The following is a 57,671-nucleotide window of genomic DNA, read 5'->3' on the forward strand; positions in this document are numbered from 1 at the left end:
TCGTCACGTAGAGCTGACAGTCTTCCAGCCGCCAACTCTTCAAGGTCCCACAGGCCTCTTCAATCGCGCGCACCTCGGCGTGCATCGTGGCATCGTTGCCATGCTCACGGAGGTTGTGCCCCCGCCCCACGATGTGATCATCGTGCACAATGACGGCCCCAATCGGGACCTCGCCAATGATGGCGGCCTGATCCGCTTCAAAGAGGGCCTCTTCCATATAGTGACGTTGTAATCCGGTATAATTCTGGTCGCGCACGGGGACCCCTCCTTTCAGCTAATCGGTTGTCAGTGTGCTCTCCAAGATATAGTAGCCTTTATCCTTCTTAATGTTCGTACAGTTACCGAACGTTTCTTTCATGGTCTTCTCAGCCGATGGTGCGCCTTGCTTCTTCTGTAGAACCACGGTCAACGTCCCACCTGGGAGCAAATGCTCCTTGGCCCCGGTCAGCATGGCCGTCACGACCTGTTTACCGGCACGCACGGGCGGGTTCGTAATGATAGCCGCGTAACGCTCCGTGACGTGGGTGTAGACGTCTGAGGTCTTGATTTCCACGTTTTCAATTTGATTGGCAACCGCGTTTTGCCGAGCCAAATCCAAGGCCAATTCATTCACGTCGACCATGGTGACCTGGCGATCAGGCCACTTCTTCGCCAGTGCCAGGCCGATTGGACCATAGCCCGTGCCGAGATCCAACCAAGGGCCAGCTGGCGTCTTGTCGGCGTTAAACGCGTTCAGCAAGGCTCGTGAGCCGTAGTCCACCCGGTTTTTAGAAAAAACACCGTTGTCGGTGGTAAACAACAATTCGTTGCCTAAGAGGGTAAACGGCCAATGATGTTCCTCGTGTAAAACGTCTGGATTTTGTGTATAATAGTGATTAGTCAATTTCTCCGCCACCTTTACTGACTATTTTACCGTAGTTAGTCGTTGGTGGCTAATAAAAAAAGTTTATCAGGTCAGACACTATATTTGGTAGTTATTGTATATTTCAACTACCAAATATAGTGTCTTTTTTGATTGTAATTTTCCATATCTGGTGTACACTGAACACATTGATAATGAATTTTACGAGGAAGTGTCGACCATGAAAGTAACAGTCTATTCAAAGAACAATTGTATGCAGTGCAAGATGACAAAGCGTTTTCTGAGCGAACATAACGTGGATTTTGAAGAACGCAATATTAACCAAAACCCCGAATATGTGACGTACCTCAAGGAGAAGGGCTTCCAAGCTGTTCCCGTCGTTGAAGCACCGGGCATGCCAGCCTTCTACGGCTTCCGTCCGGACCAATTAACGCAAATCGCGGGCTAAGCCTTTTTTAGTTCGGCACAAACCCGTCTTGGCGACGTCGTGTTTGTTCACGGTGTCGCCATTTTTGTTTGAATTTTACGCAAATTAAGAGAAGGAAGAGTTGATCAGTATGCCTTTAAAAGACTTAACCGACGTGACGTATTACGACTTAAATAACGAAATCAACATCCCCGTCGACGGTCAAATTCCGTTGAACAAGGATCAAGAGGCTCTCCAAGCCTTTCTGAAGGAAAACGTGATTCCTAATACCAAAAAGTTTGCCACCTTACAGGACCGCTTTGATTTTTTGATTGCCAACAATTACGTGGAAGAAACCGTCATCGCCGCCTATCCCATGAGCTTTATTGAAGACCTGTACGCCTACCTGCGCGCGCAGAATTTCCATTTCAAATCCTTCATGGCCGCTTATAAGTTCTACGCCCAATACGCCTTGAAGACGGATGACAACGACTACTACTTAGAAAACTTCATCGATCGGGTCGCCATGAACGCCCTGGACTTCGCCGATGGGGACCAACAACTGGCGCATGACCTAGCGAATGAAATCATTCACCAGCGTTACCAACCGGCCACGCCTAGCTTCTTAAACGCTGGTCGTTCTCGCCGGGGCGAACTGGTTTCCTGCTTCCTGATTCAGTCAACCGATGACATGAACACGATTGGCCGAACTATCAACTCAGCCTTACAACTGTCTCGTATCGGTGGTGGGGTCGGCATTAGCCTCTCTAACCTGCGGGGGGCCGGTGATCCCATCAAGCACATCGAGGGCGCTGCGTCCGGGGTCGTGCCCGTCATGAAGTTACTCGAAGACAGTTTCTCCTACTCCAATCAACTAGGCCAACGTCAAGGTGCCGGGGTCGTTTACCTAAGCGTCTTCCATCCAGATATCGTGGCCTTCTTGAGCGCCAAGAAGGAAAACGCCGACGAAAAGATTCGGTTGAAGACGTTATCCTTGGGTATCACCGTGCCCGATAAATTCTACGAACTCTGTGCGGCCGACGCCGATATGTATCTGTTCAGTCCCTACGACGTTGAACGGATCTACGGCAAACCCTTCTCCTACGTGGATATCACCCAGGAATACGACAACATGGTCGCTAACCCCGACATTCATAAGAAGAAACTAAAGGCGCGAGACTTGGAAACGGATATTGGCAAGCTCCAACAGGAATCCGGTTACCCCTACATCGTCAACATTGACACGGCTAACCGTGAGAACCCGATTGACGGGCGCATCGTGATGAGTAATTTATGCTCAGAAATCATGCAGGTCCAAAAACCTTCCACAGTCAACAATCGCCAAGAATACAGCCAGTTGGGGACCGATATTTCCTGCAACCTGGGATCAACCAACATTGTGAACCTCATGGCTGCTCCCGACTTTGGCCATTCCGTCGAAACCATGGTCCGGGCTCTGACCTTTGTCACCGACCACTCCGACATCGACGTGGTGCCTTCTATTCAAAAGGGCAATCAATTGGCCCATACGATTGGTTTGGGCGCCATGGGCCTCCACAGCTACTTTGCCAAGAACCACATGATGTACGGTTCCAAGGACAGCATCGACTTTACCAGCGTTTACTTCATGCTGCTGAACTACTGGACGTTAAAGGCTTCCAACCAAATTGCCAAGGAACGCCACGAAACGTTCTACAACTTTGACAAGAGTGCCTACGCCGATGGCAGTTATTTTGACCGCTACACCACGACCGACTGGCGGCCAGCCAACGCGAAGGTTCAGGAGTTATTCGCCGACGTGTGGCTCCCCTCACCCGAGGACTGGGCAGCCCTGAAGACCGCGGTCATGCAGGATGGTCTGTACCATCAAAACCGAATGGCCGTTGCACCTAACGGGTCCATTTCCTACATCAACGATACGACTGCAAGCCTGCATCCCATCATCAATCGGATCGAAGAACGCCAGGAAAAGACGATTGGGAAGATCTACTACCCAGCGCCATACCTCAGCAATGACACCATGCCGTACTACAAGTCCGCGTACGACACCGACATGCGCCGAGTCATTGACGTTTACGCTGCCGCTCAGAAACATGTGGATCAAGGGATGAGCCTGACACTGTTCATGCGTTCCACGATGCCAACTGGCCTGTACGAATGGAAGAATGGCCGGACGGATAAGATGACCACGCGGGATCTAAGTATTCTGCGGAACTACGCTTACCACAAGGGAATCAAGTCCCTCTACTACGTTCGGACCTTCACCGACGACAACAACGAAGTCGGCGCCAACCAGTGTGAAAGCTGTGTCATTTAGACCGGCCCACCGACTTGTTTTGGGAACAAACAGACGCACACTAAAAGGAGTGCCCGCACATGGCAAGAACTGAAAATTATAACGCAATCAACTGGAACCAGGTCTCCGATGAGATCGACAAGGCCACCTGGGAAAAATTAACGGAACAATTCTGGTTAGACACCCGGATTCCCGTCTCCAATGACTTGGACGACTGGCGGACGTTAGACACCGACCACAAGTGGGTCGTGGGCCACGTCTTTGGGGGCTTGACCCTCTTGGACACCCTGCAGTCTCAGGACGGGATGGCAGCCCTCCGCCGCGATGTCCGGACGCCCCACGAAACGGCGGTTTTGAACAACATTCAATTCATGGAATCCGTTCACGCTAAGAGTTATTCAACGATTTTTTCCACGCTGAACACGCCGGACGAAATTGATGAAATTTTCCAATGGAGTGATTCGGAAGAATTTTTACAAAATAAAACCAAGCGCATCTATGACCTGTACCACGACGATGAGCATCCCCTGAAGAAAAAAATCTCCAGCGTGTTCTTGGAAACCTTCCTGTTCTACTCTGGCTTCTTCACCCCGCTCTACTACCTGGGGCACAACAAGCTGAACAATGTCGCCGAAATTATCAAATTGATTTTGCGGGACGAATCGGTTCACGGCACCTACATTGGCTACAAGTTCCAGTTGGGGATGAAAGAGCTGACCGACAATGAGCAGCAACAGATGAAGGACTGGATGTACGACTTCTTGTACAAACTGTACGCCAACGAAGAACAATATACCCACACGTTATACGACCAAATCGGCTGGTCCGACAAGGTCTTGACCTTCATCCGCTACAACGCCAACAAGGCACTGATGAACCTCGGCCAGGATCCGCTCTTCCCCGACACGGCCGAAGACGTCGACCCCGTGGTCATGAACGGAATTTCTACGTCGACCGCCAATCACGACTTCTTCTCCCAAGTCGGCAACGGCTACCTGTTAGGGAACGTTGAAGCCATGAGCAACGACGACTACAACATTGGCGAACCTGCCGACCCAGACGATTCTCAACATTAAATTAACGCCGAAACAGGCAACGCACAGCCCTCAAGGGTTGGCGTTGCCTGTTTTTTTGCGCTTGAATTTCAAGTAAATCATGACGATTTGACGACTTGGAAATAAATATTTCAATCACGTAAATAACGGTTTTTATACGAATTCACATCGGTCGCTTATGGTACACCCCCAGTTAATTTTATACCCGTTATTTGCTTGTAATCTCGGTAGATTGGCGTAAGATTCAACCTAACCCGAAAAATGTGGGTACCAAAAAGTCTGGCAATTTCTCACCAGACCTCTGATAGTGATTAAGCTTCACTGTCATCCTTTAAAAATTTCGCCGACGCAAAAGCCGGTGCCGGATAACTGTAAAATCCCTGATTACTTTCCTGACCCAGTTTATTTTGATCAATCATTTCTGACTTGATTTTGTGGGCGACGTCAACCAGCGTGCCCTTTCCTGGCTCCGTGCTGGCCGCTAGCATGATGTTGTAAGCTGTCCGTAACCCAATCTCATCCAGGATGCCAAAGGGTCCCATGGGCGCACCCGTGGCCACCATCCAGGCCCGGTCAATCGTTTGTGGATCAGCGACGCCATGGACCCATAAGACCAAGGCCGCATCGACGAAGGGAATCAAAATCGTATTGAGAATGTAGGCGGGCTGCTCCTTGTGTAGCTGAATAACGACCATCCCAATCTGCCGGGCGAACGCCACGACCTGTTGGTAGACCTCAGACGACGTGCCCCGGTGGCCCATGACCTCCGCCATGTTGTTTTCCCACACGTGATTGGCAAAATGTAGCGCCAAGAACTGGGCGGGCCGCCCGGTAATGGCTGCAAATTGACTGGGTACCATTGTTGAGGAGTTCGTCGCAAAGATGGTGCGGGCCGGCGCGACCTTGGCCAGTGCCGCATAAAATTCGTTCTTAATGGCCACAACTTCGGGCACCGCCTCAATCACCAGGTCCGCGTCCTCCACTGCCGTCTCCAGGTCGGTCGCAAAGGCCAATCGCTCATTTGTGTCATGAATCACGGCTGGCGTGGCATTCATTTCCTGGGCATAGGCCTGGTCCCAGGTGGCAATACGCCGCTTGGCCGCCGCGATAGCCGCTGCATTCAGATCATAGATGGTCACCTGAAACCCACTGTAGGCTGTTTGGTAGGCAATCTGACTGCCCAGGGTCCCACCACCGGCGACGACAATTCTTTTAAACGCCATATTGTTCATCCTCCTTAACACCGACTCATTTCGATTACCCCTAGCTTACTCAGCGAGCCAGCCGGCGGCAATCAAAACTAAGGTGTTAAGGTCAGTCATTAACTAAGTGACTTTATTCGCCAGGTTGGAACCATTTTGCGGTATAATTATTTAGACTAAAAACTTTGGGGGTAATCCTATGCCAACTATTAAAAATGTGTGTGTCTTCTGTGGCTCCAACCACGGCTACAATCCGAATTTTCTAAAAGAAACCAATGCGCTGGGCCAATACTTGGCCGACAATCACCACCCGCTGGTTTACGGTGGCGGTAAGGAAGGCCTCATGGGCGCCATTGCCACCGCCACCATGGACGCTGGCGGCGAGGTCATCGGGATCATCCCAACCTTTCTAAGCGAAATGGGCCTGGCCAAAACGGATATCACCACGCTGCTTGAGACCAGCACCATGGACGAACGCAAGGATGAAATGATGCGCCAATCCGATGCCTTTATCGTGCTCCCTGGTGGTTTTGGCACCTTTGAGGAATTCACGACCATGCTCTCCTGGAGTCAAATCAACGTCCACCAGAAACCCATCGCCCTCTTCAACATCGACCACTACTATGATCAACTCGTAGCCATGATGCAGAAGAGCTGTGATGAAGGCTTTGCGCCACAAGAAAATATGAACCTTTTCATCGATGCCGCCACGATCGACGACATGTTTACCGGTTTTGCCAATTTCAAACACCAATTACCATTCAAATACACGAACTAGACGAAAGACGCCACGACCCGCAAGAATCTGCCAGCCGTGGCGCCTTTTTTAATCATGATTTTGCCAGTGAATCTCATCCGTGACCCAGCTGCTCAACCAGCGTGGCGCTAGTCGTGGCAGCGGTGTCGTCGGTTGATTGATCACCAGGACCAGTTGGAGCATGGTAAAGATCAACGATTGCCGGCGACGGTAAGCCAAATATTTTGGCTGCCAGTCCGTCACGTATTTTTCTTTATACGCCCGCAAGCCTTGGAAACTGTAGAAGTTCGAGCCGTACTCGTAGATTAAGTGCGCCGCCCGTTCCTCAATGAAGCTAAATTCAGAGACCCCCACGTTTGCCAGGGGCGCCATCCCCAAATTAAAGCTGGCGTAGCCCTGATCACGACAGGTCTCAAATAGGTAGACGAAGAGGCCGTCCATAATCCCCGAAGGCGCATCTCGCCGGGCACGCATCAGGTCGATCGACGTCATCTGTTGGTCGCCGGTCGGCATCAGATTGGCAAAGGCCACCAGCGTTCCTTCAGCGTCGACCACTACGGCGACCGGTGCTTCGTTCAGGTATTCTCGATCAAAGTAACCCATCGAGAAGCCCTTTTCCGTTTCGTCACCCAGCCAGGAATCGGAAATTGTCTTTAACGCCTGGTATTGGTCCTCGCTCAGTGGCGGTTGCAGGAGGTCAAAGCGATACCCCTCCCGCTTAAACTTGTTGATCAGTGCGCGTTCACCACGGTGGGCCTTCCCCGCCAAGGTAAAGTCCTGTAAGCGAACATGGCCCTCTTCACCGACCTTAATGAAGTCAAAGCCCATTTCATGGAGACGCAGCGTCAGTGTTTCACTAATTTCATAGAAGACCGGCCGTAAACCTGCTTGATTGGCATCGTGCATAAAGGCTTGCAGGGCCGGTGCCAATTTATCTTGATTGCCAATGGGTTCGCCCATCACCAGTAACTTGTCCGCCTTCTGTCGGTAAAGCAGGAAGAGTTGATCAACGCCGGCCTCCTGGTAGAAGTACGCGCGTTTATCCCGCAGAAAGGCCAGATGACTGACCTCATTGCCGCCAAACTGACGAATCACGTTCCGCATTCTCGGGGCATCGTAAGGCGCCTGAAGCCACTGGGGCTTGCCAGCTGCTAGGTACCGGAAGATGCCTAACAGAATCAGTAGGGCCACCAACAGGCTTCCTAAACCAGTCAACCAAACCTGCGTGGATGGTAAGAGCCACGATTCCGGTAAAAATGGCCGATGATGGTGACTGGGGAAGCTGGAGATACCAATGATCGTGTACACCACAAAGGTCCCCATGTAGATGGCCCCGTCCACCAGAAGTCCACCCCAGGAGTAGTGAAAGCTGGTACGGTACAGCTCTGGTCGCGCAAAGAGCAGGCAGGCCAACACTAGCCCTAGCAAAATCGCCAGGCCAACCGGAAAGTTCTCCCGCCACAGCGTGTTACCAATGGCTACGACCAACACCACTAGCGTTGGCCAGTAGGCGCGTTTGACCCGTGCACCCACACCACGGGCCAGGCCAATCAACAGGAAGGCCATCACGATGTTGGTAATCTGACTCAAGAAATAAAACATGTACGGCACTAATCGCAGGTAAAAATGATTGGCCAAAACCACGTCGGGAATGGTCGCAAATAAGAGCATCATGACCCCGGAAAAATACATAAAGGTCGTCACAAATAAGTGTGCCGCTCGCCGGAACGTGGCTACCGGTAAGCCATTTAAGAATTCATTCAGTCGGTGCCCAACGTCGTGGATGAAGAAGCCCACGCCGACGCCAAACGGTAAGAGGTAGTAAAAGAGCCGGTAGAGCAACAACCAGCCCGTGGCATCCGCCCGACTGACGCCCAGAAAACCCAGGCCAATAATCATGAAGACATCAAAGGAACCCAGTCCCCCAGGAATCATGGAAACGACCCCGGCGACCGAAGCCACCACAAACATCGGAAAGACCGCGGCCAGCGGAATGGGCAACCGCAAGGCCCAACCGATCAACAAGAAGAAAAGCGCACAGCTCCCCCACTCTAGACTGGACCCTAAGATCAGTTTGAATTCACGACGTAGCGTGAGGTCCTTAAAGAACTCCCCATCGCTGACACGGGTGAAGATAAAAATTCCCGGGAAATAGAGTCCCCCGCCTAGTAACCAGAACCAGTACCCCCGAAATGGTTGACCCACATCAAAGCCGAATAGCAAAATTAACGCGACCCAACAAGATAGCGACAGCCCCGCCAATAGGAACAAAGCAATCTTGGAGATGGCATACACCACCTGCTTTTTCGTCGCTGATTTGGCATAAAAGTTGGCGCGGAGACTGGCTCCCAGCAAGCCCCCCATGCCGGCTAAATTCGTAAACGTATTGGTGGTCCACCCGCTGCGAATCACGTAGCCCCGCGAAAACTTCCCCGGGAGGAATTCCACAATCGTAAAATCATAGACCAGCATTGGTAAGACGGCCACGAATCCCCCTACCAGTAACAGGAGAAAGGTCCCCGTATCTAGTGTCGCCAGCTCCGCCCGCAGTTGTTCCCCGTTAACTTCGCGCGCTACCCTGCCGACCATTTGAATCACAAAAATCAAAATTGAAAATATAAAGAGCCCCTTGATCAGGGTCAAATGTTTCTGAATTCGCCCCCACAATCGTTTCCCCATAGTCGCTTACCTCCCCGTAGTTCTTCATTATCGCAACCAATTCGATGAAGAACAATTGTTAACCTGTACAAAGCGCTGGTTAATTTAACAACCTAACAGCTTCTCATTAGTACCCAGCATAGCAAAAAAGAGCAAGCCTCGACCAGTGTTTGTGGCGGGCTTACTCTAAATTTAAGGCTTTAATTATCAAATAACTATTTATTTCGCATGATACGGGTGATCCTTCATGACTTGTGCGTAGTGTCGCAGCTCATCACCTCACCTGACAGACCGTGAGTCTTTCCTGTCACCACAAAATTTGGATACAAAAAAACCGTCACCCGAGGGCAACGGTTTCTCATTTCGTAAGTGAAGATGATTACTTAAGAGTAACCACACCACCAACGGCTTCAAGCTTTTCCTTGATGTCGTTGGCTTCGTCTTCAGTAGCGCCTTCCTTGATGACAGATGGTACGTTGTCAACGAGGCCCTTAGCGTCCTTCAAACCTAAACCAGTGATTTCACGGACAGCCTTGATGGCCTTAACCTTGGCGTCACCAGATTCAGTTAATTCAACGTCGAATGAATCCTTGGCAGCAGCGTCGCCACCAGCAGCACCGGCTGCAGCAACTGGGGCAGCAGCGGATACGCCGAATTCGTCTTCGATACCCTTAACTAAGTCGTTAAGGTCAGTAATGGATGCTTCTTTAAGAGAAGCGATGATAGCATCTTTATCAAAAGCCATGTTATTTTCCTCCAATAATTGGGTTTTATTTTTTATGTTTCAAATTGAATCAGGAACTTAGGCTGCGTCGCCTTCGTCACCCTTTTCAGCAATAGCCTTAACAGCGTAAGCCACGTTCCGTACTGGTGCTTGTAAGACATTAGCCAGCATAGAGAGCAGGTCTTCACGACTAGGCAAGCTTGCGTAAGTGTTGATTTCGTCAACGGAGACAATCTTGTCTTCGATGAAACCACCCTTGATTTCAAGGTCGTCAACGCTGTCAGCAAACTTCTTCAAAACCTTAGCTGGGGCAATTGCATCATCGTTAGAAAATGCAACGGCAGTAGGACCAGCGAAAAGATCATTCAGACCTTCGTAACCAGCCTTTTCAGCAGCCCGAACCAAAATTTTGTTCTTGATAACGTTCATTTGAACGCCGGCGTCACGCAATTGCTTCCGTAAGTCAGTTGCTTCTTCAACAGTTAAACCACGGTAGTCAACAACGATAGCACTGGTGGCGTTGTTGAATTTTTCAACAACCTCATCAACCTTTTTAGCTTTAATTGCAATAGCTTGTTCACTCAAATTAATTCACCTCCCGGAGTAGTTTGGTGGGATAAAAAAATCCCCATGTCACCAAGACATAAGGAGTCAAAAGTTTAAGTAAACTTCTTCCTCGGCAGGAAATTAAGACCATTAGGCCACCTGAGTCTTAGGTAGATCTATTAAATACAACTTCAATAGCATACAATACTTCGGCATCACTGTCAACGTATTGCAGGGGATTTTTTTAATTTAAAATTTAACTTAGGCTAATAAAGAAGCCAAGTCAACGTTGACGCTAGGGCCAAACGTTGAAGCGATTGAAACGTGTTGAACGTAAGTCCCACGCACAGCGGCTGGGCGGATACGTACAATCGTTTCGGCAATGGTCTTCAAGTTGCCGGCAAGCTTGTCAGCATCAAAGGAAACCTTACCAAATGGAACAGCAACGTTACCGTCCCGGTCAGTCCGGTAAGTAACTTGCCCGTTCTTAGCATCGGAAACAGCCTTTTCGACGTTCATCGTAACAGTCCCCGTCTTAGGGTTAGGCATTAAGCCCTTAGGTCCTAAGACCCGACCTAAACGACCAACTTGGGCCATCATGTCTGGCGTTGCAATCGCAACGTCAAAGTCCAACCAGCCGTCTTGGATGCGTTCTACTAAGTCTTGTTCGCCAACAACGTCAGCACCGGCAGCTTCTGCAGCCTTAGCTTGGTCACCCTTAGCGAATACGATTACCGTGGTTTCCTTACCGGTACCATTTGGTAATACTAATGCGCCACGGAGTTGTTGGTCCGCTTGCTTCGTATCAACGTTAAGCTTGAAAGCAACTTCAACAGTTGCATCGAACTTAGCGAAATCCATCTTCTTAACTAAATCAATCGCGTCGCCCATGCCGTAGACCTTGTCAGCCTCGACCATTTTGGCAGCGTCTTGATAATTCTTACCTCGTTTGTGAGCCATTTTTGTGTATTCCTCCTTGCAAATGTGGTTGTAACGGATAAACCTCCCACTTGACACATTTCATTTTCGTGAAGTGTCCGACTATCCGAAAACTGAGCTTAACCTTCGACCGTGAAGCCCATGCTCCGGGCAGTACCTTCAATCATGCGCATAGCTGCTTCAACATCAGCTGCGTTTAGATCTTGCATTTTAGTTTCAGCGATTTGCTTAACTTGATCTTTGGTTACCGTAGCAACCTTTTTCGTGTTAGGTTCGCCAGAACCACTTTCAACACCAGCGGCCTTCTTCAACAGAACAGCTGCTGGAGGGGTCTTGGTGATGAAATCAAAGGAACGATCTTCATAGACACTGATCACAACAGGAATGATCATACCAGCTTGGTCAGCGGTACGAGCGTTGAATTCCTTAGTGAAGCCCATGATGTTGATACCTGCTTGACCTAAAGCTGGTCCAACTGGGGGAGCTGGGGTTGCTTTACCCGCAGGAATTTGTAATTTAACGACATTAGCTACTTTTTTAGCCACGAGACAATACCTCCTTGAGTCCGTGTGTGGTAAGTGGGGCTGTTAGTTTGCCCCTCCCACTTTGTACATATGCGTCACGCATACCTGAGAATCATACCACACTTTACTAACCACAACAAGTTCTTTTTGAATTAGCCTAAGATTGGGTCGACTTGGTCAAAGTTCAGTTCAGTACTGGTTTCCCGACCGAACATATCGATGTTGACCTTCAACTTCATCTTTTCGTCATCGACTTCGGTAATCTTACCGACTAAGCCACTGAAGGCACCGTCGACGATGGTTACGGAATCGCCAGGCGCAACGTCCAGGTCAGCGTGACGGGCAGAAATACCGACACGACGTAAGATCCGTTCCACTTCATCGGGTAACAGTGGCGTTGGCTTACTTCCTTGCCCATGGGAACCCAAGAACCCGGTAACCCCAGGCGTGTTCCGGACGATATACCAAGCTTGGTCACTCATGACCATTTCAACTAAGACGTAGCCAGGGAAAGTCTTTTCCATGGAGACCTTGTCCTTACCATTCTTAACTTCGTGTTCCTCTTCTTCAGGAACGACAACGCGGAAAATGTTGTCTTGCATCCCCATTGATTCGGACCGTGATTCCAAGTTCGCCATAACTTTGTTCTCGTAACCCGCGTAGGTGTGAAGAACGTACCATTGCTTTTCAGCTGACTCAACCATGTTTGGTGCACTCCTTTAATTTTCATTGACTTTTCGAGCAAAATAAAAAAACTCCGCATACACGAAGTTCCCTGTTACCAACTAATATAGCATATTTTAAGTGATTTGACCACCGACAATTCCGATTAGGAAAGGAACTTTAAGCCGTATTGCACGACCCAGTCGACGACCGCAAAGAAGATTGCGAACAGGACAGAAATGCCGACCACAGTGCCCGTGTCGTGACGAGTCTGCTTAACGCCGGGCCAAGAAACTTGTTTCATTTCGGCACCGACCGATTTGAAGAAACGGAATAAACGCATGGTGTTGCCTCCCTAAAATTAATGTTTGTCGTGATTATCAGTCAAATTAACGGGTTTCCCGGTGTAACGTGTGCTTGCCACAGTACTTACAATACTTCATAACCTCAAGTCGTTGTGTCCGTGTTGCACTCGCAGTGATGGTGTAATTCCGCGACCCGCAAACTGAACAGGCCAGGGCAATTTTCCGTTGAGCCATCTTTCCACCACCTTTATTTTTATCCAATCCAACTCATACTGTAGTAGCTTACCATCCTTTGCCCCTGCCGTCAATCATTCGGCGAGGACTTGACGTAGCTTTGCCTGTCCCCGGTGGCAAGCGCCCCGCACCTGCTGATCACTCAGTTGATACTGCTGGCTAATACTCGCCAGTGTCTGTCCGAGCAGTAGCCCGGTGAACACCGTGTGCTCGATGCCCGAGAGTCTCGGCAAAACCTGGTAAATGGCCTCCTTGGTCTCGAGTTGTTCCCGCAATAACCAGTGGTGATCTGGCACCGTATCCGCAATGTACTCGGCCTCCGTCTCAATCGACATGGCGTTGCGGGTCATTTGTCGTTTGAGCGCCTGGGCCTGACGAATCAAGTCAAAAATCCGGTGGGCCAAGCGCAGCCGGTAGTAGGCCCCAAAGCTACGGAGCCGGTCTGCGTCAAACCGGCGAACCGTGTCACACATGACTAGCAACGCCTCCTGTTCCCAATCTCCCGGCTCAAACTCCGGGATAAAATATTGTTTTTGCAGTCGCTGTAACACGGGTCGGTAGCGCTCAAACAAAATGGGTAACGCGGGTGAATCCAGACTCTGATGCAGCAGCTCAATTAACGCGTGATCGGATAAGTCAGACACGGGTAACGCCTCCCCTTAAGTAGTTACTTAAGTCTAAAGGAGCCCGTCCCCACGCCATAGCGAACGAACGTTTTCCGCGCAATTTATTTTGTTATGCAATCGATTTTCTCACCAAATAAAAATGGTGCGCGCCCATCAAGCACCCACACCACTTTCCCGCAAAAGAGACTTACGGTTTCTTTTTTCGTTTTGGTTTCGCCATCATCTGGTCGCGGAGCTTTTCCAACTTGTACAGCTGTTGGTCATTCCACGGCGACTTGCGCACGATACCCTTGTCCGCAAATTCACGGGCGGTCTGTTTCACTTCGTTTTGCGCCCGCTCAATGTCCGTCAGCAGTTCCCCGGCTGGAATCCGCAGGGCCCCCTCCGAAAAGATGGTCCACTGCTCCGCCTGGTCACTGGTGGCGACCGTCACCTGGGTGAACCGCGTCTGCCGTTCCTTCGCTAATTTTTCAATATAGCTGTCGGCGGTCTCGTCGCGGTTGGTCCAGACAACCTCCAAGTCAAACTGCTTATAACTCTTAGAAATGCCGGGTACGTACATGGCATCAAACACCACCGTGATCTTGGCATCCCGCAATTTTTTATAGTTGGCCAGCATGTTCAACAGCTCATCCCGTGCCTCTGGTAACCGGTCCGTTAACTTCAGCCGGTTGAGTTTGGGCCAGTTGCCGATCATGTTGTAGGCATCGACAATTAAAATGTCTTCTTTCATTACAACTTACCCCTCGCTCGTAACCGTTCTTTAGTGTTGAACCGGATGCCGAGAACTGAAGCCTTGATACATCAACAGTCCCGCAGCGACACTCGCGTTCAAGCTCTGCACTTCACCGACCATGGGAATCGTTAACATCTGGTCAACGGTTTCCTTTAAGAGGCGAGAAATACCCTTGCCTTCGTTCCCAATGATCAGGGCACTGGCGCCCTTGGCGTTCCAGTCTCGGTAGTCGGTCCCGGCCATATCGGTCCCAAAGACCCAGACACCGCGGTCCTTCAGGTCATGTACGGTGTTGACCAGGTTGGTCACCCGGGCAACGGGCACGCGTTCGATGGCCCCGGTCGAGGTCTTGGCCACGACTGACGTCAACCCAACGGCCCGGCGCTTGGGGATAATCACCCCGTGCACACCACTGGCATCGGCCGTCCGCAAGATGGACCCCAAGTTATGGGGATCTTCAACGCCGTCCAGAATCAAGAAGAAGGGTTCTTCGCCGGCCTTTTTGGCGTTGGCGAAGAGGTCATCGATCGTGGCGTATTCAAATGCGGCCACGCCCAGAGCAACCCCTTGGTGATTCTGGTGGTCGGTTAAGAGGTCTAACTTTTGCTTAGGCACTTCAGAAATCACTAAGTGCCGCTTCTTAGCCAATTGGCGAATTTCGTCAATGGCCTCAGCCTTTAAGCCACTTTGGAGAAAGACCTTGTTGATCGTTTGTTGACTCCGCAATGCGGCGACGGCTGGGTGCCGGCCAATCACGAAATCGTTACTGGTTTCGGTATTTGCTTGTTCTGTCATTATTCAGTCCGCCCCGCTTCTACTTGTTCAATGCACCATTGGCCGAGTTCATCCACGCGGTCCTGCCGTCCACTCAAGGCCAGGTAGCCCATTAAAGCTTCAAACCCGGTTGAGATGCGGTAGGTCACGACGTCCGTGTTCTTAGCGTGGGTGTAACTCTTGGCGTTGCGCCCCCGTTTGAACATGGTCCACTCGTCCTCACTTAAAATGCCGTCTTGTTCCATCAGGCTGATCAAGGCTGCTTGGGCCTTGGCCGACACGTAATGGGTGGCCTTCTTCTGTAAATGATTGGGCTTGGCTAGGCCTTCCGCAATCAGGTGCCGCCGTATGATGACCTCATAGGAAGCATCACCCATGTAGGCCAGGGCCACCCCATTCAGTTGTTGATAATCTACTGTCGCTGTCATTAATTTTCCTTTCGCCAACGCGTCCCTTGGGGCGTGTCTTCCAAAATAATCCCTTGGTTCTTCAATTGTTCTCTGATTTCATCGCTGCGTTCAAAGTTCCGGGCCTTCCGGGCAGCCAAGCGTTCATCGATCAAGGCTTGAATCCCGTCGTCACCCAGACTCGTCGCCTCGGCCAACTTCACCCCAAAGACACTGAGTAGGTCGGCTAACGTCTTACGCATAAATTCTAGCGTCCCGGCAAACACCACGGGCCGTTCCGCGTAAACGTTGCCCAAACGGGAAAGTTCAAAGACTTCGGCGACCCCATTTTGGACGTTAAAATCATCATCCATCGCATCAATGTAGTCGGCAACGATTTGCCGGGTTTCTTGTTCAACCTTAGGATCATTGCCAGCTTCGGCATCCTTCAGGCGGTACCCCATGTTGTTGTACGCCGTCTGGAGCCGTTCCAGGTTGCGTTCCGCCGTATCCAGGTTCTGTTGCGTGTACTGGATGGGTCGACGATACTGGGTCGTTGCCATGAAGAAGCGCAACGTCTGGGGATCCACGGTCTTCAAGATGTCATGGACCGTGACGAAATTACCGAGCGACTTGCTCATCTTTTCATCATCATCGCCCACCGTGACAAAGCCGTTGTGCATCCAATAATGAACAAAGGTTTTGCCCGTCTTGGCTTCACTCTGAGCAATTTCGTTTTGATGATGGGGGAAGATCAGGTCTTCGCCACCACCGTGAATGTCAAAGGTATCGCCCAGGTAGTGCGTCGACATGACCGAGCACTCGATGTGCCAGCCCGGCCGACCAGCGCCCCAAGGAGATGGCCAGGAAATTTCACCCGGTTTGGCGCCCTTCCACAGAGCAAAGTCGACGGGATCTTCCTTGCGGGCGGTCTCCTCATCATTGGTATGCTGGGAAGCCCCCTCTTCAAGGTCGTCGAGGTTCAGGTGAGCCAGTTCGCCGTAGTGGGCAAACTTATGCGCGCGATAATAGACGTCCCCATCAACCGGATAGGCATAACCCTTATCGATCAATTCCTGAACAAACGCCACGATCTCAGTGATGTGGTCGGTAGCCCGGGGATTGACCGTGGCGGGTTCTACGTTCAAGGCCGCCGTATCTTCCTTAAAGGCTGCAATGAACTTGTCTCCCAACTCGGGCACGGTAATACCTTCCTTGTGGGCTTCATTGATCATTTTATCATCGACATCCGTGAAGTTAGACACGTAGGTCACTTGATAGCCGCGATACTCAAAGTACCGGCGAATCGTATCAAAGGCAATGGCACTCCGCGCATTCCCAATATGAATGTAATTGTAAACGGTCGGGCCACACACGTACATGTTGACCACTCCCGGGGTAATTGGTTCGAATGTTTCTTTCTGGCGAGTCATGGTATTAAAAACTTTGAGCATGCCGAAGCTCCTTTCACGTCATTAGTTGAATTATAGTTTGAATTAATCCTGCTGGCGGCTATTTACGTGTGCCCGCGATTGGGCTGACATCAAAGTAGCTACTTTGCCACACTGACGAAACCTTTTAAAACAGGCAAACCATGCAGGACCAAATGAGTTAGCTCCATTGTAGCATATTCACCCGATAACAAAGAAGCCGAATGAGCGCCAATTGGCCCTCATTCGGCTTCTTTACCAAATCATTAGCCTTCTAATTGTGCTAAGGTCTGGTGAATGTGTTCTAAGGCGGTTTCCCGTCCAACTAATTCGATGGATTCAGGTAATTCTGGTCCGTGCATTTCGTGGGTCACGGCAATTCGGATTGGCATCCAAAGTTGACGGCCCTTAATGCCGGTCTTAGCTTGAACGGCCTTGATCACGTGGAAGATTTCTACGGAATCAAAGAGGTCGAGCTTTTCAATTTGGGCAGCGAATTCCTTCAAAACGACAGGGGCCGTTTCGTTGTTGATTTCGTCAAAGGCTTCACCACTGACTTGTTCGGGTTCTTCAAAGAAGACCGAAGCCATGTCATTGATTTGAGCCATGTAACTCATTTGCCGCTTGTACAAATTGATTAATTGACGTGCCCATTCCAACTTCATGTTGTCTGGGTTAGCAGGAATATTGCCGGCCTTGATCAATTGCTTCAAGGCCAAGTCCATGATGGTGCTGTCGTCAGCATCCTTCACGTAACGGTTGTTCAACCATTCCAGCTTGTCGCTATCAAAGGTGGCTGGTGAAGAGCTCAGACGCGTTTCATCATACATCTTGATAAATTGCTTCCGGTTAAAGATTTCATCTTCACCGACTGGGGACCAGCCCAACAACAGAATGAAGTTGAACATGGCTTCTGGTAAGTAACCCAGGTCGCGGTATTGTTCGATGAATTGTAAGACGGATTCGTCACGCTTGGACAGCTTCTTACCGGTGTCCTTGCTGATGATCAGACTCATGTGCCCAAACTTTGGTGCTTCCCAACCGAATGCTTGGTAGATCATCAATTGTTTTGGCGTGTTGGCAACGTGGTCATCACCCCGGAAGACGTGGCTGATAGCCATCTTGTGGTCGTCAACGACAACGGCAAAGTTGTAGGTTGGCATCCCATCGCGCTTGGCGATAACAAAGTCCCCACCAATGGTGTCGGAGTTAAAGGCCACGTGACCCTTTACCATGTCGTCCCATTCAAAGACTTCATCCTTAGGGACGCGGAAACGAATAACTGGCTTCAAGCCCTTAGCCTTAGCGGCGTCAATGGCAGCTTGCTTTTCTTCTTCGTTCATCCCAGCATATTCGTATTCGTAATGAGGCATTTCCTTACGCGCCTTTTGGGCTTCGCGGTCAGCAGTTAATTCATCTTCCGTCCGGTATGATTCGTAAGCTTTGCCTTCGTCCAACAATTGTTGGATGAGTGGCGTGTAAATGTCGCGGCGTTCAGACTGACGGTAAGGACCGTAGTCGCCACCGACGTCGGGACCTTCGTCCCAATCCAAACCGAGCCACTTCAAGTTTTCTAATTGGCTCCGTTCACCGTCAGCGATGTTCCGTTTCGTATCCGTATCCTCGATCCGAATGATGAACTTACCCTTGTTGTGACGGGCAAATAAATAGTTGAAAATGGCCGTCCGGGCATTACCAATATGCAAATGACCGGTTGGGCTCGGAGCGTACCGAACCCGAATTGAATTTTTCGCCAAAACGTTTGCGCCTCTTTCTAAATTTTATTACGTTAATTTGGTGAAACCTCGTCATAATTTTATGACGCAATGCTTTAATTCTACAATGTCGTCGCGGAAAAATAAAGGCGTGAGCCTCAATCCTTTCCAGAAATGTGAAATTGTCTAGTCCATTACCGTGAACGTTTGGCGTTTTTGGACTCGCTAGACCCCTTCTTACCGGCATCGGCTTGTTCTTCAATATTCTTGCTGGAATGTAATGGCTTGGCAAAAATCATCCGCCCAGCATCCGTTTGAATGGCACTGGTAACCACGACATCCAGTTGTTTATTGATAAAGTACCGCCCGTCTTCGACCACGACCATCGTGCCGTCGTCGAGGTAAGCGACCCCCTGTTGGCGTTCAGTCCCGTTCTTCACGACCATCACGTGGAGGTTTTCTCCAGGAATGACTCGTGGTTTCAGGGCGTTGGCTAAGGAGTTAATGTTCAGCACCTGAACATTTTGGAACTGGATGACCTTGTTCAAGTTGTAATCATTGGTGACGATGACCCCGCCGTTTTGCTTGGCCAACGCAATCAATTTGCTATCTACCTCAGGAATATCTTCGAAGTCACCTTCGTACATTTCAATTGGCATGATATGTTCATTTTGCAACTTGTTCAAAATATCCAGTCCGCGCCGACCACGAACCCGTTTGATAGAATCGCTAGAATCCGCGATGTACTGGAGTTCATAGAGCACGAAGTTGGGCACCAGTAGCGTGCCTTCCAGGAAACCGGTCTTGGCTAAATCATAGATCCGCCCATCGATTAAAATGTTGGTATCCAAGATTTTGTAGTGATGGAAATTAGGTTCCGTCTCCTTGTCCAAGACCTTCTTGTCGGCCTCTTCCTCAGCCTTTTTCCCGCGGGATTGGAACAGCTTACGCCACTCCTCCAGCCGAATCTTGCTGAGCCGCGCCCCGATACGGAACCCGAAGTAACCGAACAGCAACATCAGGATCCACGGAATCACCGTTCCAATAAAGAATGACGGCACGTGGAATAGAAATTGCGAAATCAGTAAAGCCAGTGCCAGACCCACAATGGTCAGCAGGCTACCGAAGATAATGGTCATCGGGTTTTGCTTATTCAGGTACGTTTCAATGCGGTTGATCAGTCGGAGAATCACGCCCGCGAAGAGGACTCCAAGAATAAGGAAAATAATGGCACCAAGCAAAATATTCACGATAACGTTGTTCAGTAACCGACTGGTCACCCCCATCAGTAGCCAGAGCCGGGAGAAGTAAGCGGCTCCCATGACCCCACCTAAGATGGCGAAAATAATTAACACAACCGTTTTTTTACGCATATTTGTTCACCTCCCTTCAAAGGTCCCTATGGCTTACACGCCGAGGGCTAATTTTAACGCTTGCCGCAAGGTGGAGACCCCCACCACATCAATGCCTTTGGGGGCCGTCCAACCTTGGAGGTTATTCTTAGGAACAAAAATCCGTTTGAAACCGAGCTTCTTGGCTTCAGCCACCCGGGATTCGATCCGGTTGACCCGACGAATTTCACCGGTCAAGCCGACTTCACCCACGAAGCAGTCCGTTGGTGCCGTGGCCGTGTCGCGATAGCTGGAGGCGATGGACAAGGCAATGGCCAAATCAATCGCTGGTTCATCCAGCTTAACGCCACCAGCCGCCTTCAAGAAGGCATCCTGGTTCTGGAGCATCAGGTTGGCCCGCTTTTCCAAAACCGCCATCAACAGGGCCACGCGGTTACGATCCAAACCACTTGAGGTCCGCTGGGCATTCCCGAAAACGGACGGTGAAATCAAGGCCTGAACTTCGACCAGAATTGGCCGCGTCCCTTCCATTGAAACCACGATAGCGGAACCTGTCGCATCCTTGAGCCGTTCCTCCAGGAATATTTCCGACGGGTTGGCAACCTCGTACAGGCCACCCTCGCGCATTTCAAAGATTCCCAGTTCGTTGGTCGAGCCAAACCGGTTCTTGACCGCCCGCAAAATCCGGTAGGTGTGGTGCAGGTCCCCTTCAAAGTAGAGGACGGTATCCACCATGTGCTCCAAAATCTTAGGGCCGGCAATCGCGCCACCCTTGGTCACGTGACCCACCACAAAGATGGTAATGTTATTGGTCTTGGCAATCTGCATCAGCTCACCCGTGACGGCCCGAATTTGTGAAACGGACCCGATGGCGGACTCAATGCCCGGTGCCTGCATCGTTTGGACGGAGTCAATCACCACGTAATCCGGCTGCATCTGCTCGATGTTGGCCCGAATACTGGCCATATCCGTCTCGGGATAGAGGTAAAGGTTATCACTGTTGACGACTAACCGGTCGGCCCGCATCTTGATCTGCGAGGCACTTTCTTCACCGGAAACGTACAGCACCTTGCCACCGGTCTCACTCAACTGGCCAGAAACCTGCAGGAGCAACGTGGACTTCCCGATACCGGGGTCCCCACCAATTAAGATGAGAGAACCGGCCACGATACCGCCACCCAAGACCCGGTTGAGTTCTTCCATCTTGGTCTTGGTTCGAGCCTCTGAGGAATGCTTGATGTCCTTCATTAATTGGGGATGGGATTGTTCGCTACCAACCGCAGTCCGGGTTGACTGAGGCTTAGCCTTTGCGGCCGTAGGTGTGACAACTTCTTCCACCATGGTATTCCACTCACCACAGTTCGGGCAACGCCCGAGATAACGCGGTGAACTATAATCACAATTTTGACATACGTAAGTCGTTCTTGGTTTAGCCACGGAGATCCCCCTTTTTCTTAGTCTGAATACCTATATTTTAGCATATCTAGCGGGTAATCCCCCACTAGTCTATCAGCGTCAATTGTAAAGTTTTAGTTACGGTCAGACGACCCAAATCCACCGGTCCGCTGTTGTTGCGGCGCCTGCTCATCATCAGCCAATAAATACGGCATGAACAGGCCCTGGGCAATGCGTTGCCCCTTCTTGATGACCTGGTCCTTTAACCCGACATTGATTAACTGGACGAAGATTTCGCCCTCGTTCTTTTCATTATTGTAGTAATCCGCATCAATCACCCCGATACCATTGGGTAAAATTAGGTTGTGTTTCAACGGACTGCTGGACCGATTGGCCAGAATCAAGACCTCGCCCGGTTGCATGTAGGCCTTAACGCCAGTTGGCACCAGCCAAGGCTTCAGGTCGCTTTGACCGGCCAGTAATTCATCGGTCGTCAACTCGTCCTGGTGCCGGAGTCGCTTGAAGGCGTGGAGCAGGTCATGCCGCCAAATAGATGGCAGGGTAAAGTCTTCGGCACACTCAAAATCGTAGCCGGCCGCCTGTTGAGTGGTCCGGTACGGTAGTTTCAGTCCGTGGTTGGCGTACTTGCTGACAATTTCAAATCCTCGTTGCATGTCAAAACACTCCCTTGATAGTCTTTTATCTTTTTCCTTGGTGTCGCCTCCGGGCTGGTGAAAACTGGGCCTGGTCGCGTCCGTTCCCGGCGGTGAGCTCAAGCTGCCCTGCTGTGGGGTCGGTTCCAGCCTGAGAAACGGGCTTCCACCTCAACTTTGCGCCTGAAAACCGGTCGCAAAGGTTGCCCCGTGGACTAGGCTGGCAAAGAACGCCAGCCAAGACCACCGACACAGCTGGTCACCTTGGCTCGCCTCTGGTCACTTCCACGACTGACCCAGTTTTCCCAGCCCTGCGGCTTACATTGGCTTAACCCGTAATCGACTAATCCGTCTGTCGCTGTCTTTCGCTGAGCATTTCAATCAATTAATATGATAACGGTCAGACTGGCAGAGGACTTCATCGGTGTCTCCTGCCGCTTGGTTCAACAATTTTCACACGGAAGGTAACTTAAACAAGCATTGGCCTAGTTACCGTGAGTTATTAATTTTACCATTTACACCAGCATTCGCAACGATTATATCCGAACGAGTTGAGCAAATTGGTCGAGCGGCTTCTTGTTGCCATCACTGTTTATCGTTTAAACATTGTGAGTCTCCCAATTCGGTCGGCCCAGCAATGCCTACTTTAGTGTAAGCAACCTCCCCCGTGATTACCAGCAAAAGTCTGACCATCGCCAAACTTTTTTGCCGGGGAAAAGGAGTTGACAATGACCGGCCGATAGACCAGAATTAGAGGCGAGACTGGTCATGAAAGGAGTTTACCCATGACGATTACGGAACAACCCGGGCAATTGCAGATTACCCAAGACGAGCAACCGCTGGCAAGCCTACACTACCTGTGTTTGAGCGACACCAGCTGGGTGCTTGAACAAATCTTTGTCCGCCCATCACAGTCCGCCACGATGCTAGCTGACCAGCTGATAAATCGTTTTACCCAACTGGCAACGACCGCAAATGTGACGGTTAAACTGCTTGATCCGTACGCCAAACGGTACTTCAGCCAGCACCCCGAGGAACAGGCCATTTTGGCAGCTAATCAGCTACCCGTGACCGGCGACGCGGCGGTCAAACCAGTTGCTTTACATCTAGAACACACAGAAGAGGAGTAGTTAAGATGGATCAAAACGCATTAAAAGCCCTTGTTGGCCAAGAAGCCGTTAAGTACGTTAAGGACGGCATGATTTTAGGTATTGGGACCGGTTCGACCGTCCGTTACATGATCGACGCCCTCGGCGAACGAGTGAAGAACGAAGGCCTCAGCATCGTTGGTGTGGCTACGTCCGACCGTTCCGCCAAGCAAGCCGAATCCCTCGGCATCACCATCAAGCAATTAGATGAAGTCGACCACCTCGACCTCACCATCGATGGCGCCGACGAAATTGACGACAACTTCCAAGGTATCAAGGGTGGCGGTGCCGCTCACCTTTGGGAAAAGATCGTTGCCATCAACTCCACCAAGAACATGTGGATCGTGGATGAAAGCAAAATGGTTCACCACTTGGGTAAGTTCCCCTTGCCACTGGAAGTCATCCCCTTTGGTTCCAGCCATGTCCTGGAAAAGTTAGACAAGATGGGCTTCAACCCTAGTTTCCGGATGCAAGAAGACGGCAGCCACGTCTTAACCGACTCCAAGAACTACATCATCGACCTGCACCTGGGCCGCATCGACCATCCCCACGAATTAGCCAACACGTTGAACGGTATCGTGGGTCTCGTGGAACACGGGTTATTCCTGGACACGGTCAACACGGTTATCGTTGGTCGCCAAGACGGACCAGAAGTCTTGAACGCTCGCGACTAATTTTTAAGAGTGTGCCATATAAGATTGCAATAACAAACGCGTCTGGGATTTTCTTCCAGGCGCGTTTTTCGTACACCCAGCAATATATTGCTGTCGTTAAGACCCCACCCATGAAACTAATGACTCGGTAGTGTATCATTAAGTTATGCATTAAATATTTGTAGAGCGAGGTAATCACATGGAAACGACACAGTTAAGCAACGGCGTGACCATCCCAATGTTAGGATTCGGGACTTATTTAATCGATAGCAAGGACGTCCCCACATCAATCAAGACGGCTTTAGACGCCGGTTACCGGCACCTCGATTGCGCCCACATTTACGGCAATGAACCAGCCGTTGGTGCGGCTATCAAGGCTTCCGGCGTTGACCGTTCTGACCTGTTTATCACCTCCAAGGTCTGGAACGCCGATCAGGGCTACGACAAGACCCTGGCCGCTTTTGACAAGACGTTGGCCGACTTACAACTGGACTACCTGGATCTCTACCTGATCCACTGGCCTAATGAGAAAAACTTCGACCTGACCTTGGACACGTGGCGTGCCTTAGAAACCCTGTACCAACAAAAGAAGGTCCGGGCCATCGGGGTGTCTAACTTCTCCAAGGACCAACTCGAACAGGTCTTTGCCATGGCCAAGGTTAAGCCAATGGTCAACCAAATCGAACGCCACCCTTACAAGGTACAAGCCGACTTGGGCAAGTTCGATACGGACAATGGCATCGTCAATGAAGGCTACTCCCCAATCGGTCATGGTCACTTGATTCTCGAAGACCCCGTCATTTCGAAATTGGCCGACAAATACGGCAAGTCCCCGGCGCAAATCGTTTTGCGGTGGCAAATCGACACGGGCTTCGTGGTCTTTCCGAAGTCGTCCAAGCCAGCTCGGGTTCGCGAAAACTTTGAAATTTCTGGTTTTCACTTAACGGATGCAGAAATTGCTGAGATTAATGGGTTGGATCAAGATAAGCATTTGAACTACGACTAAACTGACTGGTTTGTTGCAATTGATTAACTGACGCTAGTCTGAAAAAAATTTACTAGCGTTTCATACAGAACTTCCTGATGATACTTGCATTGGGAGGTTCTTTTTTAATGCGCTACTTTGCGTCTTTCCTGACGTACACGAAACAAGCTCCTTTGTATTTCACATTGTGTTATTCATTTGATTAATCCGCACACGAATATATATAATTGAAAAACTAACGGTCATCGTAATTATTAACATTATGATTATCATGATTGAATTCAATACTTAGGAGATAATTTTTTGAAACTACATAAGTTACTCGCTGCTACGCTGGCAGCCGCCAGTTTGTTAGGTGGGACGCTAGCGACTGCTACCCCGGCAATGGCTAAGGCGAAGAAGTTTGTTTACTTTTCAAGTGATAGCCCGATTCATAAGCAGTATAAAAGCATGAACAAATATACCTTGAACAAAACTTTTGCTGTCAAGTATTCAAGTAAAATTAAGATTAAGCATCTCTATGTTTTCCACGTTTCACCTATGAACAGTCGCTACCAAACCTGGGTTAAAGTTACTGGAACCATCTATGATAATGGCACTAGTGATATCGAACTCAGTGGCCAGGGATTATATGATCCTATCACATTTTTAGACACTGCCAATGCAGGCAAAATTTCTGCCGCTCTCGATTCATCTAATTTTTTTGGTGTCGCTTCACATTCTAAACAAAATTTTCAACTGCTTTATCACATTAAAGACAAAACTAACAAACTAGGCGCATCAAAACTGACTATAAGAACTGTTTACGATAACAGTGCCTACACATCAAAAAAACTAAAACTAAATCTTAATTAGCAAAAAGGACGTTCCCTCAACAAACTGAAGCAGGACGTCCTTTTCATTTACTTTCGCCGCTTCAACAACAACCACACCAACCCAATAACCGTCACCCCAACAGCCCCCAAAACCACCATGTAAAAAATACTATCCGCAATAGCCAAGTCACCACTCCCCTTTTCACGCGTTTACCCTTTAGTATCCACAAACCTGCCCCGCCTGTCACCACATTTTTCACCAACTTGCCCAATTCTATACAAAAAATGAGAAGATTGGAGTACAATGAGAGAATAAGATAGGAGAGTGACGTCATTGAGTAAAGAAATCACGGCGGATCAAACCGCCCGTTATCAACAAGCTTTAGCTACTGACCCAACCGCGAAGGTCTTGGAACGCGCCGTCAGTCATCAAGGTATCTTAGCAACGTCTGCCGATTACGCTTCCGAAACCGACATGACTCCCGTGTTCTCCATTGACTTGGACACCGGGAAAGTTGCCAACCAAAAGCAAAGTGGCCGCTGCTGGATGTTTGCCGCATTGAACACCATGCGTCATCATTTAGCTGACCTGTTTAACTTAAGTGACTTTGAATTATCCCAAAACTACACCAACTTCTGGGACAAATTTGAAAAAGCGAACTACTTCTACGAAAACGTCTTGGCCACCGCTGACCAACCTACGTCTAGCCGGAAGGTTGCCTTCTTAATGGCGACCCCCCAACAAGACGGTGGGCAATGGGACATGCTGTGTGCCATCATTCAAAAATACGGGATCGTGCCAAAGTCCGTGATGCCTGAAACTTACAACAGTTCCAAGTCTAACGAACTCAACAGCACCTTGAACCTGAAGCTGCGTAAGGATTCCGTTATCTTACGTAAGCTGGTTGCTGACAAGGCTAGCGCCGACGATATCGCCGCTGCCAAAGACAAGATGCTCGGCGAAGTTTACCGCTTACTGAGCTTCTCCCTCGGCGAACCCGTCAGCAAGTTTGACTTTGAATACCGTGACGATGACAAGCAATACCACATCGACAAGGACTTAACGCCAAAGTCATTCTTCGACAAGTACATCAACTGGGACTTGACCGACTACGTGTCCATCATCAACGCCCCAACCGCTGACAAGCCATACAACCACACCTACACCGTTGAAATGCTGGGTAACGTGGTCAGTGGCCGTCAAGTGAAGCATTTGAACGTTACAATGAAGGACTTTAAACAATTAGCCATCAAGCAATTGCAGGCTGGCCAATCCGTTTGGTTCGGTTGTGATGTTGGTCAATCTTCCGAACGTCAAAAGGGGATCATGGACACCAAATACTACGACAAGGATGCCCTCTTCAACATCGACTTCTCCACGACCAAGGCAGAACGCCTGGACTACGGGGAAAGCATGATGACCCACGCCATGGTCTTGACTGGTGTCGATTTAGTCGACGGCCAACCAACCAAGTGGAAGGTTGAAAACTCCTGGGGTGAAAAGGTCGGCACGAAGGGTTACTTCGTGATGAGCGATGCCTGGATGGACGAATACTGCTACCAAGTTGTTGTTAACAAGCAATTCTTGCCTGACGACTTGAAGCAAATCCAAGAATCTGAAGAACCAACTGTTTTGGCCCCTTGGGATCCAATGGGTGCCTTAGCCTAAGTTGTTGGTCACTAGAAAACGCCTGAGATGAAAGTCTCAGACGTTTTTTTGATGCCGTTTGTTTTCCTGCTGGTCATGCCGCTGCCTGGCGACTTGCCGTTGATACCCATCCAAAATGAGCATCAAATCAATTAATAAAAACAGCCCACCCAACACTAAATTAAACCGCACATAGGCCATTTGGACCGCTGAAAATGCCAGGATGGGTGCCAACTGCCACCACATGCTGTTAAGCACCGGATAACGCCAGTGCCACCGTTTCTGAACCAGCGGCACCACGATGACCGCCAACAAGACCATGACGGCCAGTGACACGCCGTACACCCCGGATAACTGATGATTGAACCCAACGTCGAGCATGGTTCCGCCCCCTTTTCTTTAGTGTACCGCAACGACGCAATGATATACTGACTAATCATTCCCACTGACGAATTTGTCCGTCGGTGACGCGACCTGCCGACCGACAAACTTCCCCCTAAAAAACTGCCTAATCGTCTCCCCCAAATGGACAGACGACTAAGCAGTCGTTGATTTACTTTAATTTTTTCGCTGAATTGATCTGTTGGAACGTCTGTAACGCCAAATCTTCCGTTGACCAGTCCGGATACATCGTTTTCTTCTCGAAGTTGTTCGACAGGAAGACGACGCCATTCTTGCCGTTCTTACTGATGGCAAAGGTGCTCTCGTAGTAATCGCCCATGCCGTGACCGTAATACCCGTTGCCCTGGTCAAGGTGGTAAACCCCACCGGCGTAATGAATCGTGGCGTCCGCCTCATGAAGCACCTGCGCGCCCGCTGGCGTGTTTAGCAGGCTACCCTGGACAATTGCCCGTTCCGCTCTGAACACGTCACCCGTGCTCATTGTGGCGTTCCCTGTGGCCACCTGGACGGCCATGCTGGCGGCCGATGGCTTGTGTGGCTCACTGTAATCCCGCGGCGTGGCGCCGGCATAGCCCGTCGTCATCCCCTTGGTCTTGGACCGCAGCTGCGCAAATCCGGTGTGGTTCAGGTTCAGTGGCGTGACCATTTGTTGGTAAAATAAATCGTAATAGGAATCATGCGTTACCTGATGCAAAATGCCCGCCAGCAACGTGAAACAGATCTGCTGGTAGTCGAATTGGCCGATCTTGCTAGGGTCGATCCGCACGTTTTGACTGACGTACTGGTAAACCTCATTTTCCGTCAGCGTCCGGCCCGGTTTGAGCTCACCGGTAATCCCGGCCTCCATGTTGAGCATCTGGCGAATCGTCACGCGGTTACTGCCCTTGATGCCCGGATAATACTGGTTCAACCGGTCCGTCAGCTGCAGTTGACCCGCCTGAGCCGCCTTAATGACCAAGAACCCGGTCATGGATTTTTGCACGGAATTGATCAGATACTGCGACGTGACCTTGTTCTTCTTGTGCTTGGCCGCGTTGGCAAACCCGAAGGCCCGCTGATAAACGACCCGATCATTCTTCACGACCAGCGCCGTTCCCACGAACTTCTTGTTCTTCAGTTCCTGGGTCAGGTGGGCGCTAAATTTTGGATGCGCCTGTCCTTTGTTCGTGCGGTCAAAGGCCGTCTTGCTTAAATTCCGGTGACGCTTGCTGGCCGCGGCATCCGCCGCCAACGTCGCCTTGGTTTGCTGGGCGTGCTGACGATTGCTCATCGCCACTTCTCGCTTATCCTGCTGATCAATGGCGTGCATCCCAAAAACCACGCCGCCAATCCCCAAGATGACGACGAACAATACCGCCCAATGGCGTAAGTTTCGTTTATTCAATTTTCTCTCCCCCAATTAGATTCCCCTACTGCCTTTTTACCGCCTAAACGGTCGGACCTAACTGTCTTACCTTGATTATACGAAAAAGTCGGCCAAAGACAATGAATGTCTTCGCCGACAGCGGGAACTTATTATTTACTTTAAAAACTTACAGGGTTTGCTTGGCTAACACGTTTAGGCGGTCATCAAAGTCGTAGCGAATAGGTTCACCGTTCGCAACTTCAACCTTGCTAATGTCCGCATCGGCCACGTGGTCCAAGTACTTAATCAATGCGCGTAACGTACTGCCGTGGGCCACGACTAACTGATTGTGCCCATCCAATAACCGTGGGGCAATCTGGTCCGTCCAGTAAGGCAGTAACCGATGATAGGCCATCTCCAGGCTCTCACCCCGGGGTTCCACGTGCGGCCCGAACTGGTCGTAACGCCGGTCCTGACTCACGTGATCCAGTAAGGGCGGCACCGTTTCAAAGCTTCGCCGCCAAATCTTGATTTGCGCCTCACCGACCCGCGCCTTGACCGCGGCTTTGTTCTTCCCCCGTAACGCGCCGTAATGGCGTTCGTTCAGTCGCCACGACTTGTATTCAGGAATATACAGTTGGTCGATGGCTTCCAGCACGATGTTGGACGTCACAATGGCGCGCTGTAGCATGGAGGTGTGTAACGCCTCAAACTGTAAGCCCGTGGCCGCCACCAATTTGCCAGCCGCGGCCGCCTGTTCACGACCCTTAGCCGTCAGTGGCACGTCACTCCACCCCGTGAAAATGTTGTCTCGGTTCGCGACACTTTCCCCGTGTCGTAAAATGACCAGCGTTGCCATTGATCATGCTCCCTTTCTCTCGTTGCAATTCTCACTGATAATCATAACATAGGTTTGACGTGGCTTCGCGCAATTTGTGCTCATTTTCACGTATTTTTCTCCTGCCCCTAACCTTTTGGAAACACCTATGGCAACCATAAAAAAAGCGTTCCCCAGAAGTTCTGAGAAACGCCTCATAGAAATTTTAAAAGTTAAACGCTTAGTCAGCTGAGGATTCAGAGTGCGCTGCCAATTTCGCAGCCACAGAGTCGTCGGCTTCCTGGAAGTCGCTGGCGTCTTCTTCTGCCAGAGCAGATTCGCGCGCCTTGACCCGGTTCCCCATGAAGGTGATGACCGACCCAATCAGGATAATCACGATGCCGACAATCGTGTTGGTCAAGATCTTTTCGTGAATCAGGACTGCGGCCATGATCGGTGCCAACCCTGGCTTGATGAAGAAGACCAGAGACGCCGTGGAGACATCGGAACGTTCCATGGCTAAGAAGTAAAAGGCAAACCCACCACCGGTGACACAGACCCCGATGAAGAATAAGATCCAGAAGTATTGTAAGCTAATATTTTGCAAGATTGGCATCGCGGCAAATTGGCGCGACCAGTTTGCTTGCCGTAAGCCACCCGCAACGGCAGGAATGTGGGTGATCAACATGATCACGAACAATTCCAATGACCCGGCCAAGAACGTGAAGCAGGTCATGACGATTCCGTTGAAGTGGTGACGCACGGAGCCCCACCGGGACACGATACTATACAACCCAAAGGTCAAGGCGGAGGCAATCGCCAGCGTCAAGCCAACGGGATTGGTCAAATGGGCGGGGTTCACAATGACGACCAGCCCAATGATTGACACGATAACGGCAATCAAGTTCGCTCGGCCTAACCGTTCGTGCAAGATCAGGTAAGAGAAGATCAAGGCGAAGACGGGGTTACAGCTGAACAGAACGGCCACGGTCGAGGCTTCGTCGACGCTGATAGCCAATTGGTACAGCGTCATACTGATGATGACACAGACCAGCCCGGTCAAGAAGAACAGGGCCCAGTCACCACGGTTTAACCGGTGACTTTGTTTATGTAAGGCTCGTAAAGCAATGGGTAATAGGATCAAGCCCCCGATGAAAAAGCGAATCAGGTTCAGCTGAATCGGATTGAACGCATTTCCAGCGGACTTCAGAGCAATTTCCATGGAACTAAACATTAACGTTGAAAACGCGATATACAGTAGTGTTTTTCTCAAAACGAAAAAATGTTCCTCCTTATTAAGTCAAACGGCATCAATCAGGCAACGTGTTGGACGATGACCATCAGAATCGGAATGACCACTAAACTTAGGAGGGTAGTTTCGGTTACCATGATGGCCGCGTAATCGGCGTCGGCGCGGTAGAGTTTCGCCACCACCGGCGCGTTGGTCATTACGGGCATCGCTGCTTGTAAAATAAAGACTTGTTTCATTAGAATTGGCATGCTAGTTGGTAAGACGAGCAATCCCATCAAGACCGGGGCGACGATGAAGCGTCCCAGGAGAATTCCCAGGCTGTCGCGGTCGACGTGGACATTTTGTAAGCCCGCCCCGGCAATCGCCGTTCCGATGAAAATCATCGACAACGGAATCGTTAGGCCACCAATATATTGGAAGTCTTGCATGATCCAACTCGGCAATTGAATGTCGAGCAGAACCAGCAGGACCCCCAGAATGAATCCCAGTAACGGCGGCGAGAAAATCTTCTGCAGCGTCTGTTTGAGGTCAAACTTAGCTGCGCCCTGCCCGTCGCGTTGAATCAGGTAAACCCCCAACGTCCAGAAAAAAGTCGTGTTGGCCATGTAATAGACCAGCACAAATGGCAGACTCTTGGGGCCGAACAACGCTTCGTTGACCGGCAATCCCACGAACACGGTGTTGGAATTCAAAAACATGGATTCAAACAGGCCGCGGTGCTTGGGGTTAATGCGAAACACATGAAAGGCAATAATGGAGAGCCCAAACATGATCAGCATCGAGACGATGGGAAACCGTAGATCCGGCAGCGTCTTCTTCAGCGTTTCCGCCGAGAATTTCGCCGTGATCGTACTGATCATGTAGGCGGGCAACGCAATCTGCGTGACCAACCGGGCAATTAACTTGGGCGCTTGGTCATCAAACCAGCCACGCCGGGAAAGCACGTAGCCCAGGCCAATCATGACTAGGATGATCAAAACACCCGAAACGCTTCGAATAAAGACGGCCATCGGCGTCCCTCCCCACTTAAACATTACCAAAAATTAGAGTTTCTTAAGCAACGCTTCTTATTATAGCACGCCCCCACCGCCGACTCCCTTCGCAACCGTTTACAAATAGCGCTATAATACACTTTAGGTTACCTTGACAACTCGGTAGATTTGGCTTTATCCGGTCTAGACGGCTCCCCAAACTAGCCGATTTAGCCGGAAGAAACATTTACGAATGACGATTTTTATGGTCTAATGAATTAATTGAGTCTACAGATGGGATTCCAGGGGAATTAGCAAATCTGTATCACCGGTGCCGCCACGCTTCTCGTGCGCCTGGCCCGGCGCGTCAGCCAAAGTTTTTTAATGAGGATGAGGAAATAATTATGCCAAATGACAATACACCTAAACGGCAGCACAAACCCGAGGATTTCGAACAGGTCTATGACAGCCGCGCCGACCGTAACTCACACTTTAAAACACCCAAGGTTCACCCACACCGCCCCATTATGTGGACGGTCGTGCTCTTCATTTTAGTCATGATCGGTGGTGGCCTCGCGTATGGTTACCAGGCTTGGACGTCCGCTAAGAAGACGTTTAGCCAGACCTACGAGGCCTCAAATGCTGCCAAGAGCCGGAACGTTTCCGCCGTGCTGAAGTCCAACAAACCCTTCTCGATTCTCCTGATGGGGACCGACACCGGGGCGCTGGGCCGTTCAGACGTCGGCCGGACCGATACCATGATGGTCGCTACCATCAACCCAACCAAGGAAACCGCCTACCTGACCAGTATTCCCCGGGATACCCGGGTAACGGTCGGTTCCGGCGCCAACGCGTCGATTCAAAAGATCAACGCTGCCTACACGATTGGTGGGCCAAAGACGGCCGTGAAGACCGTGGAAGACCTGTTGGACATCCCCATCGACTTCTACGCCATCGTCAACATGGGTGGCCTGGAAAAAATGGTCAATGCCGTGGGCGGGGTCGATGTGAAACCGACGCTGACCTTCCAGTACGGTGCGGCCAACGTGGTCAAGGGCAAGAAGACCCATTTGAATGGGAAACAAGCGTTGGACTACTCCCGGATGCGGCATGACGATCCGTTGGGTGACTACGGTCGACAGAAACGGCAACGTGAGGTCTTACAGAAACTGGTCGTGAAGGCGGCTGGCCTGTCCTCCATTACCCGGTACCAAACCATTTTGAAATCATTGAATGGGAACCTGAAGACCGACCTGACCTTTGACGACCTGATGCAGATTCGGGCCAAGTACGGGGATGCCTCCCACCACATCAAGTCCGAAACCCTGCAGGGGCAAGACGCGATGATTGATGGGCTCTCCTATCAAGTCCCAACCACGACCGAGCTGAAACGGGTGTCGAACCACATTCGTAAGACGCTGGGCCTGGCCAATACCAAGAAATTCACGACTGACGCTGATACCAGCACGACCGGTGATACCTCCTATGACAATAGCGGGGCTACCGGGAGCGGATACGGCTACTAAGTTAAAATTGTTTCACCTGGCGTCCGGGAAATTTCCGGATGCCTTTTTTGTTGGCACGGGTCGCCTAATTCTTAAGATTACGGTCCCGGGCATTTTCTTCTTGCATTTTTTTGAAACACCCGGTAGAATTGGCAAATCGCTTACACGTGGCTTTGACTTGACGGCACAGTTTTAGGATATCCCTAACAAAATTTAGGCCGCTGGTTGCTAAAATTTTAACGGTTTACTTATTAAAAATGACAGTTATGGGTTATCATTCGTTAACTAATACACACTTCCTTCGTTTCGGCTAAAATCATGCAGACAACTACTCTCAGTAAGGAAGATAGCCTAACGAGTCTTACCGGCAGTCGCCTTAATCACGACCCCATTCGTTAGTGTGACTGTCCAATGATTTGCGTCGCAAGCAAGTCATAGTCTCCCGCAGTTACCACACTAAAAGATATATGTCGTTGTGCTTTTAAAAGTTTGCGGTAGAATAGACTTAAAGTCACGAGTAGGAAGATTCTAAAGGAGTGGATCGGTTATGTATCGTTTCTTTGTACAACCACAAATCAATCAAGATGACCACCGAGTCTTCGGCTATGAAGTCTTGTTACGTAAGCAGGAAGAGGACGCTTGGGTCTTGCCGCATCATTTTACGGACATCTCTGTTGCCGATCAGGCTAAGCTCCTTGAGGACACGGCTTCTTCGTTACACACAGCCGTTAACAATCAGGTACTCGCTTTTAATCTCAATAATCAACAGCTTCGCAATCCCCTCACGTTGGGGACGGTGATTGCTTTAAAGAAACGCATTGCCCCAGCCGCATTGACCATTGAGTTGACGGAGGCCCCGACCCTCGAGGAAATGAAGCAATTCAGTCTGGCCGTTCATCAATATGGCATTGGTTTAGTCTTAGACGATGTGGGCACGGGGTCCAACACGTACCAAAACATTCGCGACCTGTTACCCTTCGTGGACGAAATCAAGTTTGCCATGCAAAACCTACGGATGAGTGGGGAAGCCGACTTGATTCCCGCCAGCCTCGCCTTCTGGGCCCAAATTTCTCGGGAATACCGGTTACGCTTGATTCTTGAAGGCGTCGAGGATGCGGACGACCAGGCGTTGGCCAAGCAATTCGGTATCACCCTGCATCAAGGCTACTTATACGGTAAGCCTAGCTTAGTTTAACTTTTATAAGGGAGTCTCGGAACCGGTTTCGGTGCTGAGACTCCCTCTTTTTACCCAAAACGTCCCAACTGCATGTGTCACTTTTAAGTTTGGTGAGTTAACATGTATGGTAGGTACAAATAAATGCTGAATATAGATTGGATGGTGTTCCTTAATGACTTGGTCTCACTGGTTTGTGACCCCGGCAATTACGAGTCTGTTCTTCTTGCTGGGCGTGTTGACGCTGTACTGGTACCTCACCAACCGCATTATTCGGTGGTTCAAAACCCGCGGCAAACACCCCAATGAGGACAAGGTCCGCACCGACGTCGGTCTCGTTTATATGGTTGTCCTCAACGTTGGCGTGCAGCTCGCCGTCAATCACACCCCCTATAGCTGGGCCTTCACCAATTTCCAAATCTTCGCGATCGTCTTTGTCAGTTACTTTTTGATGTTGGAAATTAAGTTCTGGCAGTTGGCCCTCGCTATCCTGCTGTTCATGGCCGTCAACCAAACGCTGGGGCTGGGACTCGCCTGGGTCTTTGCGGTGGTCTTCATCGCCTACTTCTACGTGATGAAGTTCGTTCGCAGTCGACGGCATCATATGTGGCTCGACTACATCGAATACACTGTCGCCTCGTTGCTACTCTCCGCAATTCTCTGGGGCGTGGTTGGTCAGCGTTTCGGCCTATCCTCCTCCATCATGATGTGGGAGCTCATTTTCAGTTTCTTCCTGCTCACCATCATGTACATCTACGTGGATTCGTTGATGAGCGGCGCGGCCACCCTGGCGCAGCTGACCTATACCACGAACTACGATGACCTTACCCACGTGAAGAACTACTTTGCCTTTAAAAATGACTTCAGCGCGGCCTTCGATAACAGTAAGGTCACGCACAAGCCGCTGACGCTGATGCTGTTCGACATCGACCACTTCAAGCACGTCAACGACACTTACGGCCACTTGGCGGGTGACTACGTGCTGGGCCACACGGCCACCCTGATCAGTGATCAGATTCGGCGCATTGACCCTAATCTGGTCCTCTACCGAACCGGTGGCGAGGAATTCACGATTCTCTTTAAGAATTACACGACCGATCAGGCCCGCGAACACGTCGACGACATCGCCGAGAGTGTCCGGTCGGCCATCTTCTCCCACGGCGGCCAGCAAATTAGCGTCAGCATCTCCGTTGGTCTGACGCAACTCCAAACGGCCGACGAAGAACAACTGGACGTTTACCGGCGGGCCGATCAGAGCCTGTACTACTCTAAACGTAACGGTCGGGATCAAGTGACTGTGGGCTAGACAAGAGTGGGCCAAAAGGCGATTAGTCGGCGAGCATTAAGGCTGATAACCGGTCAATCCTGGTCTTGGATTGTTGGTTATCAGTTTTAAGCGGAACCGACTGCCTTTTGGCGCACGTTTCCACTATCTAAGATTAGAACAAAAACGCGTCTGGAATTTTTCTCCCAGGCGCGTTTTTGTGTACAATTTAACCGTTATTTTTTATCAAAAAGGTTATAAGGTAAATGGCGTGAACCATCGTCTTGGTCATGCTATAGTAAGGCTACCAAATCAGAAGATAGGCGGTGTTCCTATGTCCCCTGTGCTTACGCTTCGTTGCTTGCCGTTACCACGCTTGTTGGCTCAGTCCCGGCTTCTCAACGTCTCACCACAGCAGTTGCGCATACCACCCAAGCACCCACCGCGATTACCGGAAAATGCCTAACCAGTAACCACCCAGGCCGATCACGAAGACGCCGACTAACAGCCACAACGGCTTCACGTGGCGACGCAATAACCAGACACAGCCCAACGTTAACAGCAAAGGTACTAGTCCCGGCAGCAACCGGTCCAACATGCCTTGCAATGACAGACTCCCATGAGCACTCATCGCGATGATGGGTGCCAGTTTGACCCGCGTCCACCGTGGCACGATAGCGCCCATGACAAACATCCCAACGATGGACGCCCCCAGGGTCAGCTTCTGCAGCATGCCACTGCTCAGGGCCGTCACGACCTTGAGTCCCTGGTGATAGCCCCACCGCTGTGCAATCCAGCGAAAGGCTAACCGCACCACATTCCAACCGATAAAGAAGACTAAGGGCCCAACGATACCAAAGCCACTTAGCGCCAAGCTGGCCGCAAAGGCACTCAGAATCGGTCGCCAGGTCCCCCACCAAACGGGATCGGCCACCCCGGCTAAGGACCCCATCATGCCAACCTTGACGGCACTGATGTTCTCAGCCGAGACCGGCTTGCCATTCGCGTGGTCCTCTTCGAGCGACAGCGTCACCCCGGTAATCAACGACTGCATGTAGGGCATGGTATTGAACAACGCCAAATGCCGTTCTGCTGCCTCACCGGCCTCTTGTTTATCCGGATAAAGCCGCCGAATCGCCGGAATCATTAAATAACAAAAGCCTAAATTTTGTAACCGCGGATAATTCCACGCTGCTTGTTCCCAACCGGATCGCCCGAAAATCAGGAATTGATCCCCCAGCGTGAGTTGGCGCGGTTTTGTTTGTTCAGTTGCCACTCATCACGCCTCCTTAAAGATCATCCAGTTCCCGGTCTAATTCGTCTTCATCAGCCTGCGTACCGCCGCCCCCACCATTATCGTGGTGACCGCCATCTTGCAGACGCAGGTAGAGAATGGCCAGTCCCACGCCAATTAAGCCTAGCGCTACCAGACTCAGATGGCCATCCGTCGCGAGGGCAAACCCAATGAAGAAGAACGGCCAGAGCTGCCGGGTCGCCATCATATTGATAACAATGGCAAAGCTGACCACGACCAGCAGGCCCGCAGATACCCGTAGACCACCCTGAATGACTTGTGGCAACAGATGATAACTCGCGTGAATCCACGTACTGGGAATCCACATCAAGAGTGCCGTTGGAATCAAGACGCGAAGTCCCTGTAAGACCACGCTGAGGCGCAGAATCCAGTCAATCCGGTGCAGATTGCCACTGGCAGCGGCCACGTCGGCCTGTTGCACCAACGGAATAATCAGTTTACGCAAGCCCTGCGTCAAGCCCTGACCAATCAAGGCCAAGGGAATAGCTAAAATGACCCCTGCGGCCACGGGCAGGTGTGCCGGGCCACTGACCCACCACGCGGCCACAACGGCGGCTAACGCCGGATCAGGGGCAACAGCGGCCCCAATGTTCATCCAACCTAGAGTCACCAACTGCAGTGAAGCCCCGAGGGCAATCCCACTCACGAGATTCCCGGTTGCCAAGCCGACCAGCGTACAGGCAACGATAGGTTGATGAAATTCCCACTCATCAATCACACCTTCAATCCCCGCTAAGAAGGCAATAATCAAAACTCCCCAAATGCTCATGACCCGTTGACTCCCTTCTACTTTCTAATATGTACCGCAAAAACACCCCGCTCAGGTGGGGTGACCACCGAGTGAGGTGTTACGACAAACCCTTTTTAGCTGCTAACTTTAAGAAATCCTGTTTTCGATCCGTGGGAACCGTCTGCGCATAAACGTCGACGCCAGCCGCCACCAACTTCTTGGCAGCCGCAACATCCGCTTCATCGGCGGACAGACTAGCCGTCAACAGGGTCTTTCCGGCCGTATAGGCCAGGTTGCCCACGTTCACGCCAATCGCGGTCAGGTCGACACCTTGGTCTACCAAACTAGCCATTTCCGGCAACGTTTCCATTAAGATAATTGGCTGAAACCCATCAAAACGGGCATCCTGATAAATCTGGGCCATTTTCGCTAACGTAATGACGTTGGCCTTGGCTTCAGCCGGCGCCGCTTGAACGATCAGCGTCTTACGCAGTTGGTCCTGCGCCACGTCATCGGAGACGACCAAAATCCGGTTAGGCCGTACCGTCTTGGTCCACACCGTCGCAACTTGACCGTGCAGTAAGCGGTTATCGACCCGCGCTAATTTAATTGTCATCGTCATAGTAACTCGTCATCTCCCGTGTTCGCTTGTAAATCTAAATGGCGAATGCCACCCTGAGCTGCGCGCTCTAAGTGGGGAATCACCTCAGCCAAGGTCTGGTTCTGAATCGACAGTGCTTCAATCAGCATTGGTAGATTCAAGCCAGCCACGAGACCATACCGGTCCGGATGCTGGGCAACGACCCGACTAGCCGCGTTAAAGGGCGAACCGCCCCATAAGTCGACTAAAAATAACAGTTCATCTACCGGGGCCATTTCTTGAATCGCCGCCTGGTAGTGATTTGCCAAGTCCTCAACACTTTCGTCGGCCGCCAGTGTAACGGCAATAATTTTTTGAGCTTTACCGAAGATCATTTCGGCACTTTGTAAAATTCCACGGGCAAATTCACCATGGCTCGTGACGATTATGGCGAGCATTCTGCCACCCCTTCATCAATTCCGCTATTCAGCGGTTTTCCGTAAATTGCGTCCGAATTAAATATAGCATAAAAAAGCGGTTCCAGCTACTCCCTCAGCCAAATTTACAGGTGGTCCAGCATGGCCGCTGGCGTGATAAAACTAACGTCCGGCGTAAAATCAGTCGGGGTCCGCCCGTTCCACGCAGCGAAACCAAAGGTCACATGGGCCGCCGCCGAAGCCTCGGCGTCGTACACCGTGTCCCCCACGTAAACGGTCTCCGTCGGGTCAGCCCCGAGCCGGTCCATGGCCAACAGAATTCCATCCGGTTCCGGCTTGCCGTGGGCAATGTCTTCGGCAACGATGGCCTGACTAAAGTAGCTGTCCAGCCCCATGCTGACCACATCCCGGTCATATTCAAACCGTTGCTTGGAGGTCATGATGGCGAGACCCGCGCCGGCGGCCTTCAGCTGGGCAAGTGCTGAGGTGACTCCCGCGTAGATGGCCACCGTATCCCGGTAATCCTGTGTCCGGGGTCCCCACTCGGCCAAAATGTCGTCCACATCCGGCAACTGCAACCGAATCAGCGCGTCCCGGCTGGGAATGCCAAACGTCTTCGCTAACGTCGCATATTCCCGTTCAATCCCCCGGTCATGAAGAACGGCCTGGAGCGACTTCATGTACATGGCCTCGGTATCCAGTAAGGTCCCGTCAATATCAAAAATAAAATTTTTCATTTCGCAAGGTCTCCTTGTGCGTTTTTTACATTTTTAGGTAAAAAAATGGTGCGGCCATCACTGACCACACCATAGTTTATCACGCTTTACGGTAAGACTCTAATTCAGGTGCTGATGAAATTGTTTCACCTACAGGTTCGGTACGCGCAACTGATGCGGCCAACGCTTCGGCCTCTGGGTCCTTCCCAGCAGCGATGTCTTCTGAACGTTGCAAGTTCCGCAATTGCTTCACGGCCCGAATCCAAGACGGCACCAGGATGGCACAGGAACCCAACCAAGCCAACGGTTCAGCGGAAACGGCCCCGGCATAACCCAACGTGCCCACCAGGAACACCGCCGCAAAGACCCGCATGGTCAGTTCCCCGACACCGGCTAAGGTTGGCAGAACTCGTCGACCAAGGCCTTGGAGTGTGTTCCGGATGATAAAGAGGACACTTAACAAAAGGTACGTGCTCCCAATAATGTTGAAGTAGGTTTGTGATAATTGAATGACGTGTTCATCGGCCGTTCCAATGATCAGCGTCACAATTGGCTTACCGAAGAAGATGACTAGGCTCCCCGCCAAGACGGCGAAGGTTCCGGATAACCAGAGGGTCTTCTTGACCCCTTCCATGATACGACCGTACTTGCCGGCACCAAAGTTCTGCGCGGCAAAAGTTGCCATGGTGACCCCGAAGGAAGACATGGGCAGTGAACACAATTGGTCGACCTTGGACGCTGCAGTCGATGCCGCAACGGAGTCAGTTCCTAAGGAGTTCAAAGCTGCCTGCATCACCATTGTCCCAATCGCAATGATGGACAGTTGAAAGCCCATGGGCATCCCCGTGGAGAAATGTTGCCAGAGTTCATCGAACCCGAATTTAAAATCTTCCTTAGTGATGTGTAGGAGCGGAATGGACCGGATGATGTAACCCACACAGAGGAGTGAGGCGACCACCTGAGAGATGACGGTTGCCCAACCGGCACCAGCGACGCCCATGTGGAAGACCAGGATGAAGAGTAATTCTAAAAGCACGTTGACCACGGTCCCGATGACCAGGAAAATCAGCGGCGTCCGGGAATCCCCGAGCGCCCGAATAATGTTAGAGAGTAAGTTGAACGCCATCGACGCAAAAATCCCGGCAAAAATCGTGCTGATAAAGATCCGAGCATTGTCAAAGATGGATGCCGGGGTTTGCATTAATTTCAAGATAGGATCAACGAAGGTCAACGACAAGACCGTCAATACAATCGTCATTAAGATTGAAATGATAATGCTCGCGGCAAAGGACCGCCGCACACCCTTGTAATCGCGGGCCCCGAACCGAGTGGCCGTAATAATGGCCAAGCCAGCGGTCAGGCCTTGCGCGAAGCCAATAATTAAGAAGTTGATTGAACCGGTCGCACCAACGGCGGCCAGCGCCTTCACACCAAGGGTTTGCCCCACAACTACAGTATCAGAGACGTTATATAATTGCTGAAATAAATTACCAATCAACAATGGAATCGTGAAAAAGAAAATAAGTTTGAGGGAATTGCCCTTGGTTAAGTCGCTCATACGCCGACCTCCTTCTAAAATTATGGTCAATTAAATTGACACAAGAGAACTACTATAACGCGTTCACCACCGCTTGTCAGTACATTTGCTTAGAAAAATGAAAAGTGGTTGATTTAATTTTCAATCTTACGCTCTTCTTAAGAGTTTTTGAAGGCCTATTTTCATGAAAACGATTGCTTGTTGAAAATGTTATCTGTTTGTCATTTTTCGGGGGTAATTTAATTGTTTTGGGCCTTTATCGTTAACTCAAAACCGTGCTGGCCATGACTCTCGGCTAACACGGTTTTGCGTACACGCTAATCATCACATGTCATGAGTTTGTTTTGTACGTCCACTCGATTTTTCCTGCAACATACCTAATTCCTTGGCCCGCGCAATGGCCTTTTTTCCTCTTCATCAGAAAGGCCTACCATGCGATAACGCAGAAGATCCTCTTCAGTTGCGTGTGCTATATCAAGCGGCGGAAAGTTCTGGTCCAACTCTTCAAGTAAATTAAACGCCATCGTTTTCACGTTCCTTTCAACTGCAACTAGATTTTTAAACCGACTTGCCACCTTGTAGTCTTATAGCCACAATCATATGGCTTTTCCTGCATAACCACCCTAACAAAAACAAAAAAGCACCAACCCAATAGGTCGGTACTTTCTGTAAACCTCTGATGCGGCCAAGAAGATTCGAACTTCCACCCGGATTACCCGGACAAGATCCTTAATCTTGCGCGTCTGCCAATTCCGCCATGGCCGCATTAACTCACAAGAAATAGTATAACAAATGATTCCGCACCTGACAATATTTTTTGCAAGTTAATTCAAAAAAATTTTATTTATGCATCGGTTAAGACGGTCGCACCGTCCTGATCAAGGTCGATAACCCGCAAGCTACCGGCCATATCAAGCTTTGCTAACTTTGCCCGCAAAATTGTTAATTGTGGCGAAGTGCCAAAGGTCACAACGGTTGGACCGGCCCCACTGAGGTAGGTCCCGGTGATATTTAACTCGTGAGCGGCTTCCCGAATCTGATTGAGCTCCGGTACCAGTTGGGAACGCGCTTGTTCGTGGAACTCATCACGTTCAATCATGGTCGAGGCCAGGTCCCAATCACCCTTGAGCAGCGCGGCAACCAAGACGTTGGCCACACTGCTGGCATGAACCGCCGTCTGCAGGGGCAACTTTTCCGGTAAGACCGCGCGACTCTTGCGGGCCAACAGCTTTTGTCCTGGAATGAAGACCAGCACCCGCAAGTCCGGTAATGGTAGCTTGATGGCGTGAGCCTCATCGCCCTCCGCCGTGGCAACCGTGGCCTGGCCCATCAAGGCGGGCGCCACGTTATCCAGCGTGCCCCCTAATTTGACGGCCCAATTCAACTGCTGGGGAATCGTCAATTTCATATCGCCCAATTCATTGGCAATCTTAATCCCAGCGATAATGGCACTGGTCGAGCTCCCCAACCCCCGTGAGACGGGAATATCGGACATGACCGTTAACTGGTGCGCTGGTAAATCGGGGTTGACCTTCAAGGCCGTTTCCACCATCAGGTTGTGCTCGTCACGCGGAATCTCGGTGCCCAACGCATGGTTGACCCGCCAAGCTTCCGTTTTTTCTTCAATGATAACCGTTAAATATAAATGTAATGCCGCCCCAATCGAGTCGATTCCGGGGCCCAGGTTAGCCGCCGTAGCGGGAACCCGAATAATGGTTTTACCCATCAGTGATGACCTCCTTACGTTATTGTGGTCGCTCCTCGGCAATCACGGTCTTTTGCCAACGCAAATGCCCATGACACCGTCCGCAAACCATTTTGGAAACATCAATCCGTCGTGCCCGGTAATACCGCTGGTGACACTGAACGCATTCATACAGCATCCAGCGGCGCATCCGAGGTTGACGGTGGGGCGGTGCCGGCGCGAACCGGAGGCCACCCACCTGTTGCAGTAATTTTTTAAATGCCACGGTCCGGTGCTGCCCGGATTGGCCCGCCAAGTGCAAGTGATAGTGACACAACTCATGCTTGATCACGCCAATCAGAACGGCCTCACCGTGTTCCGTCAACATTTTAGGGTTGATTTCAATATCATGATCCGTCAGCCGGTAGCGGCCCCCCGTCGTTCGCAGCCGTGCGTTGAACGTGGCGTGATGCCGAAAGGGTTTGCCGAAGCTGGCCAGCGAAATCTGTTCAACCAACCGTTGTAAGTCGTCATTAGTCATGGTTCTCAGCTCGCATCGTCAGTTGAATCCGTTGCCGGTTCTCGTCGACGCTCAGCACCCAGACCGTGACCACATCCCCAATCGTCACGACCGTGCTGGGATCACTCACGTAATGGTCAGCCAACTGAGAAATGTGGACCAGTCCATCCTGCTTGACCCCAATATCCACAAACGCCCCGAAGTCGACCACGTTGCGGACGGTGCCTTGCAGCTCCATCCCCGGTTTCAAATCGGCCATGGTCAACACATCTTGGCGCAACAGTGGCGCTGGCATGCTGTCTCGCAGGTCCCGGCCCGGTTTCCGCAGGCTGGCGACGATGTCACTCAGGGTTGCCGCGCCAACATCTAACTTGTCTGCCCACTGCGTTTGATTGAGTTGAGCCAACTGTTGCTGTAGCTTAGGCTGACCAATCGTCTGGTCCGTACCCAATGCCTGCAATAATTGTCGTGCCACTGGATAACTTTCCGGGTGAATATCCGTGTTGTCCAGTGGTTCGCGACCATCAATGATTCGCAGGAAGCCAACCGCTTGTTGGTAGGCTTTCGGTCCTAGCCGTGGCACCTTCTTCAATTCCTGCCGGGCCGCAAAGCTCCCGTTATCATTGCGATAGGTCACAATATTTTGCGCGGTCGTCGCCGTCAGCCCAGAAATATGGGTCAACAGCTCTGGACTCGCCGTGTTCACGTTGACGCCGACCTGGTTGACGGCCGTTTCGACGACTCGGTCCAGCTGCTCGTCCAAGGCCTTTTCGGGCACGTCGTGTTGGTATTGGCCAACGCCGACCGCCTTGGGGTCAATTTTAATCAATTCGGCCAAGGGATCCTGTAGGCGCCGACCAATGCTGACGGCCGACCGCTCCTCAACGTGAAAGTCCGCAAACTCCGCGCGGGCGTTGGCACTAGCCGAGTAAACTGACGCACCGGCCTCGTTGACCAGCACGTAGTAGACCGGATGATTCAGCGTCTTTAAGATGCCACTCACAAACTCTTCGGACTCCCGACTCGCGGTCCCATTCCCGATGGCAATCATTTCAACGTGATAGTCCTCGAGCAATTTCTTAAACGCTGGACCCGCGGCTGCCCGGTCCTTGGCCTTCGCTGGCTTGTGCGGATAGATCACTTGCTTGGCGAGAAAACGCCCGTTGGGGTCCATGATGGCCAGCTTACAGCCAGTCCGGTACGCGGGGTCAAAGCCCATGACGACCTTCCCCTTCAATGGCGCCTGCATCAGCAGGTGATACAGGTTGTTGCCAAAAACCTGAATGGCATGCTCATCCGCCTGGTCTGTCAACTGGCGGCGGAGCTCCCGTTCAATGGCGGGGCCCAAGAACCGCTTGTAGGCGTCCGCAAAGGCGTCCTTAACCTTGGCCACAGCTGGACCCTGGTGCTGCCCAACCAGGCGGAAATGCCCGTACTGCAAAATGGACGTTGGGTCGACCGAGATGCCAACGGACAGAATTTTCTCCCGTTCCCCCCGATTGATGGCCAAGACCCGGTATGGTGGCAACTGCTTTAAACTCTGACTAAAGTCATAGTAGGTCGCGTAAACCTGCTGCTCATCGTCGTCCGCGGCGCCCCGCTTGAGCTTGCTGGTCAGTTCACCATGTTGCCAGGTGTAGGTACGGATCCATTCCCGAAACGCCGCCTGTTCGCTAAACGTTTCCGCCAAGATTTCGTGAACGCCGGCCCAAACGGCGGTGACATCCGGTAATTCCTTGGCAGGCGCCACAAACTGCTGCGCCTTGGCGGTTAGGCCAGTCGCCGGAAAGGTCAATAACCATTGCGCTAATGGCGCCAAGCCGGCCTCCCGCGCAACCGTAGCCTTGGTCCGACGCTTCTGCTTGTAAGGCAGGTAAAGATCCTCAACCTGTTGTAAAACCGTGGCGTGGGCCAAGCTCTGCTTAAGGGCTGGCGTCAATTTGCCTTGCTCAGTAATAATCTTTAAAACTTCTTGCCTTCGCTGATTCAACTTCAGCAGGCGGTGCGCTTCATCCTCAATATCCCGAATGGCCACTTCATCCAGTGAACCCGTCCGTTCCTTCCGATACCGCGCAATGAAGGGCACCGTATTGCCCTCGTCTAACAGGGTCAACACGGCCTGAATCTGTTGGACCCGGTACTGGCTCAGTTGTTGGTGAACCGGCTTAGCCAGGTCGCTTAGTGCTGTTTCGTGGGTAGTTGCCATGCAACCCCTCCGTTCTTGTTTTTTAGTAAGTGTCTCTAAGTTTTTTTGTATTCAGTTCTGTAAGTTCCTAGAAAATGGTGTTCCCAGATAAAACGGCTAACACCAAGCCATAGGAATACGACGATGCCACGGGCTAAACCAGCGTTAGCCGCAGAGATGGTGAAAATGAGCCTGGAGACCGCCCTTTGGCTCCGGGCGGGCGCCCACAGCGCACCGGTCTCATTTTCACCATCCCGGAGGCGCTGTCACCGATGGTTTAACCCAGGCTGGCGCCGTTCCCCACAACGAGGTACCTTGAATCCGCCGCCGGGAACGACATTGTCTTGCACCATTATACCATGCTAGCCGCTGACCACGATGAATTACCGCAAGCAAAAAGGTCACCCCACAAGCTGTGAAGCGACCCTTTCATTTAACTGATTACATGGGACTCGTCATGATCCGTTGTGTTGCGGCCGTAACCTTTTCCATGGCATTTTCTTGCGTGGCTTCTGCCGCGTTGAAGGCCTCAGTGTTGACCGTTTGGTGTTCCACGTCAATGCTGTCCGTCATGGATTGGCAGGCGTCCGTGTAAGTCCGGTAAGCGGCCACCAAGGACTTGTGCTTGCCCAAAACGCGAACGGGCACGCTGGCCTGTTCAAGCTTGTTCAAGTTGTCTTCGTAGGCGTCGGTCCCGCGTTGGAAATTGTCGGCAACCTTTTGCAAGTCGACTTGGCTCAGCTCACTGACCGTGTCGTTGTCGATAGCGTTGCGCATCTTTTCAAAATCATCATTCATGGTACCCGCACCCTCTTCGGTCGTTTGTAACACGCCCGAGAGAACTTTAATGTAGCCGTTCATATTATTTTTTTGCATCGTCTTGGTGCCTCCAAATTAGTCTTGCCAGAATGTATCGTAAACGTTGACCGGTAAATGGCGCTTGTGCGCGGTCTTCCGGTACCAGTTCTCGATGCGTTCCGCTGCAGTGTCACTGACGGTCCGACCTTCCAGGTAGTCGTCAATGTCTTCGTAACGCACACCCAGCGCTGCCTCATCGGGCAAGGCTGGCCGGTCTTCCTCCAAATCAGCCGTTGGAATCTTCTTGTACAGGTGTTCCGGCGCACCGAGGTAGGTCAACATGGCCGCCCCCTGACGCTTATCCAGCCGCCAGATCGGACAAATGTCCGTGGCGCCATCCCCATACTTAGTGTAGAAACCCGTCACGGCTTCGGCGGCGTGATCCGTCCCGACAACGGCACCGGAGCGCGCTCCAGCAATCGCGTACTGGGCGATCATCCGTTGCCGCGCCTTGATATTACCTTTATTAAAGTCGCTCACGTTTTCGTGGTTGGCTGAAACGGCCGCTACCATGGCGTCGGTGGCCGGTTGGATGTTCACCCGTTCCACCTCGTCGGCACCCATGAAGTCAATGGCCATCATGGCGTCATCCTCATCGGCCTGCTCGCCGTAAGGCAACCGCACCGCAATGAATCGGTAGTCGCTGTCGCCGGTCTCTTGGCGCAACTCCGTGACCGCCTGCTCGCACAGGATGCCGGCCAAGGTTGAATCCTGACCGCCGGAGATTCCTAAGACTAAGGTCTTCATAAACTCATAGTGTTGGAGGTAGCTCTTTAAAAAGCCCACGCTCCGTCGAACTTCAGTCGCCGGATCAATGGTGGGCTGCACCTTCAACGCCGCAATAATTTCTTTTTGCATGGCACGCATAACTTTGCCCCCTAATTTATTTGCTCGGGCTTACTCGGGCATGGTTTGAACGTAACTGTGAATGTCTTTGATGATGGCCATCTTGTGGTCCCAGCAATCTTGTGACAGGTCCACGGGATACTTTTGTGGATTCAGGTCCCGCTTGTACTCTGGCCACAGGTTCGCTAAGGCCCCACGACACCGGTCACGCACCGCCGACAGGGTCGGCAACTTGTAAACCAGTTCACCCTGATCAAAGATATCTTGCAAAATGGGCCGCGCATTGAAGTCGTTCACGGTCTTGTTGATATAGGTAAAGCTGGGATGGAACATGAACAGCGAGTCCTCGTTCCGGGGATCCTCATTGACCAAGGCCACGTAATCCCCTTCGGTCTTGCCATCCGCCTTCTTGGTAATCCGCCAAACCTGCTTCTTACCTGGCGTCGTAACCTTTTCAGCGTTGTTCGACAGCTTGATTGTACCCTTCATCTTGCCGGTCTCGTCTTCGATGGCCACCATCTTGTAAACGGCCCCCAGCGCGGGTTGGTCGAAGGCCGTGATCAGCTTGGTCCCAATCCCCCAGACGTCGATCTTGGCATCCTGCATCTTGAGACTTTGGATCGTCTTTTCATCCAGATCGTTGGACGCGTAAATTTTAGCGTTCGGGAAGCCTGCTTCATCCAGTTTTTGCCGAACCCGTTTGGACAGGTAGGCCATATCCCCGGAATCAATGCGGACCCCTTGGAAATTGATCTGGTCGCCGAGTTCCTTGGCTACCTTAATGGCGTTTGGCACCCCACTGCGTAACGTATCGTAGGTGTCAACCAGGAAGACACAGTCGCGGTGGGTCTTGGCGTAGGCCATGAAGGCGTCGTAATCGTTGCCGTAGGTCTGAACCAGCGCGTGCGCGTGGGTCCCACTAATCGGGATGCCAAAAATTTTCCCCGCACGGACGTTAGACGTGGCGTTAAAGCCACCGATAAAGGCCGCCCGAGTGCCCCAGATAGCAGCATCAAATTCCTGAGCCCGCCGCGTCCCAAATTCCATCAGGGCGTCATCGCCGGCCACGGAACGAATCCGCGCGGCCTTGGTGGCAATCAGCGTTTGGTAATTAATGATATTCAAGATGGCCGTTTCAACCAATTGGCAATCAGCTAATGGCCCTTCGACCTGTAACAGGGGTTCGTGGGCATAGACCAATTCCCCTTCAACGGCTGAACGAATCGAGCCACGGAATTTAAAATTGGCGAGATAGTTTAGAAAATCTTCGGAATAATCTTCAGCTTCCCGTAAGTAATCAATATCTGTTTGGGAAAAATGTAGATTTTGGATATAATGAACAATGTGTTCCAAGCCAGCAAATACCGCGTAACCGTTTTTAAACGGCATGTCTCGGAAGAAGACTTCAAAGACGGCGCGCTTGTCAGCGATGCCTTGTTCGTAATAAGTCTGAATCATATTGATCTGATAGGCATCCGTATGCAGAGTCATACTGTCGTCAGGATACAAATTCGTCATAATAGCTACTCCTTAGCTGGTTTTCGAACTGAATTATCACGTTTCATTTTTAATTTCAATACGTTTATTTTAGCATGAAACAAACAGAGCGTCATACTATTTAATGCGGCAACGGGGGCTTAATTCGTTCTCGTGCCAATCTTGAGAGGAGTCCCCCTATGCAAACCACATTTCCCACCGTCACCGTGCTTGACTTACCCTTCGTCAAGACCACCGCGGCGGACTTACTACCCGTCTTACAACAACGTATCACCCAGCAGCAAAATACCTTCGTGGTGACCGCCAATCCGGAAATTGCGATGTACGCCCATGAACACGCGGCTTACCGCGACCTGATCTTAGGCGCGGACTTCATCACACCGGACGGGGTCGGCATCCTGGACGGGGCTAAAATCTTAAAGCAGCCCCTTCCCGAACGCATCACCGGGTTCGACACCTTACAGGACCTACTCGCCTGGGGCAGTGAGCAGCACCGCTCCGCCTATTTCCTAGGTGCCAAGCCAGAGGTGATTGCACAACTCAAACCGATTCTGGCCCGGGACTACCCCGGACTGAAAATTGCCGGCATCCACGACGGCTACTTCCAAGACGAAGCCCCCATCGTGGCCGACATCACGGCCAAACAACCGGACATGGTCTTCGCCGCGTTGGGTTTTCCCAAGCAAGAACAGTTCATTCATCAGTACCGGCACACGACCAAGGGCCTCTGGATGGGAGTCGGCGGTAGTTTTGACGTTCTGGCCGGCGCCGTGATTCGGGCACCCAAGTTCTGGCAAGACCACCATTTGGAATGGTTCTACCGGACGTTGAAGGAACCCAAGCGTCTCAAGCGCATCGCGGTCATTCCCCGCTACCTGCACCTCGTGCGGCAGCAGGCCAAACGTACGCTACCTCGCGGATAGGCCCCTGAATCTTCACGCATTCCGTGGCCACAAAGCCGCAGTGCTGGTAAAATTGACGCGCCGATTCATTGGTCGCCAGAACCCACAGGACGATGCGGTCAAACGCTTGCGCCTGCAGGGCGGTCATGGCTCGCTGCATGAATTGGCGGCCCAAGCCCTGGTGCTGCACCGTTGGCAACAGATAGATTGAATTGATCTCGCCCCACACAGCAAACTGGGCATCGCGGGCCGGACCAAAGGCACAGGTGCCCACTAACTGGTGTTGGTCGTCAAACGCTAGTAACTGATGACGCCAGTTCCGTTCGGGATGCCAAGTCGCCGGTGTTAGCTCGGCCAAGAACTCTGCCGGCAACAGCCCCCGATAGGTGTCCTGCCAAACGGTCCAGTAGAGTTGGGCCACCGTCTGAAAATCATCATCGGCTCGGGCCAATCGAATCGTGACCATCACATCACCCCGCTTACAACAAGTGCCTCACAAACGCGTTAGCATTTCAGCTAACCTTTGTGAGGCACTTTTCGCATTCATTGCTTATTTTTCCAAATAAAATTCAAACCGTTCGCCGACGTATTGCGTCCGAACATATTCAAACGGTGTGCCATCTTGCAGATAGGTCACCTGACGCAACCGTAAAATGGCGTCGCCCCGCTTGATATTCAGGTATTCCGCAATCCGTTCTGAGGCGGACATGGCCGAGACGGTCTGTTGGGCCTTCCCTGGATTCAACTTTTTCTTATCTTCCAAGGCCCGGTACAGCGAGCTCGTGACTTCCTTCTTGTTCAAGCCGTCGACCAATTTTTCTGGCACGGTGGCCACTTCAAAACAAATCGGGACATCGTCGCCGTAGCGAATCCGTTCCATCCGTAACACCTGATCATCCTCGTTGAGCTTGAGCTTTTCGGCTTCACTCAAGGATGGGTTCATCACGTGATACGAAATGGTCTTGCTGGTGGGTTGCTTGCCCTGGGTCAACATTAAATCGGTAAAACTGGTCACCCCGGACATCTTTTCCTGAACCTTTTGATTGGCCACGTAGGTTCCAGAACCCACTTGGCGTTCCAAGATTCCTTCATCCACCAACGTCTGAATGGCCTGACGGAGCGTCATCCGACTCACATCAAAATCACGAGACAGCTCCCGTTCGGACGGAATTCGATCGCCTACCGCCCATTTTCCGGCTTCAATTGCACGTTTAATGTCATTATGAATTTGAATATAAATCGGTGAACTCACAGCACCCAACGTCCCTTCTCAAAATAACTACATTTTTATTTAACTAATTCCTGCATGTTCCGGCCCAAACTGAAGGTCGTGTCCACGTGTAAATCACGGGTCAACAGGTTCAAGTCGGCATCGCGGCCTACTTCCAGTTTACCCTTCTGTGTCAAGCCGAACTCTTCGGCCTGGTTCACAGCACTCATTTGCACGGCTTCGTTGACGTCACAGCCGGTGAAGGCAATGACGTTGCGGAAGGCTTCATCGTAACGGAGCACGGATCCGGCCAGGTTGCCGCTCTCGAGCCGCGCTTGACGGTCCTTGACGATCACCTTTTGACCACCCAGTTCACTGACGCCTTCTGGCATGCCCTTGGCCCGCATGGAGTCGGTCACCAACTCCAACCGGTGTTGGCCCTTTTGCTCGTAAGCCAACTTGATCATGTCGGGCACGATGTGGAACCCATCACAAATAATTTCACAGAACAGGCTTTCTTCCAGCATGGCGTGACCGGTAACCCCGGGTTCACGGTGCCGCAAGCCCCGTTGTGCGTTGTATAAGTGGGTCACATGGGTGGCTCGGCTTTCCAACAATTGTTCCCGCGTGGCGTTAGAATGCCCCACGGATGGCACGATACCATTGGCTAAACAGTAGGTCTCAAACTTCTTGGCCCCATCGTCTTCTGGCGCGTAGGTAATCAGTTTGACCCGGCCACCGGACAGTTTGTTCCAGCGGTCCAACAGTGCCACGTCGGGATCCTTGATGTACTTTTCAGGCTGAGCCCCTTTGAAAATGGCCGCAATAAATGGCCCTTCCAAATGGACGCCCTGAATCAACGGATTCCGTTCAGCAGCCACAGCAATCCCCTGCATGGCATGGTCAATGGCTTCGTTAGACTGGGTCATCGTGGTTGGGAAGATGGACGTGATACCCTCTAAGGACATCAAGTTAACCATCTTATCAATTTGGTCGGGGTCCCCATCCATACTATCATATCCGTAGCCCCCATGGCTATGAACGTCAATAAATCCGGGAACAATCGTCTTGCCAGTCACCACGTGGATTTCATCGGCAGGCAATGGTCGAAAATCAGCCACGGGACCAACCGCTTCAATTTCACGATCAAAACGAATAAACCCGTCTGGAATAACCTCGTCACCGGTGTAAATCTTCGCGTGCTTTAAAACAATACTCATGAGTCTCCTCCTCATCAATTATACCTTCAGTCAACACTGTTATTATAATCGGTATAGACCAAAAAGGCAACTCACCAGACTGCAAAACGCGATATTTATTCTGTTATGTTTTGGGCTGGGGTTCTCCGCCTGCGTCGGTCAGGATGGCCCCTGCTGTGGGGACCGGTTTGACTGGAATTCTCCACCTAACGACCGCCAAAACGCGACCCGCTATGGGGACCGCCTTCGGCCTGAGAAACGGTCCTACAGCTCGACTTGAAGCCGCAAAAACCAGCGTCTCCAAGCTCGTCCCGTGCTGTAAGGCCGGGAAAAATCCCCCGGTCTAACACCACTGACACAGCGGGTCCCATTTTGTCTGTCTCTGGCTCCGAACCCCAGCCAAACTAACCGACTAGTATCACGTGTTGCCACTGTCCGTGTCCTTGGTAGCAAGCTTCTTATCACAAACTAACAGCATTACCTGATAGTGACTAAGATTGCCTGAAGTTAATTCATCATCAGCGCTCACTGACCTACTCAGAACATACCAGCACATACCAGCTAATCGGCCACGCGCAAAGCACCAAACCAGTCTAAAGTGACCAGAGGCGGGCCAAGGCGCCCGGCTGTGTCGATGGTCTTAGCTGAGTGATTTTCTCAGCTTAGAGCATGGGACAACCTTTGAGACCGCTTTTCAGGCTCAAAGTTGAGGTGGAAGCCCGCCCTTCAGGCTGGAACCGGTCCCACAGCAGGGCCCCTTGAGCCCGCCGCCGGGAACGAACGACCAGACACGCAAAGGTGCTTTAAGCTGGACCGCCGGCGTCGCGCTTGATGGTGGCGTCGATACCCTTGACCACCGCCGTCATCAGCCCAGCCTCTTCCATGGCGAGCAACCCGGCTACAGTACTGCCACCGGGTGAGGCGACCTGGTCGATCAGGGCAAACGGAATCTTGTCACTTTCCAGAACCATTTTAGCGGAACCAAGTGTCGCTTGAGCCGCAATCTGGGTGGCCTGGTCCTTGCTTAGCCCGTGCTTAACACCGGCACGGCTCAGACTGTCGATGAAGAAATCGATGTAGGCTGGTGAACTCCCGGCCAGCGCGCTGAAGACGCCGAATTGGTCTTCGGCTAACGTGGTCGTGGAGCCAATCGTGTTGAACACGCGCAACGCTGCGGCCAGGTCATCCCCGGTCAAATGCGCATTGGCGGCTACGGCGGTCATCCCTGCGCCCACCTCAACGTTCACGTTGGGCAGCGTCCGTAGAATCGGCACGTTTTCGCCCACCACGTTGGCCATGTCTGCCAGGGACAGCCCGGCCACAATGGAGATCAACGTCTTTTGCCCGTCAACCAGTTGTGCTTCAATTTCCTGGAGCACGTCGCTGGCCACGTTGGGCGTCACGGCTAAGACGACCAGGTCGCTGGCTGCCGCAACGTCCGCGTTGCTGGCGGCTGTTTGAAGGCCGTGGGCTTCGGCGTAAGGACCGTAGCTTTCAAGCCGATGACTGTGCACGATGATGTCGCTAGGGGCAAACGTTTTCGCCTTGAGCAGGCCGCCGATAATGGCTTGGGCCATGCCGCCGACGCCGATAAAACCAATTTTCATAACTTAATGTTCCTCCTTGGCTGGTAAGTGGTCTTGGAACCACTGATTGATACGATTCAACCGTTCGATCCGCAGGTTGGGCAGACCGGAACGGGATAATTCGTGATTAGATTTCGGGAACAGGACCAGTTGCGTGTCCACGCCGGCTTCCTTTAGGCCGACGAAGAACTCCTCACCTTGCGTAGTGGGACAACGCAGGTCTTCCTCGCCGTGGAGCACCAAAATAGGTGTCGAGGCGTCTTGCACGTAGGCCAGCGGCGAGAATTTCCAGAGCACGTCGATGTTGTGCATGTCCTGCTTGAGCTCCCACGGCGTGAAGAAGTAGCCGATGTCGCTGGTGCCGTAGAAACTGATCCAATTGGAAATGGAGCGTTGCGTGACGGCCGCAGCGAAGCGGTTGGTGTGGGTCTCAATCCAGTTGGTCATGAAGCCACCGTAGGAGCCACCGGTGACGCACAGTTGCTTAGGGTCAATCGTGGGATCCACTTTCAGCGCCGCGTCGGTTCCCAGCATCAGGTCTTCGAAGTCGCCCTCGCCGTAATGGCCGATGACGGCCGTCTCAAAGTCCTGGCCGTAACTGTTGCCGCCGCGCGGATTGATGGTGATGACGCCATACCCTTGGCCCGCAAGAAATTGCAGCTCGTGGTAGAAGCCATAGCCAAAGTCGACTTGCGGTCCCCCATGAACGTAGAGCACGGCGGGATGTTGTGGCGCTGGCGTAACGGGTGGGAAATACCAGCCCTCGATGTCCCAGTCGGCCGCCCCCTTGAAGGTGAAGCGCTGGCCGGCCACCAGCGCGTGTTTGGCCTCGTAGACGGCATTGGGGTTAATCAGCTCCCGTTCCTCGCCTGTGGCGACGTTAAGGGCCTTTAACCGGCTCACACTGGTCATGGTCGACTCGGTGAAGACGATGGTCTGCGGGTCAACCACGCTAAAGTCCGTGATAGCCCGGTCGCCCCCCAGCAACGTCCGTGGTTGCGCATCGCCGTCGAGGCTTTGACTGACCAGGCTCAACCGCCCGTGTTCATTTTCCAAAGTTAAAAAGGTGTTGTGCGTCAGCCAAGCCACAAACTGGCCGGACTGCCGCTGCTGACTGTCGATGGCCAGCATGTCGCCGACTTCCACGTCGCGGGGCGCGGTCAGGTCGGTCAATTCACCGGTCGTGAGGTTACCCAGCCACGCGTGAAATTGCGAGACGTTGGGGATGTGATTGTCCTGGCCCCACATCAACACGTGTTGGCCGTCTGCATCCAGCTGTCCCTGGTCGAAGGACCCAGCAGGTAGCTTTTCATTTAAGAGCCGGTCGGCCGTCCCATCGAAGGGATGCCAGTAAACGCCCTCGCTGAAGTCGTGCTCGTCTTCGGGCAGGCGTTCCGTTGAGAACAAGAGGCCCTGGTCGTTGGCCGCGGTCACGGTAAATGCATCCGTGCGTTCGAGGACGACGGATTGGTCGCGGCTGGCACATTGGTAACGAATGCATTGATACGTCAGGCCTTGCGGTAAGAGGCCGCGGCCGTTCATTTTGTATTGTAATTTGTCGACGATCTGGACGCTGGGGAGCGCATCCTTTGCCGGTTGTTTGGCACCGGTCGTCGTTTGAAAGTAGAGCACGTCGCTGTTGGCTTCCCAGGTCAGCTGGCTGATGTCGGCATCCCCGCGCGTAATCTGTTCCGGCGCCCCACCGTTGAGCGGCACCAGGAATAATTGGGCGTGGTCCTTAACCACCCCACTGAAGGCTAAATAGCGGCGGCTCGGGCTTAACGCCAGTTCGTTGACGCTCACATCGGCCGGACTCCACCGCCGCCGATCACTGCCATCCGCCAGTTGAACGGAATAAATGGCGGCTTGACTGGCATTCTTCTGCTGGTCTAGTTGACTCTCCACGTAGTACACCCGCTGCCCATCACTCACTGGTTGAGCCAGCGGACGCAAGGCGAACAGGTCTTCCGGTTTCACGATTGTTGCCATCATAAGACCCCACTTTCTCTATCAAATACACAAATGGTCTGGAGCAATTATTAGTTTGACTTTAGCGAAGTTAGGGGTGAATGTCAATTTTTTCGGGTGATTCCGGAGATATTGCTGGGGTGAACCGTTTGACTACCAAATGGTCGTTCATTCAGGCTGGTTAGCCAAGTAATTGCTGGTACACGAAATAGGACTGCAACGAGGGTCACAGTCCTATTTGAATTGCTTATTTAGTTGTGTTTGCGCCGTAACCCGAACCAGCTGAGGCCGGATAAGAGGGCTAGACCGACTAGCTGCCAGCCGGTTGCTGGTTGTTCACGTGTCTGCGGTAGCGTCGCCGAAGTTGCCGGCGTTAGCGTGCCAGCGGACCACACCCAGATACCTTGAGCTTGGCTGTAGTGCCAGCCGGTTGTGGGGGTCGAAGTTCCGTTTGCAGGCGTCGTTGTGAGCTGATCCCAGCTCAGCGATTGTGGCCGCCGAGCAGTTGCGGTTGCCCGGTGTCCTTGTGGTTGGGCAGGATACTGCGTGGCTGTTTGCCGCGTTGGATTTCCTGCTGGTTGCTTGGACGTTGTTTTGTTGGACTTGGTTGTTGGGTGCTTGGCTTTTGGGTGCTTGGATTTAGGCGACTTGTTCTTAGGCGTTGTGGACGTGGTTGGTGTCGATGTGCCTGAGGTTGCAGGATTCGTTGGTGTATCTGGCGTGGTGGTGCTGGTACCAGAGCCGCTGGATTGTGGTGTCCAGGTTAACGTCAGATCCTCCACGCCATAGTTTCCAGAATGATCCGTACTGCCTCCTGTAGTTCCTGAACTTACTGCTAATACTAGACTCGTTCCAATAAATCCTCCAGGCAGAGTTAACGTACCGCCGTCTGAATCAACATAGTCTAGTTTTTCACCCTTATAGGTAAACACTGGTGAAGTCAATGTTAAGCCTAGTTCGGCTTTAATTGCATCTGTCACGCCGGTTAAGTAGTTACCTTCTCGGGCAACCCCAACACTCAATTCTTTTTGGTTTGCAAACGCATCGTCACCTACATAGGCAAGTTCCTCCGGCGTATTATGAATTTTTTTCAAAGCATTCTCAGCAAATGCCTCATTCCCAACACTTCTGTCTGCACCAACTATTCCTGCACCTAAAGTTAAATCACTTAGCTCGTTATCAGCAAACGCTCTAGAACCAACATTTTGGACACTATCTGGAATAGTCAAGGCACCTGCTAATCCAACGTTCTCAAACGCTGAACTTCCGATAGTTGCCACAAACTTGCCTAATTTCACCTTAGGTATTTGTTCCTTAAGACTGTTGTCATCCTTACGACTAAATGCATAGGCTCCAATGGTGGTCACGCTATCAGGGATAATCAAAGTATTCTCATTATCCGTTACATTAAATGGATTATCAGCAAAAGAGTAATCTCCAATTATCTTGCTGCTACTACCAAATTTTACATCAGTTATTTTATTGCCTTGAAAGGCAGAGACACCAATTGAATCTAAACTATTAGCTAATTCAAGATTCCCGTCAATAGCATTATTTAAAAAAGCATTTTCTCCAATCGAATTCAACTTACTTTCAGATGTATTCATCGTCAGCCCAGTTATGTGATTGCCTGCAAAGGCAGAGGTTCCAATTGTCTCCAACGAGTTTGGTAATTTTAACGTAC

At 51.5% G+C, this 57,671-nt stretch carries 56 protein-coding genes, 1 tRNA gene and 1 other annotated feature (2 of these 58 cut by a window edge); of the genes, 13 read left to right on the forward strand and 44 right to left on the reverse strand.

The window, feature by feature from the left end; all coding sequences use genetic code 11:
- Positions 1-217 carry the 5' portion of a nucleoside deaminase gene (locus JUF13_RS07740; RefSeq protein WP_164511380.1) on the reverse strand. 296 nt of this gene lie to the left of the window's left edge, so 217 of the gene's 513 nt are visible here — the first part of the coding sequence; its start codon is at positions 215-217; its stop codon lies beyond the left edge, outside the window.
- Positions 218-274: 57 nt separating this feature from the next.
- On the reverse strand, positions 275-883 hold the full coding sequence (locus tag JUF13_RS07745) for a class I SAM-dependent methyltransferase (RefSeq protein WP_203638962.1): 609 nt from the start codon (positions 881-883) through the stop codon (positions 275-277).
- A gap of 199 nt (positions 884-1,082) precedes the next feature.
- On the opposite strand from JUF13_RS07745, the gene nrdH reads away from it, so the two are divergent.
- The 3 genes from nrdH to nrdF all read left to right on the forward strand — a co-directional run bounded on the left by nrdH (position 1,083) and on the right by nrdF (position 4,640).
- On the forward strand, positions 1,083-1,310 hold the full coding sequence (gene nrdH / locus JUF13_RS07750) for a glutaredoxin-like protein NrdH (protein ID WP_203638964.1): 228 nt from the start codon (positions 1,083-1,085) through the stop codon (positions 1,308-1,310).
- A 109-nt stretch (positions 1,311-1,419) separates the two neighbouring features.
- The gene (nrdE, locus tag JUF13_RS07755) at positions 1,420-3,585 is read left to right on the forward strand and encodes a class 1b ribonucleoside-diphosphate reductase subunit alpha (RefSeq protein WP_203638966.1); all 2,166 of its coding nucleotides are present in this window, start codon (positions 1,420-1,422) and stop codon (positions 3,583-3,585) included.
- Between the two features lie 59 nt (positions 3,586-3,644).
- Positions 3,645-4,640: a class 1b ribonucleoside-diphosphate reductase subunit beta gene (nrdF, locus tag JUF13_RS07760; protein ID WP_125765692.1), complete on the forward strand. Its 996-nt coding sequence runs from the start codon at positions 3,645-3,647 to the stop codon at positions 4,638-4,640.
- 290 nt (positions 4,641-4,930) lie between these two features.
- Here nrdF and JUF13_RS07765 read toward each other — a convergent pair whose 3' ends face one another.
- Positions 4,931-5,842 (reverse strand): 3-hydroxyacyl-CoA dehydrogenase, encoded by a 912-nt coding sequence (locus JUF13_RS07765; RefSeq protein ID WP_203638968.1) that lies wholly within the window; start codon positions 5,840-5,842, stop codon positions 4,931-4,933.
- Positions 5,843-6,020: 178 nt separating this feature from the next.
- Here JUF13_RS07765 and JUF13_RS07770 point away from each other — a divergent pair, with 178 nt between their 5' ends.
- Positions 6,021-6,599, forward strand: coding sequence for an LOG family protein (locus tag JUF13_RS07770; RefSeq protein ID WP_203638970.1), 579 nt, complete (start codon positions 6,021-6,023; stop codon positions 6,597-6,599).
- Positions 6,600-6,647: 48 nt separating this feature from the next.
- On the opposite strand, the gene mprF is transcribed toward JUF13_RS07770, so the two are convergent.
- From mprF to JUF13_RS07855, 17 genes are all read right to left on the reverse strand, one after another.
- The gene (gene mprF / locus JUF13_RS07775; protein ID WP_203638973.1) at positions 6,648-9,257 is read right to left on the reverse strand and encodes a bifunctional lysylphosphatidylglycerol flippase/synthetase MprF; all 2,610 of its coding nucleotides are present in this window, start codon (positions 9,255-9,257) and stop codon (positions 6,648-6,650) included.
- Between the two features lie 358 nt (positions 9,258-9,615).
- Positions 9,616-9,981: a 50S ribosomal protein L7/L12 gene (rplL, locus tag JUF13_RS07780; protein ID WP_125765686.1), complete on the reverse strand. Its 366-nt coding sequence runs from the start codon at positions 9,979-9,981 to the stop codon at positions 9,616-9,618.
- A gap of 57 nt (positions 9,982-10,038) precedes the next feature.
- Positions 10,039-10,545, reverse strand: a complete 507-nt coding sequence (gene rplJ, locus JUF13_RS07785; protein ID WP_125765685.1) for a 50S ribosomal protein L10 — start codon at positions 10,543-10,545, stop codon at positions 10,039-10,041.
- 25 nt (positions 10,546-10,570) lie between these two features.
- Positions 10,571-10,695: a sequence feature (ribosomal protein L10 leader region), on the reverse strand.
- A gap of 72 nt (positions 10,696-10,767) precedes the next feature.
- Positions 10,768-11,466 carry a 50S ribosomal protein L1 gene (gene rplA, locus JUF13_RS07790; protein WP_125765684.1) on the reverse strand — a complete coding sequence of 233 codons (699 nt, stop codon included), beginning with the start codon at positions 11,464-11,466 and terminating at the stop codon, positions 10,768-10,770.
- Between the two features lie 98 nt (positions 11,467-11,564).
- Positions 11,565-11,990, reverse strand: coding sequence for a 50S ribosomal protein L11 (rplK, locus tag JUF13_RS07795; RefSeq protein WP_057732912.1), 426 nt, complete (start codon positions 11,988-11,990; stop codon positions 11,565-11,567).
- A 131-nt stretch (positions 11,991-12,121) separates the two neighbouring features.
- Positions 12,122-12,673, reverse strand: a complete 552-nt coding sequence (gene nusG / locus JUF13_RS07800) for a transcription termination/antitermination protein NusG (RefSeq protein ID WP_125765683.1) — start codon at positions 12,671-12,673, stop codon at positions 12,122-12,124.
- 125 nt (positions 12,674-12,798) lie between these two features.
- Complete coding sequence (gene secE, locus JUF13_RS07805; protein WP_125583947.1) at positions 12,799-12,975, reverse strand: preprotein translocase subunit SecE; 177 nt, start codon at positions 12,973-12,975, stop codon at positions 12,799-12,801.
- A 46-nt stretch (positions 12,976-13,021) separates the two neighbouring features.
- Positions 13,022-13,171, reverse strand: a complete 150-nt coding sequence (rpmG, locus tag JUF13_RS07810) for a 50S ribosomal protein L33 (RefSeq protein ID WP_125765681.1) — start codon at positions 13,169-13,171, stop codon at positions 13,022-13,024.
- Between the two features lie 74 nt (positions 13,172-13,245).
- Positions 13,246-13,815, reverse strand: coding sequence for a sigma-70 family RNA polymerase sigma factor (locus tag JUF13_RS07815; protein ID WP_203638975.1), 570 nt, complete (start codon positions 13,813-13,815; stop codon positions 13,246-13,248).
- 169 nt (positions 13,816-13,984) lie between these two features.
- Positions 13,985-14,530 carry an NYN domain-containing protein gene (locus JUF13_RS07820; protein WP_125765679.1) on the reverse strand — a complete coding sequence of 182 codons (546 nt, stop codon included), beginning with the start codon at positions 14,528-14,530 and terminating at the stop codon, positions 13,985-13,987.
- Between the two features lie 30 nt (positions 14,531-14,560).
- On the reverse strand, positions 14,561-15,328 hold the full coding sequence (gene rlmB, locus JUF13_RS07825) for a 23S rRNA (guanosine(2251)-2'-O)-methyltransferase RlmB (protein WP_203638977.1): 768 nt from the start codon (positions 15,326-15,328) through the stop codon (positions 14,561-14,563).
- Entirely contained in the window at positions 15,328-15,735 is a 408-nt protein-coding gene (locus tag JUF13_RS07830) for a Mini-ribonuclease 3 (RefSeq protein WP_125765677.1), read from the reverse strand. The genes rlmB and JUF13_RS07830 overlap by 1 nt, the downstream gene beginning before the upstream one ends.
- The gene (gene cysS / locus JUF13_RS07835; protein WP_203638979.1) at positions 15,735-17,147 is read right to left on the reverse strand and encodes a cysteine--tRNA ligase; all 1,413 of its coding nucleotides are present in this window, start codon (positions 17,145-17,147) and stop codon (positions 15,735-15,737) included. The genes JUF13_RS07830 and cysS overlap by 1 nt, the downstream gene beginning before the upstream one ends.
- 242 nt (positions 17,148-17,389) lie before the next feature.
- Entirely contained in the window at positions 17,390-18,880 is a 1,491-nt protein-coding gene (gene gltX / locus JUF13_RS07840) for a glutamate--tRNA ligase (protein WP_203638980.1), read from the reverse strand.
- 152 nt (positions 18,881-19,032) lie between these two features.
- The gene (locus JUF13_RS07845) at positions 19,033-20,211 is read right to left on the reverse strand and encodes a PIN/TRAM domain-containing protein (protein ID WP_203638981.1); all 1,179 of its coding nucleotides are present in this window, start codon (positions 20,209-20,211) and stop codon (positions 19,033-19,035) included.
- A 33-nt stretch (positions 20,212-20,244) separates the two neighbouring features.
- Positions 20,245-21,627: a DNA repair protein RadA gene (gene radA / locus JUF13_RS07850; protein WP_203638982.1), complete on the reverse strand. Its 1,383-nt coding sequence runs from the start codon at positions 21,625-21,627 to the stop codon at positions 20,245-20,247.
- 92 nt (positions 21,628-21,719) lie between these two features.
- Positions 21,720-22,259 (reverse strand): dCTP deaminase/dUTPase family protein, encoded by a 540-nt coding sequence (locus tag JUF13_RS07855; RefSeq protein WP_203638983.1) that lies wholly within the window; start codon positions 22,257-22,259, stop codon positions 21,720-21,722.
- 764 nt (positions 22,260-23,023) lie between these two features.
- On the opposite strand from JUF13_RS07855, the gene JUF13_RS07860 reads away from it, so the two are divergent.
- The 5 genes from JUF13_RS07860 (at position 23,024) to JUF13_RS07880 (ending at position 27,508) form a co-directional block, all read left to right on the forward strand.
- A complete protein-coding gene (locus JUF13_RS07860; RefSeq protein ID WP_203638984.1) occupies positions 23,024-23,368 on the forward strand; it encodes an N-acetyltransferase in 345 nt (114 codons plus the stop codon).
- Positions 23,369-23,373: 5 nt separating this feature from the next.
- The gene (gene rpiA / locus JUF13_RS07865) at positions 23,374-24,060 is read left to right on the forward strand and encodes a ribose-5-phosphate isomerase RpiA (protein ID WP_203638985.1); all 687 of its coding nucleotides are present in this window, start codon (positions 23,374-23,376) and stop codon (positions 24,058-24,060) included.
- Positions 24,061-24,238: 178 nt separating this feature from the next.
- Positions 24,239-25,045, forward strand: coding sequence for an aldo/keto reductase (locus JUF13_RS07870; protein WP_203638987.1), 807 nt, complete (start codon positions 24,239-24,241; stop codon positions 25,043-25,045).
- Positions 25,046-25,327: 282 nt separating this feature from the next.
- The gene (locus JUF13_RS07875) at positions 25,328-25,879 is read left to right on the forward strand and encodes a hypothetical protein (RefSeq protein ID WP_203638989.1); all 552 of its coding nucleotides are present in this window, start codon (positions 25,328-25,330) and stop codon (positions 25,877-25,879) included.
- A 294-nt stretch (positions 25,880-26,173) separates the two neighbouring features.
- Complete coding sequence (locus tag JUF13_RS07880) at positions 26,174-27,508, forward strand: C1 family peptidase (protein WP_203638991.1); 1,335 nt, start codon at positions 26,174-26,176, stop codon at positions 27,506-27,508.
- A 36-nt stretch (positions 27,509-27,544) separates the two neighbouring features.
- Here the strand turns inward: JUF13_RS07880 and JUF13_RS07885 are convergent, their stop codons facing one another.
- The 5 genes from JUF13_RS07885 to JUF13_RS07905 all read right to left on the reverse strand — a co-directional run bounded on the left by JUF13_RS07885 (position 27,545) and on the right by JUF13_RS07905 (position 32,313).
- Positions 27,545-27,868 carry a hypothetical protein gene (locus JUF13_RS07885; protein WP_203638993.1) on the reverse strand — a complete coding sequence of 108 codons (324 nt, stop codon included), beginning with the start codon at positions 27,866-27,868 and terminating at the stop codon, positions 27,545-27,547.
- 172 nt (positions 27,869-28,040) lie between these two features.
- The gene (locus JUF13_RS07890; protein ID WP_203638995.1) at positions 28,041-29,273 is read right to left on the reverse strand and encodes a serine hydrolase domain-containing protein; all 1,233 of its coding nucleotides are present in this window, start codon (positions 29,271-29,273) and stop codon (positions 28,041-28,043) included.
- A 148-nt stretch (positions 29,274-29,421) separates the two neighbouring features.
- A complete protein-coding gene (locus JUF13_RS07895) occupies positions 29,422-30,093 on the reverse strand; it encodes a 2,3-bisphosphoglycerate-dependent phosphoglycerate mutase (RefSeq protein WP_203638997.1) in 672 nt (223 codons plus the stop codon).
- A 199-nt stretch (positions 30,094-30,292) separates the two neighbouring features.
- The gene (locus JUF13_RS07900; protein WP_203638999.1) at positions 30,293-31,324 is read right to left on the reverse strand and encodes a DMT family transporter; all 1,032 of its coding nucleotides are present in this window, start codon (positions 31,322-31,324) and stop codon (positions 30,293-30,295) included.
- Positions 31,325-31,365: 41 nt separating this feature from the next.
- On the reverse strand, positions 31,366-32,313 hold the full coding sequence (locus JUF13_RS07905; protein ID WP_203639001.1) for an AEC family transporter: 948 nt from the start codon (positions 32,311-32,313) through the stop codon (positions 31,366-31,368).
- 365 nt (positions 32,314-32,678) lie between these two features.
- On the opposite strand from JUF13_RS07905, the gene JUF13_RS07910 reads away from it, so the two are divergent.
- The 3 genes from JUF13_RS07910 (at position 32,679) to JUF13_RS07920 (ending at position 36,259) form a co-directional block, all read left to right on the forward strand.
- Positions 32,679-33,800, forward strand: coding sequence for an LCP family protein (locus JUF13_RS07910; RefSeq protein WP_203639004.1), 1,122 nt, complete (start codon positions 32,679-32,681; stop codon positions 33,798-33,800).
- Between the two features lie 526 nt (positions 33,801-34,326).
- Positions 34,327-34,974 carry an EAL domain-containing protein gene (locus JUF13_RS07915; RefSeq protein ID WP_125765652.1) on the forward strand — a complete coding sequence of 216 codons (648 nt, stop codon included), beginning with the start codon at positions 34,327-34,329 and terminating at the stop codon, positions 34,972-34,974.
- Positions 34,975-35,128: 154 nt separating this feature from the next.
- On the forward strand, positions 35,129-36,259 hold the full coding sequence (locus JUF13_RS07920; RefSeq protein WP_203639006.1) for a GGDEF domain-containing protein: 1,131 nt from the start codon (positions 35,129-35,131) through the stop codon (positions 36,257-36,259).
- Between the two features lie 406 nt (positions 36,260-36,665).
- Here the strand turns inward: JUF13_RS07920 and JUF13_RS07925 are convergent, their stop codons facing one another.
- The 13 genes from JUF13_RS07925 to JUF13_RS07985 form a co-directional block, all read right to left on the reverse strand.
- Entirely contained in the window at positions 36,666-37,493 is an 828-nt protein-coding gene (locus tag JUF13_RS07925; protein WP_203639007.1) for a PTS system mannose/fructose/sorbose family transporter subunit IID, read from the reverse strand.
- 13 nt (positions 37,494-37,506) lie between these two features.
- Entirely contained in the window at positions 37,507-38,301 is a 795-nt protein-coding gene (locus JUF13_RS07930; protein WP_203639008.1) for a mannose/fructose/sorbose family PTS transporter subunit IIC, read from the reverse strand.
- 79 nt (positions 38,302-38,380) lie between these two features.
- On the reverse strand, positions 38,381-38,884 hold the full coding sequence (locus JUF13_RS07935; protein WP_203639009.1) for a PTS sugar transporter subunit IIB: 504 nt from the start codon (positions 38,882-38,884) through the stop codon (positions 38,381-38,383).
- Entirely contained in the window at positions 38,881-39,300 is a 420-nt protein-coding gene (locus JUF13_RS07940) for a PTS sugar transporter subunit IIA (RefSeq protein ID WP_125765647.1), read from the reverse strand. Before JUF13_RS07940 ends, JUF13_RS07935 begins: the two co-directional genes overlap by 4 nt.
- 104 nt (positions 39,301-39,404) lie before the next feature.
- Complete coding sequence (locus tag JUF13_RS07945; RefSeq protein WP_203639010.1) at positions 39,405-40,016, reverse strand: HAD family hydrolase; 612 nt, start codon at positions 40,014-40,016, stop codon at positions 39,405-39,407.
- Positions 40,017-40,095: 79 nt separating this feature from the next.
- Complete coding sequence (locus JUF13_RS07950; protein WP_203639012.1) at positions 40,096-41,553, reverse strand: MATE family efflux transporter; 1,458 nt, start codon at positions 41,551-41,553, stop codon at positions 40,096-40,098.
- 659 nt (positions 41,554-42,212) lie between these two features.
- Positions 42,213-42,297 (reverse strand) — tRNA-Leu (locus JUF13_RS07955).
- A gap of 79 nt (positions 42,298-42,376) precedes the next feature.
- Positions 42,377-43,258 (reverse strand): homoserine kinase, encoded by an 882-nt coding sequence (gene thrB, locus JUF13_RS07960; RefSeq protein WP_203639015.1) that lies wholly within the window; start codon positions 43,256-43,258, stop codon positions 42,377-42,379.
- 19 nt (positions 43,259-43,277) lie between these two features.
- Complete coding sequence (locus JUF13_RS07965; protein WP_203639017.1) at positions 43,278-43,757, reverse strand: SprT family protein; 480 nt, start codon at positions 43,755-43,757, stop codon at positions 43,278-43,280.
- Positions 43,750-45,942 carry a Tex family protein gene (locus tag JUF13_RS07970; protein WP_203639019.1) on the reverse strand — a complete coding sequence of 731 codons (2,193 nt, stop codon included), beginning with the start codon at positions 45,940-45,942 and terminating at the stop codon, positions 43,750-43,752. Before JUF13_RS07970 ends, JUF13_RS07965 begins: the two co-directional genes overlap by 8 nt.
- A 420-nt stretch (positions 45,943-46,362) precedes the next feature.
- Positions 46,363-46,797, reverse strand: coding sequence for a hypothetical protein (locus JUF13_RS07975; RefSeq protein ID WP_203639021.1), 435 nt, complete (start codon positions 46,795-46,797; stop codon positions 46,363-46,365).
- Between the two features lie 18 nt (positions 46,798-46,815).
- Positions 46,816-47,646, reverse strand: coding sequence for an NAD(+) synthase (gene nadE, locus JUF13_RS07980; protein ID WP_203639025.1), 831 nt, complete (start codon positions 47,644-47,646; stop codon positions 46,816-46,818).
- A 30-nt stretch (positions 47,647-47,676) separates the two neighbouring features.
- Positions 47,677-49,143, reverse strand: coding sequence for a nicotinate phosphoribosyltransferase (locus JUF13_RS07985; RefSeq protein ID WP_203639027.1), 1,467 nt, complete (start codon positions 49,141-49,143; stop codon positions 47,677-47,679).
- 158 nt (positions 49,144-49,301) lie between these two features.
- On the opposite strand from JUF13_RS07985, the gene JUF13_RS07990 reads away from it, so the two are divergent.
- Positions 49,302-50,045 carry a WecB/TagA/CpsF family glycosyltransferase gene (locus JUF13_RS07990; protein WP_203639029.1) on the forward strand — a complete coding sequence of 248 codons (744 nt, stop codon included), beginning with the start codon at positions 49,302-49,304 and terminating at the stop codon, positions 50,043-50,045.
- Here JUF13_RS07990 and JUF13_RS07995 read toward each other — a convergent pair.
- From JUF13_RS07995 to JUF13_RS08020, 6 genes are all read right to left on the reverse strand, one after another.
- Positions 49,984-50,490 (reverse strand): GNAT family N-acetyltransferase, encoded by a 507-nt coding sequence (locus tag JUF13_RS07995; protein WP_203639031.1) that lies wholly within the window; start codon positions 50,488-50,490, stop codon positions 49,984-49,986. The two genes, JUF13_RS07990 and JUF13_RS07995, sit on opposite strands and share 62 nt — an antisense overlap.
- A gap of 84 nt (positions 50,491-50,574) precedes the next feature.
- The gene (locus tag JUF13_RS08000) at positions 50,575-51,276 is read right to left on the reverse strand and encodes a GntR family transcriptional regulator (RefSeq protein ID WP_125765636.1); all 702 of its coding nucleotides are present in this window, start codon (positions 51,274-51,276) and stop codon (positions 50,575-50,577) included.
- Between the two features lie 35 nt (positions 51,277-51,311).
- Positions 51,312-52,454 carry an N-acetylglucosamine-6-phosphate deacetylase gene (nagA, locus tag JUF13_RS08005; RefSeq protein ID WP_203639032.1) on the reverse strand — a complete coding sequence of 381 codons (1,143 nt, stop codon included), beginning with the start codon at positions 52,452-52,454 and terminating at the stop codon, positions 51,312-51,314.
- A 782-nt stretch (positions 52,455-53,236) separates the two neighbouring features.
- Positions 53,237-54,040 (reverse strand): pyrroline-5-carboxylate reductase, encoded by an 804-nt coding sequence (proC, locus tag JUF13_RS08010; RefSeq protein ID WP_203639033.1) that lies wholly within the window; start codon positions 54,038-54,040, stop codon positions 53,237-53,239.
- 3 nt (positions 54,041-54,043) lie between these two features.
- Positions 54,044-56,011, reverse strand: a complete 1,968-nt coding sequence (locus JUF13_RS08015; RefSeq protein ID WP_203639034.1) for a S9 family peptidase — start codon at positions 56,009-56,011, stop codon at positions 54,044-54,046.
- Between the two features lie 227 nt (positions 56,012-56,238).
- Positions 56,239-57,671 carry the final stretch of a leucine-rich repeat protein gene (locus tag JUF13_RS08020; RefSeq protein WP_203639035.1) on the reverse strand. It continues 1,540 nt past the right edge of the window, so the window shows 1,433 of its 2,973 coding nt (coding positions 1,541-2,973); the start codon falls outside the window, past its right edge; its stop codon occupies positions 56,239-56,241.

This window comes from Levilactobacillus wangkuiensis (assembly GCF_016861605.1).
GTDB classification, from domain to species: Bacteria; Bacillota; Bacilli; order Lactobacillales; family Lactobacillaceae; genus Levilactobacillus; species Levilactobacillus wangkuiensis.

Excerpts from the sequence above, each read along its gene's own strand:
- nrdH (WP_203638964.1), top strand. The coding sequence starts at position 1,083 with ATGAAAGTAACAGTCTATTCAAAGAACAATTGTATGCAGTGCAAGATG.
- nrdE (WP_203638966.1), top strand. The coding sequence starts at position 1,420 with ATGCCTTTAAAAGACTTAACCGACGTGACGTATTACGACTTAAATAAC.
- nrdF (WP_125765692.1), top strand. The coding sequence starts at position 3,645 with ATGGCAAGAACTGAAAATTATAACGCAATCAACTGGAACCAGGTCTCC.
- JUF13_RS07765 (WP_203638968.1), bottom strand. The coding sequence starts at position 5,842 with ATGGCGTTTAAAAGAATTGTCGTCGCCGGTGGTGGGACCCTGGGCAGT.
- JUF13_RS07770 (WP_203638970.1), top strand. The coding sequence starts at position 6,021 with ATGCCAACTATTAAAAATGTGTGTGTCTTCTGTGGCTCCAACCACGGC.
- mprF (WP_203638973.1), bottom strand. The coding sequence starts at position 9,257 with ATGGGGAAACGATTGTGGGGGCGAATTCAGAAACATTTGACCCTGATC.
- rplL (WP_125765686.1), bottom strand. The coding sequence starts at position 9,981 with ATGGCTTTTGATAAAGATGCTATCATCGCTTCTCTTAAAGAAGCATCC.
- rplA (WP_125765684.1), bottom strand. The coding sequence starts at position 11,466 with ATGGCTCACAAACGAGGTAAGAATTATCAAGACGCTGCCAAAATGGTC.
- nusG (WP_125765683.1), bottom strand. The coding sequence starts at position 12,673 with ATGGTTGAGTCAGCTGAAAAGCAATGGTACGTTCTTCACACCTACGCG.
- secE (WP_125583947.1), bottom strand. The coding sequence starts at position 12,975 with ATGCGTTTATTCCGTTTCTTCAAATCGGTCGGTGCCGAAATGAAACAA.
- rpmG (WP_125765681.1), bottom strand. The coding sequence starts at position 13,171 with ATGGCTCAACGGAAAATTGCCCTGGCCTGTTCAGTTTGCGGGTCGCGG.
- JUF13_RS07820 (WP_125765679.1), bottom strand. The coding sequence starts at position 14,530 with ATGAAAGAAGACATTTTAATTGTCGATGCCTACAACATGATCGGCAAC.
- rlmB (WP_203638977.1), bottom strand. The coding sequence starts at position 15,328 with ATGACAGAACAAGCAAATACCGAAACCAGTAACGATTTCGTGATTGGC.
- JUF13_RS07830 (WP_125765677.1), bottom strand. The coding sequence starts at position 15,735 with ATGACAGCGACAGTAGATTATCAACAACTGAATGGGGTGGCCCTGGCC.
- cysS (WP_203638979.1), bottom strand. The coding sequence starts at position 17,147 with ATGCTCAAAGTTTTTAATACCATGACTCGCCAGAAAGAAACATTCGAA.
- JUF13_RS07845 (WP_203638981.1), bottom strand. The coding sequence starts at position 20,211 with ATGCGTAAAAAAACGGTTGTGTTAATTATTTTCGCCATCTTAGGTGGG.
- JUF13_RS07855 (WP_203638983.1), bottom strand. The coding sequence starts at position 22,259 with ATGCAACGAGGATTTGAAATTGTCAGCAAGTACGCCAACCACGGACTG.
- JUF13_RS07860 (WP_203638984.1), top strand. The coding sequence starts at position 23,024 with ATGACGATTACGGAACAACCCGGGCAATTGCAGATTACCCAAGACGAG.
- rpiA (WP_203638985.1), top strand. The coding sequence starts at position 23,374 with ATGGATCAAAACGCATTAAAAGCCCTTGTTGGCCAAGAAGCCGTTAAG.
- JUF13_RS07870 (WP_203638987.1), top strand. The coding sequence starts at position 24,239 with ATGGAAACGACACAGTTAAGCAACGGCGTGACCATCCCAATGTTAGGA.
- JUF13_RS07885 (WP_203638993.1), bottom strand. The coding sequence starts at position 27,868 with ATGCTCGACGTTGGGTTCAATCATCAGTTATCCGGGGTGTACGGCGTG.
- JUF13_RS07895 (WP_203638997.1), bottom strand. The coding sequence starts at position 30,093 with ATGGCAACGCTGGTCATTTTACGACACGGGGAAAGTGTCGCGAACCGA.
- JUF13_RS07905 (WP_203639001.1), bottom strand. The coding sequence starts at position 32,313 with ATGGCCGTCTTTATTCGAAGCGTTTCGGGTGTTTTGATCATCCTAGTC.
- JUF13_RS07910 (WP_203639004.1), top strand. The coding sequence starts at position 32,679 with ATGCCAAATGACAATACACCTAAACGGCAGCACAAACCCGAGGATTTC.
- JUF13_RS07915 (WP_125765652.1), top strand. The coding sequence starts at position 34,327 with ATGTATCGTTTCTTTGTACAACCACAAATCAATCAAGATGACCACCGA.
- JUF13_RS07920 (WP_203639006.1), top strand. The coding sequence starts at position 35,129 with ATGACTTGGTCTCACTGGTTTGTGACCCCGGCAATTACGAGTCTGTTC.
- JUF13_RS07930 (WP_203639008.1), bottom strand. The coding sequence starts at position 38,301 with ATGAGCATTTGGGGAGTTTTGATTATTGCCTTCTTAGCGGGGATTGAA.
- JUF13_RS07935 (WP_203639009.1), bottom strand. The coding sequence starts at position 38,884 with ATGACGATGACAATTAAATTAGCGCGGGTCGATAACCGCTTACTGCAC.
- JUF13_RS07940 (WP_125765647.1), bottom strand. The coding sequence starts at position 39,300 with ATGCTCGCCATAATCGTCACGAGCCATGGTGAATTTGCCCGTGGAATT.
- JUF13_RS07945 (WP_203639010.1), bottom strand. The coding sequence starts at position 40,016 with ATGAAAAATTTTATTTTTGATATTGACGGGACCTTACTGGATACCGAG.
- JUF13_RS07950 (WP_203639012.1), bottom strand. The coding sequence starts at position 41,553 with ATGAGCGACTTAACCAAGGGCAATTCCCTCAAACTTATTTTCTTTTTC.
- thrB (WP_203639015.1), bottom strand. The coding sequence starts at position 43,258 with ATGGGTAAAACCATTATTCGGGTTCCCGCTACGGCGGCTAACCTGGGC.
- JUF13_RS07965 (WP_203639017.1), bottom strand. The coding sequence starts at position 43,757 with ATGACTAATGACGACTTACAACGGTTGGTTGAACAGATTTCGCTGGCC.
- JUF13_RS07970 (WP_203639019.1), bottom strand. The coding sequence starts at position 45,942 with ATGGCAACTACCCACGAAACAGCACTAAGCGACCTGGCTAAGCCGGTT.
- JUF13_RS07975 (WP_203639021.1), bottom strand. The coding sequence starts at position 46,797 with ATGCAAAAAAATAATATGAACGGCTACATTAAAGTTCTCTCGGGCGTG.
- nadE (WP_203639025.1), bottom strand. The coding sequence starts at position 47,646 with ATGCGTGCCATGCAAAAAGAAATTATTGCGGCGTTGAAGGTGCAGCCC.
- JUF13_RS07985 (WP_203639027.1), bottom strand. The coding sequence starts at position 49,143 with ATGACGAATTTGTATCCTGACGACAGTATGACTCTGCATACGGATGCC.
- JUF13_RS07990 (WP_203639029.1), top strand. The coding sequence starts at position 49,302 with ATGCAAACCACATTTCCCACCGTCACCGTGCTTGACTTACCCTTCGTC.
- JUF13_RS07995 (WP_203639031.1), bottom strand. The coding sequence starts at position 50,490 with ATGGTCACGATTCGATTGGCCCGAGCCGATGATGATTTTCAGACGGTG.
- nagA (WP_203639032.1), bottom strand. The coding sequence starts at position 52,454 with ATGAGTATTGTTTTAAAGCACGCGAAGATTTACACCGGTGACGAGGTT.
- proC (WP_203639033.1), bottom strand. The coding sequence starts at position 54,040 with ATGAAAATTGGTTTTATCGGCGTCGGCGGCATGGCCCAAGCCATTATC.
- JUF13_RS08015 (WP_203639034.1), bottom strand. The coding sequence starts at position 56,011 with ATGATGGCAACAATCGTGAAACCGGAAGACCTGTTCGCCTTGCGTCCG.